Origin of the sequence: Rothia sp. HMSC071C12, assembly GCF_001813895.1 — a bacterium.
Lineage (GTDB): Bacteria > Actinomycetota > Actinomycetes > Actinomycetales > Micrococcaceae > Rothia > Rothia mucilaginosa.
This window is the reverse complement of sequence record NZ_KV814369.1, coordinates 103,348-161,018: the sequence shown is the minus strand read 5'-3', so window position 1 is coordinate 161,018 and position 57,671 is coordinate 103,348. Positions and strand designations below refer to the sequence as shown.

The following is a 57,671-nucleotide window of genomic DNA, read 5'->3' as shown; positions in this document are numbered from 1 at the left end:
GTGACCGTGATTGTCATCTGGGTTATCGCAGTGGTCCTGTACGGCCTGGCCCTGCGCTTCAACGGCCAGATCGTCGTCTAGCCTGAGCCTCTCATCAGAGCCCACGCCCACCCCATCGAGGGTGAGCCAAATAGAGCTTCTCCCCGGCACTTCTCAACCGAGAATGTCGGGGATTTTTTATGCACCAAACGGCAATGACGAAAGCGGTAGCGGGACGCGAATCTTTACGGCATGATAGGACGTATACACCACATACGAAAGGCAAAGAAGCCATGAGCGCCTACACCCTCGACTACACGTACACCGCCCCGTCAGCCCTCATCGACGGCGCCGACTCCCGCGCGCTCAGCCTCGCTACCAGCGGCGGCAGCACCCCCGAAGGCGCCGCATCCCACCCGTACTTCTTCTCCGGGTTCCTCGAACGAGCAGACGTCTACGCCACCGCACTACTGGTCGTCGCCAGGGTCGCCCGCACCCGCTTCTACGTGCCGCCCAGCTCCCTCGCCGGAGCCCTACGCGCCGCAGACCCAGTCGTCACCAGCACCGCCGAAGGCCTACGCTTCGAATCCTTCAGCGCCTGCTGCGGAGTGTACGCGCGCCTCGACGTTGACTCCAGCGCACTCGACGCCAGCCACAGCGCCGTAGGCGTCACCAACGTAGACGTCAACCCGCCCCTGCGTGCCGCGCTCGCCTCCCTCAGGGCAGGGGAGCCCATCCACCTGAACGTCGGCGACGACGGGCTGCTCACCACCACCCTTGACGGCTCCGTCATGGAAGAAAAAGTGCCGCTGCCCATCCGCTGGCTCAAAGGCTTTGCAGAAACGCAGATGCTCTCATCCCGCATGAGCCCCGTGCACAGCCTGGACGCTGCCGCCGCCCGAACCTTCATCCACTCCCTGCCGCGTAACTCCAGCACCAAGGCGGTACTGTGGGCAACCCGTGCCGTGCGTTCCCTGCGGCTTGCCACCCGCGCCACCGCTGGATCCGTATGCGTGGCGGGCCCCGAGCGTCTGCGCGTGCTTGAGCCGCTCATCCGCCACATTCAGCGCCTGGACGCGTACAGTGAGCCCGTGAGCGCCGGTAACGCGCCCGTTCCCAGCGTGTGGGTGGCGCATCTGCCCGGCGCACGCCTGAGCATTGGTTTGAGCCCTGAAAAGTCACGCGGGTTCTCCGGTGAGGGATCCGTGCTGCAGGCGCTGTCTAACCCGAACACCGCCCAGAACGCTGACATGCTCAGCGTGCTGCTTTCCTTCGAGCCGCGCATTGACGTGCCCGTCATGTCTGCCCGCGCAGGCCTGGACGAGGCGGCAACCCGCGACGCCCTCGCCCTGCTGGCTTCCTCCGGCCAGGTTGGTTTTGACGCGCACGCTGGCGAGTATTTCCACCGCCCGCTACCCGTGCATCCCGAGGCGCTGACCGCCATGCACCCGCGCCTGGTCGGCGCGAAAAAGCTTGCCGATTCCGGCGCTATTGAGCGGGTCGGTGAGGGGGAGCACGGCACCGGTGAGTACAGTGTGCGCAGCGGTGAGAACACGTACACCGTGGTGCTACCCGCCGACCCGTACGCCGTGGAGGGGTACCTCTGCTCCTGCCCCTGGTGGTTGAAGTACCGCGGTACGCGCGGCCCCTGCAAGCACGCCCTGGCGGTCAGCATTCTTTACCGCGAACACGCCGCCGGCTAGACACACCACGCACCGCACTAAAAGACGACGCCCCAAAAGCTCGCTTCAGCTTCCTTCCGAAAGACCACCATGAGCAAACGCCCCGAAACGCATACCTTCCCCGAAGGTGTTATCACCGAGCCGCTCCCCGGCGAAGTTATTTACCCGCTCCTCAGGCAGCAGAAAACCTGGAGCGACATCATGCACTTCAACCGCAATCTCGCCAATATCCTGGCGGTCGGCGGTACCTTCGAACAGATTTACCGCCGCTGGCAGTACTTCGACATTGTCACCACCCCATACGGCTCCCAGCTCGGTAAAAACACGCCCGGAACCGTCACCCAGGACCGCGTTAAAGCCTACGCAGAGTTCGGCTGGTTCACCGGAGGTGTTGCCATGCGCCTAGCTGAGCTCTACGGCGGGGCGCGCCTCGAACACAACGAGGAATACTACACCGCCCTCATCAACTGCGACCGCGAGCTGATTCTCCCGCTGCTGCGCGAGGACGAACAGCTCCGCGAAGAACTCATCTGGGGCATGCTCGCCGTCGAAGGTAACCGGGACGTATCCCTCACCCAGCGCGACTCCTACAAGCCCGGGCAGAAGGTCAACAACCCCGGCTGGTCCTGCGCCCTCATCGAAGCCACCGAAACCGGGCTGATTAGCCGTGACCGCCTGATTGATGCGCTCCTGAGCTCCCTCATGAGTGACTTCCCGGCGTACCGGGTCGGCTGGTTCTCACGCCTGGTCACCGGTCTCAAACTCACCGCCGAAGAAATTGCGGCACGTCAGAGCGAATTTCTGACGCTTTTCTCCTCACCCATCGGCCCGAGCGTAACCCTCGGTGTGCAGCATATTCACCGCCTCTGGAGCAAAAACCCGCAGGCGCTGGATGCTACCGCCTTCGCCTACGCGGCACCCGCCGTATGCGCCGGAACCAAAGCAAACGCACTCAAAATCCTGACCATGCTCCAAGCGCTGTACCGGGCGGGCACCCTCGATGCTGCCGTTTGCGAAGACGCTGTAGTCATGGCGCTCAGCCACACCCACGCGCAGGTTCAAGCCGCCGCCCTCAAACACCTCGAAGAATGGGTGCAGGCGGGCGCTGCAGACAACGCGAGCGCCGAGACTATCGTGTTCGCCGAGCGTGCCCGCGAACTCTACCGCGACTACCGTTCCCAGCTCGATCCGCTGGTTGTGGCGCAGATTCAGGGTTCGCCGCTCCTCGAAGATGGGTACAGCCCGGAGAATAGCCGGGGGAGCGGCACGGAAGACGCAGCCCTCACTGAAGCTGCTGACCTTGAGGCCGCCGCCGCGGAGGCGCTCGCCGCCTCCCGCGCCGTAATCCACCGGTACTGGGACACCCCCGTGCGCCCCGTTACCGAATCCGACGTGCAAGAACGCGCCCGTGCACTCCTGCACCATCAGATTGCACCCTGTGCAACCCCCGATACGCTCAACGAAACGGAACTTCCCGAAACGCACGCCGGATGCGAGCTGGAACTGGAACTGCTCACCGCCTACCTGCTCAGCGCCGACGGCGTCGCGCAGAGCCCCAAACTGCTCGAACAGCTGGTTCCTATCTGCCTGAAAAAGCTGAACCACTGGGGTTTGACATGGTTCGACATGCGCGCGCACTTGACGGTTCTTGCCGCCGCCGGGAAGCTGCGTGAGCGCCCGAAGGCGTCGGAAATGACCCCGAGGGAAGACCCCGGTACGGTGCCAAACCTGCACTACATGTACTCCCGCCACGCCGCGTTCTTCAGCACCGGATTCAAGGATGCCCTCGGCGTGCTGCAGAGCAGGCAGAGCTACACCCCGCTCGCCACCCCTGAGCTGTTTGGCGGGTGGGTGCATCCGGATACCCTGGTGCGCCGGTACACCAAGAACCTGGCTGATGGAGCCCCCATCCTGCGCCAGGATTTCACTGCGGCGCTACTGCGTGTGCGCGTGCCGGAGGTGCTGCCTCCGTACGCTACCGACGAGCAGCGACAGAACGCCCAGAGCCGCCGTGCTGAGGCGCTGACCCTGCTTGAAAGCCTCGAAGAGCAATACGTGAAGAACGCTCAGGAGGAGGCTCCGCGCTCTGCCCCTACCCAGATTCGCGTGCTCCGCTCCGCCCTCGACGGCACCCTCGCCACCGGGCGCGTCAACCCCTACCTGGAATCCATCACGGTATCCCAGAGGGAGAAAAGCTGGGGCCTTCAGCTGAACGGGGTGGCGCACGGTGCTTCCACCCCCGAGCTGAACGCTTTCCGCGGCCTCGCCACCGCCCACCACGACGAAGAAGGACAGTACGCCCTGCTCTATCCCTCACGGGCAGAACCGCTGGCTTTCTACTGCGCTAGTAGCAACTGGTACAGCTTGGATCACAGCGCCTTTGACCGGAGCCTGTATTTGGCGTTGGCGGCGCACCCCGGCGCGTGGGGTCCCGCCTGCGCGTTCGTGTTTGCCGCGGGCTTCTCGGAGCAACGCGTTGAGATTCGTTCCCTCGCCGTGGAAATCATGCACCGCGTGCTGGACGACCAGCTCAGCCTTGAGGACACCACGGCAGGCTTCGTGAACTTTGCGCCGCTGGCGATGCTGAACCGTTGGGCGCTCGCCCTCACCGACTTCGCCCAGCTGGATGCGCGGGCGGCAGTGCGCTTCTTCGCGCGCCTCATACCGCACCTGGATACCGGTGCGAACTCACTCGGTAAGCTGCTGGGCGCTTTCAGCCAGGCGTTGGCGACCCTCGACCCTGCCACCCGTGTGGAGCTCGTGGATGAGCCGCTGCGTGCCTGGTTGGGTACGCTGACCGGTTCTTCGCAGAAGGCGCGGTACGCCCGGAATATCCTCAACCAGGTGCAGAGCTAACCGCCCCGCCCGCACCCGTTCAAACCCTCCATTCAACTCTTCACAACCATTCACCATCAACTCCGAAAGCAGGTACCAATGACTGATACCGCCCAGCCGCGCAACCCTAACGAGCGCAGCGCCAGCGAGCATAACGCAGGGGAGCGCACCCTCGAAGAGCGCCGTGCCGCCCTCAAAGCCCTTATGGCGGCAGAATCAACTGACGTGCAGGAATACCATGCCGTCATCACCGGCGCCACCGAGGAGGAACGCGCCTCCCTCGCCCGAACCTTCACCCCCAAGAGCGTGATCGGTAGCGACCACATTAACCGCACCCCGCTCGCCGCCTACGTTGCCGGGGCGCTCGTGCGCACCCCCGACGGCGACCCTTGGGAATACCACCGTTCCGCCGGTCGCGCCATGCGCACCCTGCTCTGGGAGGGGCGCCCGGATCAGCAGCTGATTGACGCGTTCCTGCTCGGCGCCACCGAACGCCCCGACGAGTGGATTCTGCGTTTCATTGAGGGCCTGTCGAACTCTTGGGCGCGCTCGAAGAAAATTTGGGAAACCTGCTACATGCTGCTTCGTGCCCGTAACCTGAGCTGCGATGCCCCCGAATACCTGGTCCTTTTCTTCCACGAGGCCCTGCCCTGCGTGAAGAAGGACAGCGCGAGCAACCACGCCCAGCTCAAAACCTTCTTCACCCGTGACATGACCCTGCTCGACCAGGAATTTTGGGCGGTCTTCCGCACCGAAGGGGTGCTCTTCAAGGGCTACGGCAACTACATGGGCGAAAGCGCGGAACTGTGCCGCCTCATGGGCGAATACTTCGACATTCGCGACGAGATTCTGGACGCCCTGCTACGCGGCCTGACCAGCGATTTCAGCGCATTCAACTCGGCTGCGTTCCACTCCGTCTACACCGACCTGCAGCCCACCGACGCAGAAAACCGTGCACGCCTCGGGCAGCTCATGGCTGTCCTCACCGCGGAACCCAGCGCCTCCGTCGGATTCGCCCAGACCATGCTGCAGAACGTGCTCAAAGCCTGCGCACCCGCCGCCCTGCAGAAGACCCCCGACCTGCAGCCCCTCGAACAGCTTGACCTGGAACAGCTCATCGACGCACTCGGCGCGAACCTCTACCGCACCGAAAAGAAGATTCAGCGCGGCGCCCTGCGCCTGCTCAAGCTCATCGCCACCCAGTACGCCGGCGTGAGCAAAGCCAAGCGCAAGAAGGCGCAAACCGCCGAGCAGGTGGCGCTCGCCAACTACGTTGCCGACCGCGTCCTCGAAGCCTACGAGGTGCTACCCCTGGAGTTGCGCGGCGCCGCGGAAGCCTGCCTGCCCGAAGACCGTCTGCCCATGGCGGAAGAGGCGGAGGCGGCGGGCGCCTCCGTAGAGGTGCCGCCGGTGCTGTTGCCCGGCACCCCGCGCCATGAGCCGTTCACCCCCATTACGGATTTGAACGAGTTCTGCACTCTGCTGACTGAGGAGTCGAACACCACCTCCGGCCGAATTATCGGTGACGAATCTCCCAGCACTAGGGGAGAGAACCTAGCACGTCTGTACCACTTTGCCGCAACCGGGCAGCTGGCACCGGCAGATCAGCAGCAGCTTCGTACCCTGCGCAAGATTGCCAGCGAATATTACTACAACAATGTCGCGTACATGCCTGTGCTGTGCATCGTGCTGAAAGCTAACGCCGAGGCCGCAGGATACGAGTCATGGGAGCTACCCGAGCTCACGCCGCTCCTGCAGTATTCCGACCGTAGTGAGATGGTTGCACGAGCTCACCCGAGTAACGCGCTCCTGAGCAAGGAAGAGATGATACGTCTGACTATTCAGAATAAACACCATCTCTGGAATGCTGACTACAAGCCGTTGAAGGGTTACCGTGACCTCTATGAGATCTTCCGCGAGCAGATGCGTGCCGTTGCTGCCGGGGGAGAGTACCACACGGAAGGACGCACGGCGCGTCTGCTGATCGCACCACTACCCGCCCGTCAGCTTACCTACAGTGACTGGACGTACCGCATGGTCTCCAGCCTGGACATCCCTTGGAGCGGCTACAACCGCGGTCTCGATTTTGATCGAATTGAGGAATACCGGCAAGCCAGCCAGGAAGGTCGTCTTCGCGAGGCAGGTTTCGAAAACTTTAACGTTGAGGAATTTGTGGAGTACCAGCCCATGTGGCAGGTCAAGGGCGACATCGTGGATACCGCGGATGAGGCACGCGAGGCGCTGATCCACGCAACCGCTGGCATGAGCCCCGAGGAAGCCATCGCCTACGAGGTGTTGAACACCGCGTTCATTCCCTTCGTGTACCTACTGAATCTCGATAGCGTCGATGGGTGGCGGGGCGACTATATTATCGTGCTCACCGAGTGGTCCTCCTGGTTGCTTCAGAACAACCCGGACCTGCTCTCGGCATACTTCATGTTCGCTGGGAGGGCTGTACTCGACTATAAAAATGCGACTCCTGTATTGCCGCTTCTGCATGCGCTGAGGGAGTCCACCGTGCAGGTGGGTGCCCCGACCTGCACCCTGCTCGGCTATGTGGCGAGCGCGAAGAATTCTGAGTACCGTCTGGCGGCGGCAGAGGCCATTGCGGCACTCTTTGAGGCGGGCCTGCTGGATACAGGAACCTTCGCAGAGACCCTAAAGTGGGCGTTGGAGGACGGGATGGTCCTTCCGAACCGCCTGGTGGCGACCCTGCGTGAGGTGTCGGCTATTAGTCCGCTGGCGGGTTGGCGTGTGCTGCAGGTTCTGCGTCTGCTGCTGCCGATGGTTGGTGGGCTGACGAAGGGCGGCGACTATGTGCGCCTGGCGGTGGAGCTTGCCAAATTGTACGGCACGCCGGTTGAGATCCCCGCCGAGCTGGAGCCGAAGATGAAGGGCTCCACGGTGCTGGCGAAGAGCCTGCGTGCCCTGGCTGCCGTGACCCCGCGCGTGACGGAGGAGGCGCTTGCCGCCCGCGAGGCAGCGCTCGCGCTACTGGGTGAGAGCGGTGCCTAATACTGTGCCTGAAAGCGTGCATCCTGCGGCGCCTGCGTGGAGCGCCGAATACCTGCAGGAGTTCCTGTGGCGTATTGTGCCGGGTCGTTCCATGCGCTCTATGGATGATGAGGCGATTGCCGAGTTTTTCAGGGAGCATCCGGAACACTGGGAAAAAATCTGGGCGCTGTTTACCGTGGAGGGCGCCATGCCCTCGAATGGTCTAGCACTCTGGTTTATTTATGATGCGCAGCTGACTATTTGCGGTCATGATTTGCTGGTGTATTTGGCGGAGCGTTTTCCGCAGTATCGAGCCCGGATTGAGCAGGAGTGCGTTCAGGCGTTGCTACGTGATTATGCGCCGCAGAACGCCCGCGTTTTCTCGCGTGCCTTTGAGGCTCTGACGGCGGTTCCGAAGGGGCTGCGCGGTGCTGAACGTAAGCAGGCTTTGGTGGGTCAGGCGCAATCCTATGCTCGGCACGGTGCGCTGATTCCGGCGTTGTTGGCTTCGCCGGTGGCGACCACGGCTGCTGTGGGTGCGCAGATGCTGCAGAGTGTTCTGCAAGTCTGCGCGCCGTCTGGCGGTTCTGCCCCTGCCGGTCTGCTGCCGCTGACTGCTGGTGAGCTTCAAACCCTGGTGGCGGAGGCGCTACCTGCCGTCGCGCAGCTGCTGTTCCGGCGTGAGAAGAAGCTGATGACTGCCGGTTTGAAGGTGCTTGAGTTGAGTGTTCGGGCGGTGCCGGAATGTGCCGGGGAGGTGTCTGTTTACGCGCAGGATGCTGTGGAGGTTCTTCCTCTGGAGCTGCGCGATCGCGCCCAGAAGCTGTGCCCTGACACCGTGCCTGCACAGCCTAGTTCGATTCAGCCTGGCTCGGCTCAGCTCGCCTCCACCCAGTCTGCCTCAGATCAGCTGCCCCGTAGTGTGCAGATTCCGGATGTCCCTGCCCTTGGGCTCTCAGCCTCGGAGGTGAACGCCGCCCTCAACGCGGCGCCCCAGGCTGGGCGCGCCTCCGAAGCTACCCGGGATGCTATTCGTAACGACCGGGACTGCGAAGAGCTGCTGTTCGCCCTCTACCACCTCAACGAGAGGGAGCAGTCTGTCCGCCGCATCCCGGCGCTGCTGAACTACCTGCATCGGGCGCATCAGGAGGGGCGAGTTATTGAGTTCAGTCCCGCTTTTCAGAAGCATCTGCGCCGCTACCTGAGCCGTGCCTGGCATGACGGTCGCGACCAATTGCGGTATCTGGCGTACCGTCTGCTGGTTCAGCATGTGCACGCCGCAGACCCTGACCCGCAGGCAGCACTCACCGAGCACACGGGTCGTTTTCAGGGTGCTGATTTTCACTTCAAGGGGTACCCGCGCAAGGGTAGCGAATATTGGGCGTACCGGTCGCCCACGGCGCTGTTCCACGAGCAGCTTCGCGTAGCGTTCGGGGATCAGCCCTATAGTAGCGAGGGCGCGGCTGGGCAGGGCTTTGCGCCTCTGCTGGCTGAGCCGTTACCTGCGGTGGAGCGTTCTTTTGAGCGTACGGTGATTCGTTTCAAGTCATACCGTGAGGCGTTTCCGAAGGTTCTGCACGGCGAGTATGAGGTGAATGATTCCACCTATGAGCTGTGGCAGGTGCCGGGGGAGGAGCTTGCCACGGAGCGGAGTACGTTCACGGCGGCGGCATACACGGTGGCTGGTGCCTGTGTGGAGTATCCGGGGCGTTCTCTGGAACATGCCGAGGTGCCGTCTGTTGCCCTAGTATGCGGCTGGTACGCCTGGGCGATGCGCCACAACCCGGACCTTCTGGCGGCGCAGTATAAGCCGCTGCTGAGCGTGTATCAGTTCTCTCGTCTTCACGGTTTTGAGGAGATTATGCAGACGCTCGGTGCGGCGGAGCGTGCTCTGGGTGTGCCGTCGTATAACTTCCTGGCGTGGGCTTCTGTAGTGTACGCCCCGGAGCGTCGTGCGTTGACGGCGGAGACGATTGCCTCCCTCATTGACCGCGGCAACTGGGATGCGCACCTTTTCGCCAGTGAGCTCGGGTACCTTCTGGAGCACGGCTGGTTCGGGGCGAATCGTCTGGTGCAGACGTTGAACGATGCCGCTTCGTTGAGTCCCTTGGCGGGGTGGTCTGTCTTCCAGACGGTGCGCCGGATCCTTCCGTTGGCTCCGCAGGTGGGTCAGGGTGCGTCCCTTGTGAAGCTGGCGGTTGAGCTTGCCGAACTGTACGGTACGCCGGTTGAGATTCCCGCCGAGCTGGAGCCGAAGATGAAGGGCTCTACCGTGCTGGCGAAAGCACTGCGCGCCCTGGCCGCGGTGACCCCGCGCGTGACGGAGGAGGCGCTTGCCGCCCGCGAAGCCGCGCTCGCCCTGCTCGGGGAGTCCTAGCCCGAAAAATCTACCTGCCGGTGAGGCTACTTGCCCCTTAGCTAGAGCCTCACCGGCGGGTAGAAACCCCCTAGTAGAAACCCCTAGTATGCTTCGGTGACGAAACGGCTTGACCACCGTCGCGGGGCGGGAGTACTCTATAGGTAATGGCGGATCATGAAGAGTCCTACTTTCTGAAATATCTTTCCTATATTTATCGGATTCTTCGCTTCCCGCCATTTTTTCTTTTAACCCAGTTCCCACGCGGCTGACAGATAAGCGGCCAACAGATCAGCAAGCGACCGATCAACAAGCAACGGATAAGTGCCGCCCAGGCTCCGCGATACGTAACCGCCTGTTACCCCGCGAATATGTACCCCCGCAGGTCACCGATGACCAAACCCCGCGACAACCCGCACCCACGCCGCTACGATAAGAACATAGACACACCACCGACGGTGACAGCCGGGTGAGACCAACGGAAAGGACGACCCGTGACCACTCCCTACGACGCATCCCCCTACCTGCAGGAATCACCCTACTTCAACGAATCCGCCTACCTTCACGGCGAAGCGCCCGAGGGCCTCAGCCCCCTCGTGCGCCTCATCCTGATGCGCCGCTACGGCGTGTACGTCTTCACCGACCTGGACGGCCCCTACTACCGCTCGAACTACTCGAGCATTAACGACCTGCACCACTCCGGCGCATTCGACACCGACCTGGGGCGAGTATCCGTCCTGAGCAATTGCGGTCTGACCCTCAGCCCTGAGTCCCTCGCCCAGGCGCTGAACGCCAGCGCCAACGAATTTGCCCTGTTCGCAACCATCTGGTCCTACGAATACGGCTACCGTCCCGGCCGCGTGTTCCGCCGCGACTTTGATCTGCGCGCCCTGACGCTCACCGACGAGCAGCGCTACACCGAGCAGATCATGCACTACCTCTCCAACCCGTACTACAACCCGGACGGCACCGAGCGAATCCTTGGCGGCCTGCCCGAGAACTACGTGCCCTACGAGTGGCAGCAGCCGATGAGCCGCTCCAACTTCACCAGTATGGAACGCAACCGCCGACCCCTGCAGATGGTCAGCGGCGTGCAGAACGCCCTGATCATGGCGGGTGCCCTCTACCAGCAGCTGCTCGGTCAGCAGCAGGCGTACAACCAGACCGACCAGCGCGACCTGGTGGCGTTGCGCCGTTTCCTCGCCCAGCATGACGCGCTGCCGGCTGCCCGACCGGAGAACACCAGCCGCGAAAACCGCGTGTTCATCGCCGCCTGCCTGCACCCCGAAGACGCTGAGCACTTGTACACCATGAAGGAGGCGCTCGCCCTCGCCGCCGCCTACTCGCGCCTGCGGTTCAACGGCACGGTGGGCGACCTGAGCCTGAGCCGCGCCCCGCGCCTGAAGTTACGCCGTAGCGAACGCACCCGCATCGCACACCTGCTCAACCGCATCATTGAAGCTGACCCGGTCGGTGCCCGCTACGACAGCGCGCCCGCAGCTGAAATGTACAAGCGCCTCGTCAAGGCGATTCACCCCGGAGACTACCCCTCGCTGACCGCGCTGAGCCGCTGGGCTGACGACCTGTACCGCGGTGAGGTGTACAGCTTCGAGTCGCTGGTGGACCGCGCCTACGCAACCCGGGATGCGCAGAACGTGGCTCGCCTGCTCTCCACCCGCCCGGGCGTTTTTGCGCGCCAGCTGGTGCGCGCCCTGACCGCTTTCGAGGCGCCGCGCTACGGCATTGACACCGCCCCGAGCCCCGGCCAGCAGGTCATCTTTGACGCGTTTGCCGCCGTGGCGCCGCGCGTTTCCGCGCCCATCCTGGTTCAGATTCGTAACCTGGTGACCCTGCAGCGTAACGCGCTCGCGAACCCGCCGAAGGAACGCCCCGCCAACCCGGTGGCGGTGCAGGAGGACCGGGAGCTCGCTGACAACGCGCGCCGCAACCCGGAGGGCGTCGCGAGGGTTCAGAACATCATGCAGAACGCGGGCATCCCGAACCCGCTGGGTTCGTTCTTTGGGGATAATTCCGGTCCGGAGAACCCGCTACCGTCCATTCCGGTCGGTTCCGAGAGCCCCGCGAGCCAGCGCGAGGAGCGCCGCAAGGCATCAGCTCAGAAGGATCAGCCTGCCGCCCCGCAGCGCATGAACCTGTCCAAGACCGGCATCGCCACCATGATTCCGGCGCGCGAGTACAGCCCGGCGGTGCTGGACCTGCTGGAACGCCTGGTTGAGATTGGTCTGTCCGGCCGCCTTGCCGAGACCAGCATCTACCTGCCCGAGCAGGTGGGGGACATGGTCATGCCGCTGAACACCCGCAGCGCCCGCCCCTCCCTGGACGGTATGGGCCGCTACAACACCTCCACGGTGCACCTGCCGCCCACTGGCGTGATTCGCCTCTTCTGCTTCTGGGATGAGGGCGTGGACATTGACCTGTCGCTGATGATGTTCGACGCCGAAGGCAACTACATGGACAAGATCAGCTACTGGTCGCAGACCGCGAAGAACAGCCAGGGTGCCATTTACGCGCACCACTCCGGTGACATTACGGACGGTACCGGCGGCGCCTGGGAGTACATCGACATTGAGGCGCGCAAGGCGCTCAAGGCGGAGGTGTGCTACCTCGTGCCGGTGGTGCAGCTGTACTCAGGTTTCGGGCAGACAAGTACCCTGGACGCGGTGAACGACCTGCAGGCGGGCTTCATGGTGGTGCCCGCCGTGGGCGTGGGTGAGGTGCACGAGGTGAGCCAGGTGCACACCAAGTTCGCTCTGCGCGCTGAGAGCCGCGGCGTGTTGCCGTTCATTGTGGACCTGCAGAACCGCGACCCGTACGAGATTCCCGATGAGACTGACGCCATCGTGAAGGTGACGGATATTGGTCTTGCCCGCGGCATTAACGTGTTGCAGTCCGGCGCGAATATCACCGCCGTGCGTGAGCACTTCGACTGGGCGCAGCCGATGACGGTGCGCGAGTACCTGCAACTGACCGGCGCGAAGCTCGCCCCGACCGCCGAGGAGGCACAGGAGGTGCTGGAGGCGACGGTTCCGTCGCTGGCGGCACTGTACGTGGGCTTTGAGGCGGATGAATCTTCGGAGGAGCAAGAGCCGCAGAATCCTGCCGCTGCTGAACAGTAGGTGGGCGTAGCAAAAGAGTGGAGCCCCGGATAGTCGAAACTATCCGGGGCTCCACTCTTTTGTCATGTCATAACATTTTGGAATCTTCGTTGGATGATGAAGATGTACTGGCTTACTTAGGCGACTGCTTCGAGCTGTTGGCTCACGTACTGGTTCAGGCTCTGGTGAGAAAGCGCTGCCTGCTGAACCAGACGACGATGCAATTGCGGTGAAACACGCAAGTTGAATCGTCCTGAGAAGGAACGCAGAGAGAACGGTTCGGGTGCCTCGCGGCCGTCTTCTTCAAGAATTTCGAGGGTGTCGGCGACGACTTCTCGAATACCTGCGAATGCCTCGGTAGAGGTTGGGGCCAGGTATGAGAGGCTGGGAAATTCTGCGACGGTTCCGACAAATTCCTGGTCGTCTTCAGACCACTCGACGCGGTAGGTGTAGAGCTCCTGGCGGGGGAGAGTACTAGTCATCGTTATTCTCCAGTTTTCGAATGGCAGTTAGAACCTGCTTGACTTGGTATTTCTTTGCTTTACCGGAGTTTCCCTGTTGAATGTTGACAATAGGGTCACCATGCCAGGGGGTGCTGTAGTAGTGGTGAGATCCGCGGATACGCGGCGCTCCAAAGAAATGGGTGCATACCTTTTGAAGTTGAGTGAAAGTAACGTTTTGAGGGCTGGAGGCCATCTTCGCGACTAAATCTTCAATACTCGGCATACTTCATAGTACCACTTCTAGTACCATTCGGGGTGGTGTAAAACCATAGAGAAAAGCCCCGGGTAGTCGAAACTATCCGGGGCTCCACTCTTTTGTTGATGCAGTTCAGAACCGAACCTTACGGGCGGTTCTCAGGAGCCAGCGACTCCTCGGTTGCAAAAATCAGGGTCTGCTTCTTACCGCGTGCACCCACCGCCGGGGTTTCCAGCAGCAGCTCCGCGTTCAGGTCCTCAGCGTCCAGCTTCGCGCCAGCTAGCAGGCGGCTGGTCGCATCCTGCTTATCCTCACCGGTGATGAGGAAGAACACGTGACGCGAATTATTGATAATCGGCAGGGTCACCGACACGCGCTCAGCCGGCGGCTTCGGCGAATCAGAAACCATCACGGTCACAGCCTTACCGCCCTCAACTGGATCCTCCGGCAGACCGGTACCCAGCAGAACCTGCTTACGGCCCGGGAACAGGGAAGCAATATGACCGTCCGGGCCCATGCCCAGCAGGGTGATGTCAAAGACCGGTGCGGGCCACTGGCCGCCACCGCCACCACCGCAGCCTCCGCCGCCGCATCCGCAACCACCTGCGGGCTCAGCAGCCTCAGCGTCAAAGTCTTCGAGAGTGGTCTCTTCGATGGACTGCTCGGGTGCGGAAGAGCCGCAACCGCCGCCACCACAACCACAGCCGCCGGAGCCGCCGTGCTCGTGACCTGCGCCGCCACCGTGACCGCCAGCCAGCGGCAGTTCGGTTGCGCCCTCGGGCATCTGCACGCTCACAGCCGGTGCAGAACCGGCGTAGTCGCGCATCTCAAAGGCGTAGTGCTCAGCCGCAGCCTCAAGACCGGTGAAAATATCGGACGGACCCATGCGGTGCACATTGCCCACGACCAGGCCGTGCGACAGCAGGGGAGCGAGCAGCACCTCAATAGCCTGACCGTCATTACGTTCGGGGCTACGCTCGGGTACGAAACGCTCATCGGAGAACCAGAAGTGCACGCGGGACCAGTCGATATCCTTCACGCGCTCGTTCTCAGCCCACGCCTTCAAAGTGGCGATACCCATCGTGCCGCCGGTCAGCGAAATGTGGGCGATCGTGCGCTCAGAGAGCACGTGCTCAATGATGTCGAGGATGCGGGTCACCGCGTCCGCTGCGAGAGCGTCGCGGGTCGGGTGCGCCACCAGGGTGGGGGTGGATGCGCCCATGTTCTGAATCTTAGGCATCGAAAACCTCCGGGTATTCTTCGAGATCCAGCATGTCTTCAGGCTGGCAGGTATCGTCCACGAGGGTTACGGTGCACAGCGCCTGCTTCAGCACGTCACCGTAGGTGTCGTCCGGGTCGAGGCGGCGCAGCTCCTCAGAGATACACTCGGCGAGGGTACGCACCGGCAGCGCAATCTGCTGATCGGGCGCGTACGGGGTGGAGATGGTCGCCACGGAAATGCCGGGGCGGAACATCGTCACGGAACCGTCTTCACGCTCAATGCTGACGCGGTACAGGCCACGGTTTGCCGCGCCGATGGTGGCGAGGTGTACGGGCGCTTCAAGCTTCCAGCCGAGCCACGTACCGAGTAGCACCACGGACGGGGACTTGCTCGAACCCCACACAACCACGCGGCGTACGGGGGAGGAAGGCATCTGCTCCATGAGCGCCGCCAGCTGGGTGCGCCACAGGGTGAGGCGGGTCCATGCCAGGTCGGTGTCGCCTGCACGGAATACGTCGGTGAGCTTGCGCAGCGCTTCCTTCGGGTCGTCGGCGCGTGCAGAGTCGGTAATGCGACGCTGCGCGATACGACCGATGGAGTGCTGTGCCGGGTTCTCGGGCACCGAGTGCGGCCACCAGACCACAATCGGGGAGTCCGGCAGCAACAGACCGGAGATCAGTGCTTCGGTCGGGCGGGATGCGCTACCCCAGCCGCGCAGAACAATCATCTCGGATGCGCCGGTGTCGCCGCCGAGGTGGATTTCTGCATCCAGCTGGTCCGGGTCGAGCGGGTCGTGAGAGATGTGCACAATAATGCGGCTCGGGTGTTCGTGGGAGGCACGAATTGCGGCGCGCATTGCTTCGCGGGAGTGGCCCTTTTCCGCGAGAACAACGAGGGTGAGTACTCGTCCGCTGCTGAGGCTACCGTTGGCGGCAGTCAGGTGGCTCAGTTCCTTGTTGATGGCGGAAACGGTGGTGTTATGCAGGTGCGAGATCACGGGCGCCTCCAAGCGCGGTTGTCACGCTCAAGCATCTCGTGTGCTGAACGCGGACCCCACGAACCGGACTCGTAGGGTTCAGGCTTAATGCGGTTTTCTTCCCAGTACTCTTCGAAGGGGTCGAGGATCTTCCAGGAGAGCTCAACTTCTTCGTGGCGGGGGAACAGCGGCGGCTCGCCGAGCAGAACGTCCAGGATGAGGCGTTCGTAGGCTTCGGGGGACTCTTCGGTGAAGGAGTGGCCGTAGCCGAAGTCCATGTTGACGTCGCGGATTTCCATCTGTGTGCCGGGCACCTTCGCGGAGAATCGGATGGTCATGCCTTCGTCGGGCTGCACGCGGATGACGATGGCGTTCTGGCCGACCTGCGGGTTTTCACGTTCGCCGAAGAGACGGTCGGAGGACTTCTTGAAGACCACGGCGATTTCGGTGACTCGGCGGCCCAGGCGCTTGCCGGCGCGCAGGTAGAAGGGGGTGCCTTCCCAGCGGCGGTTTGCGATGGACACCTTCAGCGCTGCGAAGGTTTCGGTGCGGGAGTCTGCGGGGATGTCGTTTTCGTCGAAGAAGCCGTTGACGTGCTCGCCGCCCTGGTAGCCTGCGGCGTACTGGCCGAGCGCGAAGGAGTTCGGCAGGTCGTCGATGCGGACTGCTTCGAGGACCTTCGCTTTCTCGGCGCGCAGGTGCTTTGCGTCGAGGCTGAGGGGCTCTTCCATGGCGGTGAGGGCGAGCAGCTGCAGCAGGTGGTTCTGGATGACGTCGCGGGCCGCACCCACGCCGTCGTAGTAGCCTGCGCGGGAGCCGATGCCGATGTCTTCAGCCATGGTGATCTGGACGTGGTCAACGTAGTTGGAGTTCCAGAGCGGTTCGAACATCTGGTTGGAGAAACGCATCGCCAGGATGTTCTGAACGGTTTCCTTGCCCAGGTAGTGGTCGATGCGGAACACGGCGTCGGGCGGGAAGACTGCCTCCACGATGGAGTTCAGCTCGCGTGCGCTCTCAAGGTTGTGGCCGAAGGGCTTCTCAATGACCACGCGGCGCCAACCGTCGACGGGGTTGATGGTGTCGTTATCGCGGGATGCGAGGTCGTGTTCGGCGAGCTTGGTGAGGACCTGCTCGAATGCCTTCGGGGGGATGGAGAGGTAGAAGGCGTGGTTGCCGTGAGCGCCACGCTCGTCGAGTTCGGCAAGGGTGCTCTTGAGTTGTTCATAGGCTGCGTCGTCGTTGAAGGCACCTTCAACGAATCGCATGCCCTGCTGGAACTGGTTCCATACGTCCTCGCGGAAGGGGGTGCGGGCGTTTGCCTCAACAGATTCACGCACATAGGCGCGGAAGTCGTCATCGCTCCAGGGGCGGCGGCCGAAGCCGACGAGGCCGAAGCTCGGCGGGAGCAAACCGCGGTTCATGAGGTCATACACTGCCGGAAGCAGCTTCTTGCGGGCCAGGTCACCGGTTACGCCAAAGAAGACGAGCGCGGACGGCCCCGCAATGCGGGTAATGCGGCGGTCGCGAGTGTCCCTGAGGGGGTTCGCTTCATGACCGATAGTCACAATATATTCCTTTGATTGCCTTGGTTGGTTCGTGCGGCGCGCGGTTCGTACCTTGTCGCGCGGAGGCGATGCCGCATTCTGGAAGGTGTGTACCCTGTATTGTACCGGTTTTTGACGGGACGATATGAGGGGCACCTAACCCGCCGAGATTCCCTGGGGCGCCTCGGGCAGTGAAGCCCTGGCGGGAACCCTGGCGAAAATCCCGGTCAGAATCTCTACGAGAATCCCGGCGGATTGGTGCTGTGCCCACAATATGGTGGGCGTGCATATCGGGTGGTGTGCGTCGGGTGGTGCACACCGGGAACGCATTGGTCATGCGCTATATTTCAGTGGCTGCTGAACTTCAGTGGCTTCCGAATTTCAGCAGCTGTAGATTCGGCTGTGTCGCCTGGTTTTACTTAGCCTGCTCGAGTGCCTCGCGGACGGTCTGCAGCAGCTCTTCCCAGGAGACGTCGAACTTGGACAGGCCCTCAACCTCGAGCTTCTCCACGACCTCCGGGTAGGAGACGTAAGCGGAGATAGCGTCCAGAACGTTGTTGGACTCGGAGTAGTTCGGCACGATGGTGTTGCCGGTAACCTCGCCGTGATCGGCAACAGCGTTCAGGGTTGCCTCGGGCATGGTGTTCACGGTGTTGGGTGCGACCAGGCCGGTGACGTACAGGGTGTCCGGCAGCGAGGGGTCCTTCACACCGGTGGATGCCCACAGCGGGCGCTGTACGTTTGCGCCGTGTGCCTGCAGGCGTGCCCAACGCTCGGAGGAGAACATTTCCTCGAACACCTCGTAGGCGAGGCGTGCGTTTGCCAGGCCTGCCTTGCCCTTGAGCTGCACAGCGTCGCCGCCGGCAGCTTCGAGGCGTGCATCGATTTCGGTGTCTACGCGGGAGACGAAGAAGGATGCGACCGAGTGGATGGTGGACAGGTCCTTACCGTTCTCCAGCGCCTGCTCCAGGCCGAGCATGTAGGCGTTGATGACCTCGCGGTAGCGGGTCAGGGAGAAGATCAGAGTCACGTTCACGCTGATGCCAGCAGCCAGGGTTTCCGCGATGGGGCGCAGGCCTTCCTGGGTTGCGGGGATCTTAATCATGACGTTTTCGCGGCCCACGCGCTCGTAGAGTTCACGTGCCATCTTGGCGGTGCCTTCGGCGTCGCGTGCCAGGCGGGGGTCAACCTCGATGGAGACGCGGCCGTCAAAACCGTTGGATGCCTTGTAAACGGGTGCAAACACGTCGCAGGCTGCGCGCACGTCGTCGCAGGTTGCGGCGAAGACTGCCTCTTCAACGCTTGCGCCGGCGGCGGCAAGTTCACGCATCTGCTCGGCGTATGCGGCGCCCTTGGAGAGCGCGCCAGCGAAGATGGTGGGGTTGGTGGTCACACCGACGACGTTGTGGGTCTTGATGAGTTCGGCGAGGTTGCCGCTGGTCAGACGCTCACGGGAGAGGTCGTCAAGCCAGATGGAGACGCCGGCGTCGGAAAGCTTCTGAGTGGACTCAGACATGTGAAAACCTTCGATTCTTTGTCGAAATTGAAATTTGAGATATCAGTGAAATCTTCTGGGCGGCGGGAGGCTCCGGCTGAGCGGTCAGCCGGAGCCTACCCGTTGCGTCCGCACCCCACCCGTACAGGGGGAGCGCAGTGTGCGCGGCAGTTACCGCGGCGTTGTTACTGCCTACTTAGCGGCGTCGATGGAATCCTTAGCGGCGGCCACGACAGCCTCCGCAGTGATACCGAATTCGCGGTACAGGGTCTTCGCATCGGCGGATGCACCGAAGTGCTCGATGGACACGGCGCGGCCGGCGGTGCCGAGCAGGTCGTACCAGCTCATTGCCAGGCCAGCCTCGACGGAGACGCGTGCTGCAACCGAGGAGGGCAGAACCGACTCGCGGTACTCCTCGCTCTGCTCAGCGAACCACTCACGCGAAGGCATGGAGACCACGCGAGCCGCGATGCCCTGCTCGGCGAGGGTTGCGCGAGCCTGAACGGCCAGCTCAACCTCGGAACCGGTAGCGATCAGGATGACGTCCGGGGTGCCCTCGGTGTCAGCCATGATGTAGCCGCCGCGTGCGGTGCCCTCAGCGGAAGCGAACTTCTCACCCTCAGCGTCCGCGTGCACGTCTTCACGAGCCCAGACGGGCAGGTTCTGACGGGAGAGCACGATACCTGCGGGGCGGTCGGACTTCTCCAGGATGGTGCGCCATGCGACGGCGGTTTCGTTAGCGTCCGCGGGGCGAACTACGTCGAAGCCGGGGATAGCGCGCAGGGAGGAGAGGTGCTCAATCGGCTGGTGGGTGGGGCCGTCCTCGCCCACACCGATGGAGTCGTGGGTCCACACGTACAGTGCGGGAACGCCCATCAGCGCGGAGAGGCGAACAGCCGGGCGCTGGTAGTCGGAGAACACGAAGAAGGTGCCCGAGAACGCGCGGGTGGGGGAGGAGAGCACGATGCCGTTGACGATTGCTGCGGCAGCCTGCTCACGAATACCGAAGTGCAGCACGCGGCCGTAGGGGTTGCCGGTCCAGTCTTCGGTGCTGCGCGATGCCGGGTTGAAGGACTCTGCACCCTTGATGGTGGTCAGGTTCGAGCCGGCGAGGTCAGCGGAGCCGCCCCACAGTTCGGGGAAGGTGTCAGCGATAGCGTTGATGACGGTGCCGGATGCCGCGCGGGTTGCCACGGAGGTGCCAGCCTCGAACACGGGGAAGGCAGCCTTGTAGTCTGCGGGCAGTTCGCCTGCGACGAGGCGCTTGTACAGTTCGGCGCGCTCGGGGTTAGCCTTGGCCCACGCCTCGAACTTCTCGTCCCATGCCTTGTGCGCAGCGGCGCCGCGCTCGACAAGCTGGCGGGTGTGTGCCAGGACGTTCTCCTCGATGAAGAAGCTCTTGGCGGGGTCGAAGCCGAGCAGTTCCTTGGTTGCGGCGACCTCTTCAGCACCGAGCTTGGAGCCGTGCACTGCGCCGGTGTTCTGCTTGGTGGGCGCAGGGTAGCCGATGATGGTGCGCAGCTCAATGAAGGAGGGCTTGTCGGTGACAGCCTTCGCACGCTCAATAGCGGCGTACAGTTCTGCGACGTCCTCAACGTAGTCGCCGGTGCGGGTCCAGTCCACGCGCTGAACATCCCAGCCGTAGGACTCGTAGCGCTTTGCTACGTCCTCGGTGAAGGCAACGTCGGTGTCTTCCTCAATGGAGATGTGGTTGCGGTCCCAGACGACGATCAGATTGCCGAGCTCCTGGTGACCTGCGAGCGCGCACGCCTCGGCGGTGACGCCTTCCTGCACGTCACCTTCGGAGGCGATGACGTAGACGTGGTGGTCGAAGGGGGAGGTGCCCGGTGCTGCTTCAGGGTCGAACATGCCGCGCATACGGCGCTGTGCGTAGGCGAAACCAACGGCGGATGCCAGGCCCTGGCCGAGCGGGCCGGTGGTGATTTCTACACCCTTGGTGTGCTTGTATTCGGGATGGCCGGGGGTGAGGGCACCCCAGGTGCGCAGGGCTTCCAGGTCCTTCATTTCCAGGCCGTAGCCGCCGAGGAACAGCTGAGTGTACAGGGTGAGGGAGGTGTGGCCGGGGGAGAGGATGAAGCGGTCACGGCCTTCCCAGCGGTCGTCGGAGGGATCCTGGTTCATGACCTTCTGGAAGAGCAGGTAGGCGACCGGCGCCAGGCTCATTGCGGTGCCGGGGTGGCCGGATCCAACCTTTTCTACGGCGTCTGCGGCGAGGATACGTGCGGTATCTACGGCGCGCTGGTCGGTTTCTGTCCACTGGAAGTTCTCTGCCACGTGGGTGTCCTTTCACAACGTGAGTGGATGCGCCAGCAGGCTTGTGCTAGCGCGCTGTCCGTCGGGTGTAACGTGCCTTCCGGGGTGCTTATTCCCGCGCCGGTAGGTGCCTGGTTAGGTACCAGGGTAGGTGCGGGGCGTCCGGAGAGTTGTTTCGACCCTTTCGTTTTAACAGGATAGTTCACTGGGCGGAAGTATCCGGTGTGTGAATGCAGACATTCACAGGGTGATACGGGGCTGAGATGGAGAAAAAGCTACGCTACAACGCGGGCGCTGTGGATTTCACGGTGCATGTTTGAGCTGTGTTTCTGAGCTATGCGCTGAATATTGTTCAGTAACGTAACAATTTTTGTGTAAGTGGTGAAGCTCATGTTAAGGTTGAGCAGGAAGGTTGCAGACCGAAACAGTGGTTGGGTCGGTCTGCATCTCGGTGATTGAAGCCCCTCCTCCGCGTAAGAACCGTTGATTATCTTACTGTGGTGGTGAGATAAAAGGTTCTGGAGGAGGGTGCTTTCTTTTAGTCTCTGACCGTACACTTTGTGCAAGGTTGAGGCTAAAGGTTTGTGTTATATGAATGGGCGCCGGATATGGTCGGAAACATATCCGGCGCCCGCCTTTTTAACCTGCAGTTGCTTTAGCTGTATGCGCGAAAAGCGCTGCCTGCCAGGTTGCTACTAGTCAGACCACTTGAGCTAGTCAGACCACTTGAACTTGCGCGAGGCAATAAACCCAATGACCACGGTCCACACGATGAGTACCCAGTGCGGGTCGGCAAGCCACTGATGCTGAATGAAGTTGCCGCGCAACGCATCGCCCAGAGCCGCCGAGGGCGACCACGCCACGATTCCGGCGTACCAGTCGGGGAAGGACTTGAGCGGGAACACCACGCCGCCAGCACCGGCAAGAATGACCCAGGCAATATTCACGATGGCGAGGGTCGCCTCCGCGCGCACCGTGCCGGCAATGAGCAGACCCAGCGCCGTAAACGCGCCGGCACCCATGAGCATCGTGATGATGGAGCGCGAGACAGCGATAGCGTCCGGGCGCCAGCCCAGACCGTACCCGAGCGCCGCCACCAGCGTGAACTGAATCGCCACGACCACCAGCACCGCAATGCACTTGCCCATGATTAGGCCGTTACGGCCCAGGGGAGTGGTCGCAAGGAACCGCAGCACACCGTAGCGGCGATCAAAACCGGTCGCAATGCCCTGGCCTGACAGCGCCGTAGAAATCACGCAGAGCGCCAGAACGCCGGGGACCGCCGCATCCATGCGGGATACACCGACTGAGTTTGCGTACTCATCAATCAGACCGGTGAACCGCAGGGCGATAAGCGCCATGACGGGAAAAATAATGTTGAGCATCAGCTGCTCGCCGTTGCGGAGCATCGCCATGGTCTCGTAGCGGCCCTGCTCGATCACGCGCACGAGCGGGTAGTTCGCGCGCGGGGGAATATATTCTTCGTCTTCGTCAATGGAGGAGACTCTGGGGCGGGTGTCTACGGGGTGGGTGTTCGTGGCGCGTTCTTCCATTCGGTTCCCTTCCGCTCGGCTCTCTTCTGCAGGCTTTTCTTTTACTTGGTTTTCTGCCGCCCGGTTGTTGGCCGCCCGGTTGTTGTTAGTGCGTGCGGTGTTACTCATCGGATATCACGTCCTGAAATGTCGAGGAAGACATCCTCAAGAGTCTTCGGTTCCATGGTGAGAGAAATCGGCATGAGGTAACGTTCGGCGAGCGCCGAGGTGAACGCCGCCAGGTGCTCGGGACGCAGTGCGCCGACCAGCTCATACTCGCCGGGTACGGAGGGCGCACCGTCACGAGCCGGGGTGTAGGGCACCTTCTCGATGAGCTCCACACCGGCACGCAGATGCGCGGGCAGCAGCTGCTCACGGGTGGGGGTGGGTGCATCCAGTGTGTACTGCATGCGGTTTGTGCTGTCGCTGGCGATAAGCTCGGAGACGGTGCCTTCCTGAACCGTGGTGCCGTTTTCAATGATGTAGACGTAATCGGCGAGCTTCTGCGCGTCGTCAATCAGGTGCGTGGTGAGCACAATCGCGGTGCCGAGTTCACGCTGTTCACGAATGATGTCGAAGACGACGTTGCGGGATTGCGGATCCAGGCCCGCGGAAGGCTCGTCGAGGAAGAGCACGTCCGGGCGGCCGATGAGGGCGGCAGCGAGGGAGACACGCTGCTTCTGACCACCCGAGAGACGGCGAATCGTGGTGCCGTTGAAAGCATCAATGCCCAGGCGTTCTGCAAGCTCTTCGACCGGGTACGGGTCGGTGTACATGGTCGAGATGTGCTCGAGTAGCGGAATGGGGTGCATGGCGTTGGGCAGGCCGCCGTCCTGGAGCATAATGCCGACCTTGGCGCGCAGCTCCGGGTCCGCCTGCAGCGGGTTTTCTCCGAGCAGGCGCACGGTACCGCGGGTGGGTTTGAGTAGGCCCTGGGCGCAGGCGAGGGTCGTGGTTTTACCGGCACCATTGGCTCCGAGGAGGACGACCACTTCACCGGGGAAGACGCGCAGGTTGACCTTGTTGACGGCGCGGTAGAGCCCGCTGGCGGTGAGCCGTTCGGGGTATTTGGTGCGGAAGGCGCGTGAGGGTTTGAACTCTTTGATGAGGTCTTTAATGCTGAGCGCCGGTTCTTCGGCGACGATGCGTCGTCGTGCGGTGGGGGAGGCGCTGGGCTCCGTGTGGTGCTCAGCGTGTGCCGTTGGCGCGGCGGATGCACGCCCAGGGTGGTCCTGCTGGCCCGCGGTGGTGGTCTCCATAGACAGTCACTTTCGATTTTTTCGATGAAGGAGCGTGTGTGCCCCCTTCATCTTATGCCCTAACTCACGTTTAAAGCACACCCGTAACGACTCAAAAGTTCACCTTAAGGTAGAAAAGTTAGCAAGTAGGAGTACCTAACTAGCCAAAGGAAAACTAATTAGGACATACTTTATTTGTGTATTCCGTGAATAAGACCCCTCAGCGCGCCTCAACGAACGAGGCGCAGACCCGAAACGGCACCCGAACCGCCGCCTCGGGCTCTACTGGTGCTTCCAGTACAAAGTCCTCCGCGGCACGCACATCCAAGCGCAAAGCCGAGGCAGAAGAACGCACCAGGGACCGCGTCCTGCGTGAAGTCCTCAATAACGGCCCCGTATCCGCAGCAACCCTCGGTGAGCTCCTCAGCCTCACCCCCGCAGCGGTACGCCGCCACCTCGACGCCCTCGAATCCAACAACATGATCGAGGTCGCGCCCATCAAAAAGCACGGCGCCGGAGCTGGACGACCCGCCCGCCGCTACGTGATCGCCCCCCAGGGCCACGAACGCCTCGGCAACGACTACCTCATCATCGCCCGCGACGCCCTGCAAATGCTCCGCGACACGGTTGGGCAGGAAGCCCTCGAAGCTTTCGCCTCCGCCCGCGCCGCAGAAATGGAAGCCCGCTACCGACCCGTCGTAGAAGCCGCCGGTGATGACGTGGCAGCCAGAGCGCAGGCGCTCGCAGAGGCAATGAGCAAGGACGGTTTCGTGGCGACCGCTCAGGTCACCGCGCCTCCTGCAGGGCGAACCGTTCCCGAGCATTTTCTGGCAAGTATTCAGCTCTGTCAGGGTCACTGCCCGGTACGCGACCTCGCTGGAGACTTCCAAGTGTTCTGCGAGCAGGAAACCGGGATTATTTCTGACCTGCTCGGCGTTGATGTCCGTAGGCTTTCAACCATGGCTTCGGGTGCTCACGTGTGTACCACGCACGTGCCCCTGAACCGTGTCACCGCCGAGGGTGAGAAGAACGCAGAAGAATCCTAGAGAAACTTATTCCTAGAGAAACCTTCCGCGTAACGCTTACCGCAGTACCCCGCGGCGCACCCCGATGAACCCCTCAAGGGGCGCGACTCGCACGCTGAAACCCGCCCGTCCCACGCTGCGTTAAACGCCGTGGTCGAGAGCGGCATCAGCCCCTAAAACTACCGCGCCTGCAACCGGCAGGTGGCGGAGAGAAATGTAATAACCATCGAAGAAAGGCCGTAATGACTGAGAAAGTTGGGCAGAACGCCAACGACACCGTCATTTCAGAGATCCTGGAGATGAACCCCGAACTCGAGGGCATTGGCAACTACGAGTACGGTTGGGCAGACTCCGACGAAGCAGGCCAGGTAGCAAAGCGCGGCCTGGACGAGAACGTCGTGCGCGACATCTCTGCGAAGAAGAACGAACCCCAGTGGATGCTGGATATGCGTCTGAAGGCGCTGAAGTTCTTTGAGCGTAAGCCCATGCCCACCTGGGGTGCGGATCTTTCCGAAATCGACTTCGACAACATCAAGTACTTCGTGCGCTCGACCGAGGGTCAGGCGGCTTCTTGGGAGGAACTGCCCGAGGATATCCGCACCACCTACGAGCGTCTGGGTATTCCCGAGGCGGAGCGTAACTCCCTCGTCGCGGGTGTGGCTGCACAGTACGAGTCTGAGGTCGTGTACCACCAGATCCGTGAGGACCTGGAGAAGCAGGGCGTGATTTTCGTCGATACCGATACCGGTCTGCGCGAATACCCCGAACTGTTCAAGGAATACTTCGGCTCCATCATCCCGATTGGTGACAACAAGTTCTCCGCACTGAACACCGCCGTATGGTCCGGTGGCTCCTTCGTGTACGTTCCCCCGGGAGTTCACGTGGAGATCCCGCTGCAGGCGTACTTCCGCATTAACACCGAGAACATGGGCCAGTTCGAACGCACCCTGATCATCGCTGACGAGGGCTCCTACGTTCACTACATTGAGGGCTGCACCGCCCCCATCTACAAGTCCGACTCCCTGCACTCCGCAGTGGTTGAGATTGTGCTGAAGAAGAACGCACGCGTTCGCTACACCACCATCCAGAACTGGTCGAACAACGTCTACAACCTGGTGACCAAGCGTGCGGTTGCGCACGAGGGCGCCACCATGGAATGGGTGGACGGCAACATCGGTTCAAAGGTCACCCAGAAGTACCCGGCTGTTTACATGGTCGGCGAGCACGCTAAGGGTGAGACCCTGTCCATCGCATTCGCGGGTGAGGGTCAGCACCAGGACACCGGTTCGAAGATGGTTCACATTGCACCGAACACCTCCTCGACCATTGTGTCCAAGTCCGTGGCACGTAACGGCGGCCGCAGCGCATACCGTGGCCTGGTTCAGGTTCGTGAGGGCGCTAAGCACTCCAAGTCCTCCGTGGTCTGTGACGCACTGCTGGTGGACACCATCTCCCGCTCCGACACCTACCCCTACGTGGATGTCCGCGAGGACGATGTAACCATGGGTCACGAGGCGACCGTTTCCCGCGTCTCCGAGGACCAGCTGTTCTACCTGATGCAGCGCGGCCTGAGCGAAGAAGAAGCAATGGCGATGATCGTCCGCGGCTTCGTTGAGCCTATCGCCCGCGAGCTGCCGATGGAGTACGCACTCGAACTGAACCGCCTGATCGAACTTCAGATGGAAGGATCTGTGGGCTAATGCCGACCAACGAAGAAACCCTGGGTTACCACTCCCCGATCATCCCCGGCATGGACCAGGAGGGCGAGAAGCTCGCCACCGAGTTCGCCCACGATGACACCCTGATGCGCGCCACCGAGGCACACCACCAGGGCTCCAACCCGAACAACGTCCAGAAGGTACTCGAAGCATCCCGTGCAGAGCGTAAGACCTCCTACAACGTGGAAGACTTCGCACCCCTGACCGGTCGTGAAGAGGACTGGCGCTTCACCCCGCTGAAGCGTCTGGGTGGCCTGCACCTGGAGAAGCTGACCGGCACCGCACCGGCACCGAAGATCACTGCACCCGAGCAGGTTCAGGTTGAGACCGTCTCCCGCGAGGACGCACGCATCGGCTCCGCGGGTATCCCCGAGGACCGTGTGGCAGCGAACGCGTGGTCCAACTTCACCGAAGCAACCGTGGTGACCATCCCCGCCGAAGCTGAACTGGCTGAGCACGTGGAAATCGACATCACCGGCACCGGCAACGAGGCTGCCGCGCAGCACATCGTGATTGAGGCTAAGCCCTTCTCGAAGGCTGTCGTGGTTCTGCGCCACACCGGCTCCACCGTCCTGGCACAGAACGTTGAGTTCGTGGTGAACGACGAGGCTGAGCTAAACGTTGTTTCCGTGCAGCAGTGGGCTGACGACGCGATCCACACCTCCGCACACTACGCTAAGCTGGGCCGCAACGCACGCTTCAAGCACGTTGTGGTGTCCCTCGGCGGCGACCTGGTGCGCGTGACCCCCTCCACCAAGTTCACCGCTCCCGGCGCTGAGACTGAAATGTACGGCCTGTACTTCGTAGACGCAGGCCAGCACATTGAGTCCCGCCTGTTCGTGGACCACTCCGTACCCAACTGCAAGTCCCGCGTGACCTACAAGGGCGCGCTGCAGGGTAAGGGTGCGCACTCCGTATGGGTTGGTGACGTTCTGATTGGTAAGGATGCAGAAGGCACCGACACCTACGAGCTGAACCGTAACCTGCTGCTGGAAGTTGGCCCCCGCGCCGACTCCGTGCCGAACCTGGAGATTGAGACCGGCCTGATTGAGGGCGCCGGCCACGCATCCACCACCGGCCAGCTCGATGAGCAGCACCTGTGGTACCTGCAGGCTCGCGGTATTCCGGAGGCTGAGGCACGCCGTCTGGTCGTGCGCGGCTTCCTGAACGAGATTATTCAGCAGATCCGTGTTCCCGAACTTGAAGAGCAGCTCACCGAGGCCCTTGAGGCAGAGCTCGCCCTCAGCAACAACTAAGCTTTACCAGGAGAAATCAATGTCTACTCTTGAAATCAAGGACCTTCACGTCTCGGTTATCCTCGACGACGAAACCACCAAGCCCATCCTGAAGGGCGTTAACCTGACCATCAACTCGGGCGAGATTCACGCCATCATGGGCCCGAACGGTTCCGGTAAGTCCACTCTGGCTTCCACCATTGCTGGCCACCCCAAGTACCAGGTTGACTCCGGTCAGATCCTGCTCGATGGTGAGGACATCACCGAGATGAGCGTGGACGAGCGTGCACGCGCAGGCCTGTTCCTGGCTATGCAGTACCCGGTTGAGATCCCCGGCGTGACCATGTCTAACTTCCTGCGTTCCGCTAAGACCGCTGTGGACGGCAAGGCTCCCTCCCTGCGTACCTGGACTAAGGACGTTAAGGAAGCCATGAAGAACCTGGAGATTGACCCCGCGTTCATCGCACGTAACGTGAACGAGGGCTTCTCTGGTGGTGAGAAGAAGCGCCACGAGATCCTTCAGCTGGAGCTGCTCAAGCCCAAGTTCGGCATCCTGGACGAGACCGACTCCGGTCTGGACGTTGACGCACTGAAGATCGTGTCTGAGGGCGTTAACCGTGCGCACGAGGCTAACGACATGGGCGTCATGCTGATTACCCACTACACCCGCATCCTGCGCTACATCAAGCCGCAGTTCGTGCACGTGTTCGTGGACGGCAAGATGGTTGACCAGGGCGGCCCCGAGCTGGCTGACCGCCTGGAAGAAGAGGGCTACGTAGCTTACGTAGGTAAGAAGTAAGCTTCTTCCCTGACCGGATTCTGACAGAAAGATAGAACTATGACTGAGACTGTGCAGGGTCGTGTTCCTCAGGAAGAGATTGAGGAAGCCCTCAAGGAGGTCATTGACCCGGAGCTCGGCGTCAATATTGTTGACCTCGGTCTGCTCTACGGTCTGCGCTGGGATGAGGATGGAACCCTCATTCTGGACCTGACTCTGACCACTGCGGCGTGCCCGCTGCAGGAGGTTATTGAGGAGCAGGTTCAGAGCAACCTGGATAACCTGGTTGATTCTTGGCGTGTGAACTGGGTTTGGATGCCGCCGTGGGGTCCGGAGCGTATTACTGAGGACGGCCGCGATATGATGCGCGCGCTGGGCTTCAACATCTAAGCTCCTGACTCGTAGATAAGGTACCCGCCCGGTGCCGAAGGTGTATGCCTTCGGCACCGGGCGGGTATTTTTGTGTCTTCTGGGTTTTGCGCCTACCTAGTCGTTCAGGTGCAGCAGCTTCAGCGAGTGCTCATACTTGATCATGAGGCAGGTACGAGTCGGTTCCTCCAGAAGTGCCAAACGCTGCGGGTCAGTATTATCCGCAATATCGGCAAGCTTCACCAGACGAGCCAAATCATTCACACGCACCCGGCTCAGATACGACTCACGCGACTCACCCGGGCGGCGGGTCAAGGCCTCAATCGCATCCACAATACGCGCCGAGAAGTGACGAGCCAGATATGCGAGGGAAACGCCGGTATCCTCCACCGTGTCATGCAGCAGCGCCACGATCTGCGCTTCAGCCTTCAGCTCCTCCAAAGAAATATCAGGGTGAGTCGCGGCAGCCAACTCACACGCAAGCTTACGTACCCCAAGAGCCACACGGCGAGGGTGGGAGATGTAGGGCCAGCCGTTACGGTCAGTCTGCCCCTCATGCGCCTTATCAGCGATGCTGTCTGCCAGGCGAACCATCTCTTTGTAGTAGTTATTCGACATGAGAACCTCCGTTGGTTTGAACTCCTGCGAGTTGATGGTCTCAGCGACGTTTTCCGCACCAACGCGGCACGGGTGGTAGCTGGTACCAACACTCTACGCCAGCTGTGGGGCTGCGGTGGCGGAACTCGCCCGAAACACCCTTAATACGTCAAATATGACGCGCCGAAGAAGAAAATAGGGTGCTTTATGTCTGCAAATCATAAACTTGGTGCCTGTTCTACCAGAGTTCTGCAGCGGATACCGACCCGCAGGAGGCGCCCCGCACCACCGCGAAAGTGTCTGCCGCACCCTTTGGCGCCGCCCGGTGTAACTCGCCCAAAATCTCATATGGTGGCAAAAAAATTTCTAACTTTTTCTGGCGAAAACAGGTGCTCAAACCGCCCAACACAAAGGCAGTTTAAGCGTGTTTAGCACACACCGATACACACTCATCAAACGAAAAAATTACACGCCCTCCGTGCCCTGCTAAAACATCCAAAAACCCGGATTTTTGTGCGAAAATACGCGATAAACTGGGGGCAACCAAACATCGGAGAACACCATGGCAGAGCTCTACGAGCGCTTCGTCGCTTTGTATCCCTACCCACACGAGCGAATCCGCCACGGCGCCCCACGAGCCGAACTTAACCGGCGATACCTCGAACACCTCTACGAGGGCAAGAACCGGGGAACAACCCCCATCGTGGTTGCCCTCGACCCGACCCTGCTCGGAACCATTGAGAATAACGTCTCCCTACGTACCTCAACCCCAGTACAGGACATCACCGCCGACACCGTCAAGCGGTACGCACACGAGCTCATCACCGACCAGCATCGTTACCTGGATCAAGTCGGTGTAGAAGTCGCCGCGCACGAGGCGTTCCGGCACCTGAACGAGAGCACCTACCTGCAGACCTACCGCCGCCTCATGGAGAACGGCGAACTCGGCGAAGACGATATTGGCACGCCCCTGAAAGCGGAGTACCCCTTCGAACTGACCGCCGGCATCATCAATGAGAAGGTTAAGGCCACCGACATTGACAGCGCCGCGGAACTGCTCATCATGGACCTGCCGCTGCGGGACGCATCCGGGGTGTTCGCCTACCTGCCCTTTGGCGGGTGGGATTCCAGTCCCAGCCCCGAGGCGATGCTGTCCATTGCCCGCTACTGGTTTGAACGCGACGACGCCTACCCGGCTGTTATCGCCTCAGACTTTATCGAGTTCTACACGCCGGTGCCGGTCACAACCCGCCGCGACGCCGAAATCCTGGCGGTCGAGCACACGATGGTTTCCTCGGCGATGCCGGTGCGTGTCTACCGCGGCTTCGACAAGCTCGTGGAGGCGCTCTACGGTCAGCACGACTGGTACCTGTGGTGGGAGCAGCTCCCGGCGGTGCTCCTCATTGAAACGCCCTAAACCAGCCTAGCTAGGCGAGTTAAAGCGAAGGGGCGGGATGAACCTACACGGTTCACCCCGCCCCTCTCGCGTATCTGCGCTAGTTCAGCTCGTCCACGTGCCGCGCCCGCAAAGCACGAGCGGTCGCCGTCGCGTAATCAACCGCCTGCACCACCCACGGAATCAGCAGCCGCCAATACATGCGCTTGGGCAGGTTACGCGCCACCGCCGCCCTGCGCAACGCACCCCAACGGTCCATGAGCGCCGGAATTGACCGGATCATCAACGCAATCAGCAGACCCAGACGCTCTGGGGAAAGACCAACGAAACGTAGCGGCGAACACAGCCTCACAAAGCCGTCAATCAGAACCGGCAGGGGAGTGCTCACCAGCAGAGCGCGGGACGCATAAAAAGCCGTCAGCATAGTCGCGATAGCATCCGCGCCGGAGGCGTACTGACCCGTAAACACGTAATAGCCGACCATAATCAGTAGCAGCAGAGACAGCGTGCGAACCACCAGCCACAGCTGGGAGGCAGGCACACCAGCCCATAGAGCGCACAGCGTGGAGGCAACCAAAGCCACCAGCGCCACCTGCCAGCTGGTCACCGCCAACAGCAGAAACAACCCAAAGAAGAGCGTGCCCTTGAACCACAGCGGCGCCCGATGCACCGGCGTGTTCAACGGCTGGTAGAAACCCACCAGCAGAGTACCGGGGATGAAATCCGAGCCCTGGCCGGCGGGGCGAGGATTCACGCGCGGCGTGTTAGCGCCCATGCGCGCCTCCTGCAGTGTCCGTGCTGTCGCCTGCATCTTCGATATCGGCGCCTTCATTCGGGAACCCCTCGGCACACCACGTGCGGTACTGCTGAACCAGCTGCGCCGCATCCCCCTGGGCGAGCAAACGACCGTCATGAATAATCACGGCTTCATCGCAGGACGCCGCCAAATCCAGGTCGTGCGTGCTGAGCACCAGCATCTGATCCAGCGACTCCAAATGCTTGAGTAGCCGCGCGCGATTACGCAAATCCAGCAGGGTGGTCGGCTCATCGAGCAGAAGAATCTGCGGGCGCGCCGCCAGCACGCTGGTGAGAGCGACCAGCTGCTTTTCGCCTCCTGAGAGGGTGAAAACGCTCTGGTTCTCCAGGTGCTCGAGGCCGCGTTCGCGGAGCAGTTCACGAATCCGTTCGCGGCGCTGCTCACCGCTGAGGGTGCTACCTTCAACGGCTGCGGCACGGCGCAGGCTCAGGTCAATATCTTCGGCAACGGTGGGCATAATCAGCTGCGCCTCCGGCTGGGCGAAGAGCATGCCCACGCCCTCAAAAGCACCCGGGGAATTACCGCGAGCACCCGTCGAGCCGCGGCTCGGTGTCTCCAGAGTGTCGACACCGTTCACTCGCACAATACCTTCATCCGGGTGGGTGAGCCCGTTAAAAAGCCCTAGCAGGGTCGACTTGCCGCTACCGTTCAGGCCCAGCACCGCGGTGCGCTTCGCCGTGAACCGCAGGCTTACATCCTTGAGGATACGGCGATGCCCGCCTTCGGGCAGCTCGGTGAAAACACTCACCGATTCAAGCTCAAGGGCGGGCATGCTGGTAGAGGCGCTCACCGCCTGCTCGCCTTGCACCTGCTGCGGTGCAGGCTGGCGCGTGGAGCGGCGAAAAAACATAGCTATCCTCTCGTGTGGCACATTGTGTGCTTTTAACGCTGGGCAGAAGCCAGGGACGGGAAGGCGCGGCGTACCGACAAACCAACCAGAACCGCGATCGTGGACTTCACCAGATCCCAGGGAACGAATACCATTGCCGCGCTGAACGCGGCGTCAAAAGTCATGTGGGCGTTCACCATCATACCGGCGATACCGCAGGCGGTCAGAACCACAAAACCGCAGAAGTTCGCGACCAGAGCCATAAGGAAGGTCGCGCCAACCGAACGGGTGTTGCGGGTGAGCAGGTATGCGAGGGTACCGGCAATAGCGGCGAAGGGCAGGAAGCCGAGCAGATAACCGGCACTCGGGGAGGCGAGCGTACCCAAACCGGCGCCGCCCTTAGCGAAGATGGGCAGGCCAGCGAAACCAACCAGCAGGTACAGCGCCACGGAGGCGGTGGCACGCTTGCCGCCGAGCACCTGTGCGGTGATGTAAATGCCGAGGGTCTGGAAGGTGAAGGGAACCGCAACGCCGCCCAAGCTGACGGCGGGCATGATGGCGAGCGCGGCGATGAAGCCCGCGAACACTGCGATGAGGGAGAGGTCGGTGGCGAGGGAGGTCTTTGCCGCTACGTTACGGCGCGGTGCCTGGGGTGCCTGGGGTTCCTGGGCTGATTCGCGCACGGAATCGGTCATTGGGGTGGTACTCCTTTGATGCGTATTGCTCTGCAGATTTTTCTACAGAGTTGAGGGTGGCGGTGGTTGACTGTTTGTCACAACCCAGTTTTGAACAATGTTCTATGAATGGTGTTCGGTATGTATAGTACACCGCATACCACAAAAACAAAAGGTGCCCCACATGCGCACTCGGCACACCTGCACTAAAATTGATGAGGTGCTCTGCGCGCTCGCCGCCTCTAACCCGGCAAATCCCGCCTACCGAGCACTATCAACCCACACACCAGACCGCCATCCGGAAAGGCACCCATGATTGCTGTACAGAACCTCGAATTGCGTGCAGGCGCGCGCCTGCTCATGGAAGAGGTCACCTTCCGCATCGATAAGGGCGACAAGATTGGTCTGGTGGGCCGCAACGGTGCTGGTAAGACCACTATGACTAAGGTGCTTGCCGGTCTGACCCTGCCCGCTGACGGTACGGTCACCCGCAGCGGCACTATCGGCTACCTTCCGCAGGACCCGAAGGTGGATGACATGAGCCAGCTGGCGCGTGACCGCATCCTTTCGGCGCGTGGCCTGGATGGTGTGGCGCGCAAGATGCGTCAGGCGCAGGACGATATGGCGAGTGAGGACCCGGCGGTGCGCGCTAAGGGTATGCGCCGCTACGACCGTCTTGAGGCTGAGTTCATTGCCGGCGGCGGCTACGCGGCTGAGTCGGAGGCGGCGGTCATCACCTCCAACCTGGACCTGCCGGAGCGTGTGCTCGCCCAGCCGCTGTCTACTCTGTCGGGTGGTCAGCGTCGCCGCGTGGAGCTGGCGCGTATTCTCTTCTCCAATGCGGACACCATGCTGCTGGATGAGCCGACCAACCACCTGGACGCCGATTCGATTCTGTGGCTGCGCGACTTCTTGAAGAACTTCTCAGGTGGCCTGATGGTCATTAGCCACGATGTTGAGCTGATGGAGCTGGTCGTCAACCGCGTCTTCTACCTGGACGCGAACCGCTGCGTGATTGACCAGTACAACATGGGTTGGAAGAACTACCTGACTCAGCGTGAGCAGGATGAGCACCGCCGCAAGCGTGAGCGTGCGAATGCGCAGAAGAAGGCGAATGCTCTGATGGAGCAGGCGAATAAGATGCGCGCGAAGGCGACGAAGGCTGTTGCCGCTCAGCAGATGATTAAGCGTGCTGAGAAGCTTCTGCGCGGCCTGGAGGAGGAGCGTCAGAGCGATAAGGTTGCGGCGATTCGCTTCCCGGATCCGGCGCCGTGCGGTAAGACTCCGCTCTCTGCGCAGGGCCTGTCGAAGTCCTATGGCTCTCTGGAGATTTTCACGGACGTTGATTTGGCGATTGACCGCGGTTCGCGAGTGGTGGTGCTGGGCCTGAACGGTGCCGGTAAGACCACTCTGCTGCGCATGCTGGCTGGTTCCACCGAGCCTGATACGGGTGAGGTTGTGTACGGTCACGGCGCGAAGCTGGGCTATTTTGCGCAGGAACACGAAATTCTTGATGGCGACCGCACTGTCTTTGAGAACATGAAGTCTGCCGCGCCGGATCTGGATGACACCCGCGTGCGCACGATTCTGGGTTCGTTCCTGTTCTCCGGTGATGACGTGGATAAGCCTGCCGGTGTGCTTTCCGGCGGTGAGAAGACCCGTCTGTCCCTGGCGACCCTGGTGGCGTCGAGTGCGAATGTGCTACTGCTCGATGAGCCGACCAACAACCTGGACCCCGCCTCGCGTGAGGAGATTCTGAACGCGTTGAAGGCGTACCAGGGCGCTATCGTGATGGTTTCTCACGATGAGGGTGCCGTGGAGGCGCTGGATCCTGAGCGTGTGCTGCTTCTACCGGATGCGGTGGAGGACCTATGGTCGAAGGATTACCAGGATCTGATTTCGCTGGCTTAAAGCAATATCCGCTGACATCAAAGCATGGAGGAGGCTCCGGTACCGTGTGGTGCCGGGGCCTCTTTGCGTGTATTGCGCGTTGTTTTATTGTCTGGTGGGTATTGTTTGTGGCGTATTGTCTGGGGTGTATTGTCCAGGGCGTATTTTTGTGTTCTGAAAATGTGTTGCGGAGATATTGCCGGTATTTTTCTCGTGAATAGTGCGGAAAAATGTGACCTGAGCCGTGGGGTTGTATTGTTTTCTGAGCGTGTGTGCTGTTATTGCGTTCCTGTGCATGGGAACTGTGGGTTCTGACACACGAAACTTGCGGCGTATTTGACGGGAAATAATGTTGTCTTGTGGGTTTTTCTGAGGTAAAGAAAAGCTCTCAGGCGATATTTCAGGGGGTCTGTGTGGGATTTTCGAATTTTTCATGTGTCTCTACATACATTGTGGGAAAAATGGTAGAAACACAACATGCGTGGGGCGTAGACTTATAACTGTTCCCGCCATTGCGAGGACGCAAATGCGAAACATTAGGGCTCACTACCGATGGTGAGCTAACGCGGGGGAGAAGAGATTCCCGCCCGCTCACGAAGGAGAACTGCCAATGCACAACACTGAGTTCGAGAAGTACCCCACCTCCGGTGAAGAGAACGTTGAGGTTGACGTCTTCTGGCCCATCCAGGACGCTTAATCTCTCACCCCGATAGGTCGGGATAAGGATTAGAAAAGCGCCCCGTCGCTTCCGTAGGGAAGTGACGGGGCGCTTTGCTGTCCTCAGTGAGAATTTAGTTATGCGGCACGTTATGCGGCATGAATACCCAGTCCGAACATTTGCAGAGGGTATTCGGTAAAGCCCATCATGGCTGCCGCGTACCAGGCGACGTACCCGGTCAGTGCTAGAACGAGTGCCTTCTCACGTACGCTGCCAGCATCACCCAGAATCGGCAGTGCCATGTAGCCGCTCTTTTTCCATAGGGGGGACGCCACCAGGGGCTTGATGACGATGGGGTAGAGGGGCAGCAGTCCGCGGGTTGTCAGCAGGTCGCCAATCAGGTGAATGGTCGCGCCGACCGAAATAGCCCAGGGGAGCAGTGCCAGCGAATCAGTCGTGTAGGCGGCGTACCCGAGGGCGACGGCACCGATCCATCCACCCGGTGCGCCGAGCACGCGCAATGCCAGACCGCCCGAGAATGCGGCAAGAAGAAGTGAAGCCCAGGGGATTCCGTTGTAGCTCAGGTTGGCACTGAAATAGGCGATTGCCCAGAAAGCTACCAGACCCAAAATGGAGTGCGTTCCCTTGCGGTGCCCGCCGCTGACTGCCCCGACAATGCGTGCTACCCAGCGTGAAATGGGCGGAATGGAGTTGGCGATACTGCCGTTGTGGTGGTCAATATCCGGTAGCATGCCCGCACCGGCGCACGCCAGGGTGGTCACGATGATGGTGGGGGTATCGGGAACCTGCACCACTCCCGTCTCGACGAGCACTAGCCAGCCAGCTGCGGCGCTGACGGTGTGCGAATAGCCCATCATGGGGAGGTGCCTCCTTGAATGCGATTGCTCAGCGAGTGTGATTGCCCTGCGAGTGTGGTTGCCTGGGTGCCGGGATGTTCACTCGAACTAATTAGAACAAATATAGCATATATCGAAATTACTTTCGATAGGCTGGGTTATTACTCAAGCGGAGCCACCTCAAGCGGCATCACCTCTCAAGTGGCACTACCCCTTAAAGGGCAGAGTCTGCTTCCAGAACTCACGCTCGCGCAGGTAATTCTCCAGCCAGCCCACGTGCTCGGAGCACGCCAACCAGATCTTGCGGCGCTCGGGGGCGTGCACCTTCGGGTTGTTCCAGAGCAACTGAAATTCTGCCGCCTGCTGGCAGCCCTTGCGGGAGCACTTGGCGTACTCGGGCTGTGCATCCTGAGAAAGTGAACCGAGCAGATCCATGTCTTCTTATCCTTACTATTGCGCCTCGACGTGCGGTGTTATTCCGTGCCCGCGCGACCGGGCAGAAAAGGGGTGCGGGCTGTTCCGCTTCAGCTAGTGTACGCGCCCGATGAGGCATGTAAAAGAAGGGGAGCAGGTGTTCAGTGTTCAAGAGTGGAGTGTAGCCTGCGGCACCTTTGCGCTAAAACGCGGTAAAATAGGGTTTGTCTGTCCATCCGTCCACACCCCAACCGCGTAGCCGCTGCATCGGCTCTGATCGTGAGGGGTCGACTCATCAAGGAAGCTCATGAGCGAGAACACTCCCAAGACCGTGCTGGTCACCGGCGGCAACCGAGGCATCGGCTACGAAATTGCCAAGGAATTCCAGGCAGCAGGACACAATGTCTGCATCACCTACCGCAGCGGTGAAGCCCCCGAAGAATTTTTCGCCGTCAAGGCAGATGTACGCGATGCCGACAGCATTAACGAAGCATTCAAGGCAATTGAAGCAGAGTTCGGCCCCGTGGAGGTGCTGGTCGCCAATGCAGGTATCACCCGCGACATGCTGCTGATGCGCATGAAGGAATCCGACTTCACCGACGTGGTCGACACCAACCTCACCGGTTCTTTCCGTGTGGTTCAGCGCGCCATCAAGGGCATGCTGAAGCTCAAGCGCGGCCGCATCATCCTGGTTTCCTCCGTGGTGGGTCTGTACGGTTCCCCCGGCCAGGTCAACTACTCCGCATCTAAGGCTGCACTGGTCGGTATGGCACGCTCCATCACCCGTGAGCTGGGCGGCCGTAACATCACCGCTAACGTGGTGGCACCGGGCTTCATTAACACCGCAATGACCGAGGTTCTGCCCGAGGAAACCAAGAAGAACTACCTGGCGTCCATCCCCGCTGGTCGTTTCGCGGAGGCGGAAGAGGTCGCTCGCGTGATTCGCTGGCTCGCATCCGATGAGGCTAGCTACATTTCTGGCGCTGTCATCCCCGTTGATGGCGGCCTGGGCATGGGTCACTAACCCCACCCCCGTACGGACTGCACGAAGCGCTCGAACGTGGGCGCACCCTTTCTAGACTTTAAGGACAAAAAACTATGGCACAGCTGACCGGCAAGACCATTATCATTACCGGCTCCTCCCGCGGCGTTGGCGCAGACACCGCACAGATTCTCGCCGCTGAGGGCGCGAACATTGTGGTGAACTACCGCTCCAAGGCACCGCGCGCGAACAAGATTGTCAAGGCTATTGAAGAGGCTGGCGGCAAGGCAATCGCAGTGCAGGCTGACGTGACCAACAATGAGGACCTGCAGAACCTCGTCAACACCGCCGTGGAGACCTTCGGCTCCCTGGACTACCTGATCCTGAACGCTTCGGGCGGCATGGAAACCGGCATGGGCGAAGACTACGCAATGCGCCTGAACCGTGACGCACAGCTGAACCTGGCACGCCTGGCTGCAGAGAAGATGCCCGAAGGCGCACGCATCGTGTTCGTGACCAGCCACCAGGCGCACTTCATCCGCGAGGTTGAGACCATGGACGAGTACAAGCCCGTCGCAGAGTCCAAGCGCGCAGGCGAAGACGCACTGATCGCCGAGATCCCCGCACTTTCCGAGAAGGGTATCTCCCTGGTCGTCGTGTCCGCTGACATGATTGAAGGCACCGTCACCGCAACCCTGCTGAACCGCCTGCACCCCGGCGCTATTGAGCAGCGCCGCGAGACCGCCGGCAAGCTCTACACCGTCAACGAGTTCGCGCAGGAAATCGCGAAGATGGTCACCGCAGACGTTGAGACCGGCCACGTTGAGCTGGTCGGCGGCGCACGCGGCTTCATCGACTAATAACTTCAGCCGCTATAGGTGTCGTCGCGGATGCGCCCGCCCCTCTGACAAGATGCATCTGACAAGGTACATTTGATGAGGCGCGCCGCCCCTGACGCGGCGGCACCTATAGCCCCTAAGGCTCCTATAGCTTCTAAGATTTTGCGCGAGGAACCCAATGTGGGGTGCCCGCGCACTATGCGCCAACCGCTCCGATAACCCGGCACGGGTTGCGGGGTGGGGCGCATCCCATCCATCTAACTCACTGGAAGAAGAACCATGAGCACCGTACTCAACCTTCAGAATGTCTCCGTGATTCGCGGCGGCCGCCCCATCCTTAACAACGTTTCGTGGACTGTGAACGAAGGTGAACGCTGGGTTGTTCTGGGCCCCAACGGCGCCGGTAAGTCCACTCTGCTTTCGATTGCGGCAGCCCGCCTGCACCCGACCAGCGGCGAGGTTGAAATCCTTGACGAGACCCTCGGCGCTGTTGACGTATTCGACCTGCGCCCGCGCATTGGTCTGTCCTCCGGTGCTTCGGCTACCCAGATTCCCGCCAACGAGAAGGTTTCCGACGTTGTCGTGACCGCAGCGTACGCTGTGTCCGGCCGCTGGAAGGAAGAATACGACGTCATGGACGACGAGCGTGCAACCGAGCTGCTGGCTGAGTGGGGTGTCGACACCCTCGCTGACCGCACCTTCGGCTCCCTCTCCGACGGCGAACGCAAGCGTGCGCTGATTGCCCGTGCCCTCATGACCGACCCGGAAATGCTGCTGCTGGACGAGCCCGGCGCAGGTATGGACATCTCCGGCCGTGAGGACCTGGTCGAGCGTCTGACCGCACTTGCCGCTGACCCCTACGCACCGGCTACCGTGCTCATCACCCACCACCTTGAGGAAATCCCGGCGGGCTTCACCCACGCCCTGCTGATCCGTGACGGCGGCGTGGTTGCTGCCGGCCCGATCCTGTCCACCATTACCGAGGCGAACCTCGCAGCAACCTACGACATGGACCTAGCTCTGACCGTCACCTCTGCGGGTCGTTACTCCGCGTTCAAGCGCGCATGAGCCGTGCCCCGAAGCAGCTGAGCGCCGAACAGATCGCTGAGCGTGCCGAGCGTGTCTACGCCATCGAGTCGGTCACGGCTCTGGCGCAGGCACCCGAGCAGGCTTTGCGCTACTACACGCAGCTGACCGATGTGAAGCTCCGTAGCGCCATGGAGCCGCAGTGGGGTATTTACATTGCGGAGTCCTCGAAGGTGATTCGTCGTGCGCTCGCTGCCGGTCATCAGCCCGTTTCTTTCCTGATGAGTGAGAAGTGGGCTGATGATTTGGTGGATGTTCTGCGCGCCCATCCTGACACTCCCGCGTATGTGGGCAGTGAGGAGCAGCTGGAGCAGGTGACTGGTTTTCATCTGCATCGTGGCGCGTTGGCGGCGATGGCTCGTCCGGAGCCGCAGCCTCTGGAGCAGCTGTTGCAGGATGCCTCTCGCGTGGCGATTTTGGAAGATATTGTGGACCACACGAATGTGGGAGCTATTTTCCGTTCGGCTGCCGCGCTGAACGTGGATGCTGTGCTGGTGACTCCGCGGTGCGCTGATCCGCTGTACCGCCGCTCGATTCGAGTGTCGATGGGTACTGTTTTTCAGGTGCCGTGGGCTCGCCTGGAGTCGTGGCCTGCTGACCTGCAGACCCTGCACGAGCTGGGCTTTAAGAGCGCGGCGTTGGCTTTGGAGGAGGACTCGCTGACCTTGGAGGAGCTGTCTGCTCGCCGGGATGAGAAGCTTGCGCTGATTCTGGGCACGGAGGGGCACGGCCTGTCGCCCCGCACCTTGGCGGCGTGTGACGATACGGTGATGATTCCGATGTCGCACGGCGTGGATTCTTTGAATGTTGCGGCGGCGAGTGCCGTGGCGTTCTGGGAGACCCGCCCGCGTTCATAACCTGAGTTCTCACCTGATTCTTAACCCGCGTGAGTGCCTTCTTCGGGTGCCCTTACGGTGTGTAGGTTGGTACCTGTGAGGGAACGTACTGGGATTTAATCCGTGAAGGTGGTACCCTTAATGGGTTGTGCACGCCCTATGCGGGCACAATGGTGATGCGCTCTGAGATTTTCTCGATAGCTGCACATCGAAAAACCTACTCCATCTATATAAGGGCTACTGGCAAAATCCAGTAGCAGAAGAAGGTAATCAATGAAGGCAGAAATCCACCCGGACTACAACCTGGTTCTGTTCCGCGACCTCGCATCCGGCAAGGTCTTCCTGACCCGTTCCACCATGACCTCGGACAAGACCGAGAAGTGGGAAGACGGCAACGAGTACCCGATCGTCGAGGTTGAAATCTCGTCCGAGTCGCACCCGTTCTACACCGGTAAGCAGCGCATCATGGACTCCGCAGGTCGCGTCGAGCGCTTCAACGCACGCTTCGGCAACTTCGGCAAGAAGTAAATCTTCTTTCCCACTTTTGCTTTTTAGCGAAATCAATGCCCCGTTCTCCTTGGTTTTCAGGGAGGCGGGGCATTGCGCGTTCTATGCGGGTACCAGAATGGTTCGCCCAAACGTGAGGAAAGTTGTAATGTAAAACCTTTCGTTCACCGGTGCGTAGACCCGCTGACGGCGTTACAATGGGAAAGTATTTTGCGAGCTGTGCATTTTCTGTGCCCTCCAGCACCGCCCCATATCGGCGGGTATTCTCCGGCTCTCTGTATTCTAGAGACTTCGCTGGATGCGCTGTGCGTCTCGCGTATCACCACCTCAAACAAAGGACAACTTAATGAGCGACGCTCACTCTGAACCGTCGCAGAAGAAGAAATGGGTCAAGCGTATTCTGCTGATCCTGCTGATTCTTCTGCTGGTTATTACCCTCGGTATTGGTTTCTTTATTTGGCGTGCTGGCCACACCTGGGATAGCAAGACCGAGAAGTTCGATTCCATCACTAAGGTGGACGAAGACCTCAGCAAAATTAAGGAGCAGCTTGGCGAGGCTAAGAAGCTCAACGTGACGGAGCTGAAGGCTCCGACCGTCACCAACTCGGATACCGGCAAGAACGGTACCAACGCTAACGGCGCTAACGGCTCCGCAGAGGGCGGCTCCGATGCTGCTGCGGCTCTTGCAGCGAACGCGAGCGAGCACGATAAGGACGGCGACGGCATCCTGGATGACGGTTACAGCTACAACACTGTCAAGGGTCCCGGTAAGAACATCCTGCTGCTCGGTAGCGATACCCGTTCCGGTTCTGAAGCAGCTCAGGTGAGCGGCTCCCGTGCAGATAGCATCATGCTTGCTCACATCCCTGCCGATGGTAAGGGCGTCTACCTGGTCTCGATTATGCGTGATACCTGGGTGAACATCCCCGGCTACGGTGCGGCAAAGATTAATGCGGCACTGAACTACGGCGGTATTTCTCTGCAGGTGGCAACCGTCGAGAACCTGCTGGGTATCAAGATCGATCACGTGGCTGAGATTGAGTTTGAGGGCTTCAAGGCTCTGGTGAACTCGGTCGGTGGTGTGGATGTTCAGGTCCCCTTCAACTTCGACATCAACATTTGGTCCTTCAAGCAGGGTATGCAGCATATGGACGGCGGTGCGGCACTTGCCTTCGTGCGTGCGCGTTACCAGTTTGCTGATGGTGACTACCAGCGTGTTCGTAACCAGCGTGCATTCCTGCGCGGCCTATACAACACGATGAAGGCTAAGGGCGCGCTGAGCAATGTTGCTTCTTTCCAGTCTTCTATCGAGTCCATCGCTGGTTACATGCGTGTGGACTCCGGCCTGAACGCTGCGCAGATTGCTCAGATTGCGGCTCCGGTGCTGACCAGCGGTGACACCACGATGCGCATGACCACCCTGCCGAACGCAGGCCCCGGCTGGTCCTACGACGGTCAGTCGATTGTTATCGTGAACCAGGCTGCGAACGCTAACCTGTCCTATGCTTTGCAGCATGACAGCATGGATCAGTTCATGGCTACTTACGGCCAGGATTAAAATCTGACTCCTCGCGGGGGTGAAAGCTTGTATGAGCTTTCACCCCCGCAGCGTTTAACCGTTTCTGGTTAACTGTTCCAGGTTAATCCGTTTCTGGAGAAACCGGGTACGTGAAAGGGCGGCTACCTCACCGTAATGGTGGGTAGCCGCCCTTTGTGCGTATGTTCTGAGGGGAGAGGCTTATGCCTTCGATTCAGGCTTTTCCTCTTCTTCGGTAGTCTCTTCGTCCTCGTACTCGTCGTCGTAGGCTTCGTAGTCATCGTAGTAGGGCTGACGGCCGAAGTAGAATGCCACAGCCGCAACAGCGCCACCCAGGATAGCGATGAGGATGCCGAGCATCGGGGTCCACAGCATCGAGATCAGACCGGCGACCAGAACGGCGAGGCCTGCACCCTTGACCAGGTTCAGCAGGCGTTCACGCTCGTTCGGCTCGTAGTATTCCTCTTCTTCCAGGCTGTACTCGATGATCGACTTCTCGGTGGCGGGCTCATGATGGGTTGGCTCAGAGGCAACGGAACCGCCGGTCAGGGAGCTAATGAAACCGCGGCGCCTCTTCGGCGCCTGCTGTGCGGAGGATTCCAGGTAGTGGCGTTCGCCTTCGGTGGGTACGAACGCGGCGGGCACATCGTACTCTTCACCAACGGGCAGCAGAGCCGGAACGTTATTGGGTAGAGTCTCGTACCATTCCTGCGGAATATCGGCGGGGCGCGCAGCCTGAACGGTCAGGGACAGCTCGAGGGTGTTACCGCGAATAGTGCCCCACGCGCTGGTGAGGCGGTCGTTCTCAAAAGCGTAACGGATGACAGGTGTCAGCTGCTCAGACATCTGGGTGCTCAGGCGGCCCACAAGCTTGCGGTCGTGGCGCACCTCAACACTGTCAACGAAACGGCCGTCGGAGGTCTTGAGCTGGTTCGCTTCCAGGGTCAGGATCACGCGGCCTTCACCGCTGGGCGGCAGGATGCTGTGCAGGTATTCGGAGTGTTCCTTCTCGTCGAGCACCTTCATCGACGGGCCCTGGGGCAGCAGGGTCGCGCGGGTCGGTGCGTCGTTGAGGGGGAAGAGAGAGCCGGGTGCGGACAGGGAGAGCACACCGGTGCTCTTCACGTGCATACCGCCGCCTTCAGCACGCACGGCAACGGCGGAAAGCTGCAGGTGCGCGATGGGCTCGTAGCCGGAGGCGACCACGCGGGTAATGGAATCCCAGTACGCGGCGGAGTCTGCCGCGCTCATGCGGCCTACCTTGAATTCGTCAATGTAGACGGCAATGCTATTGGGCTCGTAGGGGTTATCCGGTTCGGGAACGAGGCGCGCTTCACCGTACCAGATACGTTCACGGTCGATGTGCAGTTCCTCAAAGATTTGGAGGGTTTCTGCTTCGTAGTAATCATCGGTGACGATGTTAACGCTACCGCGGTCACCGAGTGCGTAATCGACCACTGAAAACTCCTTCTGATATGTCTAAGCGAGCGGATACCTAGTCTATTCTCTCATGCTTTCAGGGTGGACAGCTCACAAAAACGGGTGACATTTATCTGTCTTTTAGCACCGGGTGCATATAGTTTTGTGCCCTGGTGAAACTGCCCCGGTAATAAGTGCCCTTGTCAGTATGTGAACCACTGTATGAGGGAAATATTTGGACGGCATACCGCCGCTATGAATTCTATAGATGAGCCAGAAAAAGACCACCGCCCGGCACGTCCTGGTACGTTACCGGGAGCGTGCCGAACGGCAGTCTCTCAAAGAGGCTAGAGAACCTAGCGGGGGAGAGCGGAACCTAGCCTAGATACCGGCTCACACCCCGCCACAAGCCCTCAAACCATGCAACTTAGTCCTGCAGGGAGGCGTTGAACTTCTGAGCCACAATCGAACGGTGGCCGTGATCCTGAGCCTCCAGAACCAGACGACGCAGAGCCGAAGGAGCCTCGGGGTTCGCCTCCAGCCAACGCTGAGCCAACGCAACGGAGGGGTTACCCTCAACACCCAGACCCTCAGTGGAGCCGGTGTTGTACGGAGCCTTCGGGTACAGGCCACGCACAATGCGGGTCGCCATACCAATCGAACGGGACGCCCAAATGGGCAGCAGAGCCTCAAAGTAGGAGTCGTAGTAGGACTCACGCAGCTCAACCGGACCGCGAGCAAAACCGTTAATGGTCGAAGCCAGAGCGTCGTTCGATAGCGACTCGTCTTCCATGATGGTCTTGTACGCAGCAGCCTTACGCTCAGCAGAGGGCAGGGCAGCAATCGCGTACGCGTAACCATTCGAAGAAATCGAGGAGGGGCTGTACTTCGCCGCACGGTCCAGATCCTCAACGGTCACCAGGTCGCGGCTTGCGAGCGCACCCAGTGCACTCCAACCCAGGTTCTGGTCGTAAGGAATGCCGGTTGCGTCAGCAATATCGCCGGTGGTGTCTTCGAAAGCACCGCGGGCAATATCGCGGCAGAGCTCTTCACCCTTGGTCGCGTTGGTGGAGACCGAAATCAAGGCGCGCAGCAGAATCAGCTGCTCGTCGGAGCCGGGCTTAGCCTGCGCCAGTGCGGCTGCGAATGCGTCGTAGAGAGCGTCGTAGAGGCGCTCGCGGCCGGTGGGTGCGGAGAAGGTTGCGATAGCGACCTGTGCGTTGTTGACCATGGTGCCCAGCAGGGATGCGCTCGGTTCCTTGGAGACGTTGCGTACGACTGCGTCGACGTAGGTGGTGACAGGCAGGCGTGCATCGCGCACGTTCTCCCAGAGGGAGCCCCAGATGAGGCCGCGGGAGAGCGCGGATTCGAGGGTGGAGACACCTTCGATAGCTGCCTGCAGGCCGTCTTCGTCGGTCAGGGCAACCTTGGCGTAGGTGTGGTCTTCTGCGTTGAGCATGAGCAGGTCAGCTTCGCCAACAAGCTTCTTCTGCTCGTCGGTGAGCTCTACGCGGTGCTCGGAGACGGGCTCTGCCGGGTACTCGAGGGAGAGCAGACCGGTGGAGACGAGCTTGCCGTCGGTCAGCGCGAAGGTTTCCAGCTTTGCCACGTGGGGGCGGCCCAGACCTGCGGGCTGCTGTGCGGGCAGTTCCTGAGTGAGAATCAGGTCGGTGAGCTGGCCGTCTTCGCCGTAGACACGCTTGGTGCCCAGTGCGGACACGCCGGAGGTCTGCAGCCATGCGTTAGCCCATGCCTGCATGTCACGGCCGGACACCTCGTTGAGTACCTGCAGGAAGTCGTTCAGGGAGGTGTTGCCCCACTCGAAGCGCTTGAAGTACACGCGTGCTGCCTCGATGAAGGTGTCGAAGCCGACGTAGGCGACCAGCTGCTTGAGCACGGATGCGCCCTTTGCGTAGGTGATGCCGTCGAAGTTCTGCGATGCTGCTTCCAGGTGGGGGATGTCAGCGACGATGGGGTGGGTGGTGGGCAGCTGGTCCTGCATGTATGCCCATGCCTTGCGGTTGTTCGCGAAGGTGACCCATGCGTCGTTGAAGTTGTTGGCTTCCTTAGCGCCGAGGGTGCCCATGAAGTCTGCGAAGGATTCCTTGAGCCACAGGTCGTCCCACCACTTCATAGTGACGAGGTCGCCGAACCACATGTGTGCCATTTCGTGGCAGATGGTGTTGGTACGGCCTTCGAGGTCGTCCTCGGTTGCGCCGGAGACGAAGATGTAGTCTTCGGTGAAGGTGACCAGGCCGGGGTTCTCCATTGCGCCGATGTTGTATTCGGGCACGAATGCCTGCTCGTACTTGGGGTACGGGTAGGGGTAGTCGAAGAGGTCCTGGAAGAAGTCCAGGCCGTTTTCGGTGACCTTGAAGATGTGGTCGTAGTCGAAGTGCGGCTTGAGGGACTGGCGGCAGTATACGACCAGGGGAATGTCACCGCTGTTGACCTTGCTCTTGGGCTTGTAGGTGGTGGTTGCAGTGAAGTATTCGCCGGCAACGATTGCGGTGATGTAGGTGGAGATCTTTGCGGTGGGGGAGAAGACTCGCTTGGTGATGGAGTCGTCGGTGGGGTCTACGACCTGGCTTTCGAGTACGCCGTTGGAGCTGACGACCCAGTCCTTGGGTGCGGTGATGCGGAAGTTGAAGACTGCCTTCAGGTCGGGCTGCTCGAAGTTCGGGAAGACTCGGCGGCAGTCGGAGGGTTCGTACTGGGTGTACAGGTAGACGCGACCGTCGGAGGGGTCGAAGTAGCGGTGCATACCTTCGCCGGAGCGGGAGTAGTAGGAGCGACCGTGGATGGTGAGCACGTTTTCTGCCTGCAGGTTGGGCAGGGTGATGCGTGCGCCGTTGACGACATCAGCCAAGGTCAGTTCGGTGCCGTTGAGCTTAACGGAGTCGACGCTGTGGTGGATGTAGTCGATGAAGGTTTCTGCACCGGGGGTGTTGCAGGAGAATCGGACGGTGGTGACGGTGGGGTAGGACTCGAATTCGGGGTCCTTGGCGTTAGTCAGGTCGACATGCACGTCGTAGGTGTCGACACTGATGAGAGCCGAACGTTCTGCGGCTTCTTCGCGGGAGAGGTTCTCATTATTCATGCTCTTTATTCTAGTCGTTATGACCGAAAATATGGCAGTTGAGTGGGCGTGCCGGTCATATTACTCAAGGTGCGAGAAGATCGCCGGGGGTGTTGGGAACCAACCAACCTCTAATATGTGATGCAGAACATACTCTTTCGATTTGCGGAGTGCCCAGAAAGCCCGTATAGTATTACGTGTTGCTTCGAACGGCACCGAAAGGAAAACGTTCGAAAGTCACCTGCGCGGGTGGCGGAATAGGCAGACGCGCTAGCTTGAGGTGCTAGTCCTCGTATTAGAGGGTGGGGGTTCAAGTCCCCCCTCGCGCACAGATAATCCCCGGTTCTTTGGAACCGGGGATTTTTGTATGCCCGGTTGTATGTCCGGTAAAAAGCACGCAAAAAACAGTGGGGTGAGGCTCCTTGAAGGAACCTCACCCCACACTAGCTACGCTAAGGAAGCTAGAAGAACAGCTGCATCAGCTGAAACTGAACGAATCAGTATCGTTCGAAGAGATTACTCAGCCAGACGCTCCGGGTCGGTGGTGACCAGAATCTTCACAGCGGTCTCGTTGTGGTGGATCAGGGTGTCGAAGCCCTTGTCAATCAGGTCTTCCACAGCGATCTTGCCGGTGATGAAGGGCTTGAGGTCAATCTTGCCGGACTCAACCAGCTTGATGGTCTCGGGGTGGGAGTTCACGTATGCGATGGTGCCGCGGATATCGAGCTCCTTGAGCACAACCTTCTGAACATCCAGAGAAGCGGGCTTACCCCAAATGGAGACGATAACGAGCTTGCCGGTGGGCTTGAGAGCATCCAGAATCAGGTCCAGTGCGGGCTGAACGGAGGTGCACTCGAACGCGATGTCAGCGCCACGGCCGTCGGTCAGCTTGTGAATCTCAGCCAGAACGTCAACCTCAGCGGGGGAGAAAGCGTAGTCAGCAACACCGGAGTCCAGAGCCTTCTGGCGACGCAGCGGGGACAGCTCGGAGATAATAACCTTAGCGCCCTTAGCCTTCAGAACTGCGGAGGTCAGCAGACCGATGGGGCCAGCACCGGTAACCAGTGCGAATGCGCCCTCTTCGAACTCGCCTGCACGCTCAACAGCGTGGTAGCCAACGCTCAGGGGCTCAATCAGTGCAGCCTCGTCCAGGGGAATGGTGTTGGGGATCTTGTGAACCCAGCGGCGCTTGACAGCAACCTTCTCGGACAGACCGCCACCGCGACCTGCCAGACCGATGAAGTTCATGTCCTTGGACAGGTGGTAGTCCTTGGAGTCGGGGCCGGTGTAGACGTCATCACGAATGATGTAGGGCTCGACAACAACGTGGTCGCCAACCTCAAGGTCGTCTACGCCTTCGCCCAGTGCCTCAACAACACCGGAGAATTCGTGACCGAGGGTAACGGGGGAGTCCTCACCAGAAATGGGGTGGGGATGACCGTGCTGGGGGCAGAAGATGGGGCCGTCAAGGTATTCGTGCAGGTCGGTACCGCAAATACCGCACCATGCGACCTTGACCAGAACCTCGCCCGCAGCGGCTTCGGGTGCGGGGATGTCTTCAATGCGGATGTCGTTACGGTCGTAGAAGCGTGCTGCCTTCATGGGATGGAGCTCCTTAGCGTGGTTGTGGCGCTCGCAGCGGTGTGTGCTTGCCGGTACGGTTCGCATCCATGGGTCTGTCACAGTGTTGACAGAGGCCCAAACGACATGGTTTGGACCGGTTGTGAACTGTCCTGCCGGCATTCGCATCGCTAGCGCCGGATGGTGATGGGTGCGGCTGGATTGTCGCTCCCATGTGCTTAACGCTACTCCACTGAATCAAAGATTCCTAGGATATATACAAATTTTCTTTTATGTGACACAAATTTCTTTTTGGACGTTTTCGACTCCATCACGCCCGAGCATCTAGCGCCCGGCGAGCGCAGACGGTAGCGTAGAAGCATGACTGACGCGAACGCACAGGGCACCGCCGCCCACACCCAGCCCACTTCTGACAGCTCCGGTCGAACGGCACCGAACCGACCCGCCGCAATAACCCGCCACTATGACGCGCCCGACGCTGATTGCGTGCGCGGTAGCGAGTACTCCGAAATCCTCGCCCTCGAAACCGAGCAGCGTAAGCGTGCCGCTGAGCACCGCCGCAAGCACGGGCACGCGCATCCGGAGCAGAAACATGGCCACGGCGAACGTCCCGGTCATGGAAAGGGTCACGGAAAGCACCACGGTCACGGAATGGGTTACGGCCACCACCTCGACGAAGACAGCGGACTGGCGCATATTCGCCGCGACCTCGCCGAATCCGTCGCCACTCGTGCGGACTCTTTGACCGCAATTCTCAAGGCGATTCACGCGCATCCTGAGACTGCCTACGAGGAGTATTTCGCCTCCCGCACGCTCGTTGATGCGGTCCGCGAAGCCTGCCCGAACCTCAGTAACCCGAACCTCAGTATCGAGTACCCCGCCTTCGGTCTGGATACCGCGTTCAAGGTGGAGCTCACCAGCGCCGACTACGACCCCGCCACACACCGCACCATTGCGATTCTTTCCGAATACGACGCGCTGCCGGGCATCGGTCACGGCTGCGGCCACAACGTCATCGCAGTATCCGGGCTGGGCGCTTTCCTTGCCCTGGCAGATGCGCTCGCTACCGGCCCCGAGGCGTTCAGCGGCAGGGTCCTTTATTACGGCACGCCCGCCGAAGAGTCCGATGCCGGTAAGGAGCTGATGGCGCGCGCCGGCGCGTTCGAGCAGGTGGACGCCGCCATTATGGTGCACCCCTACTTTATCGATGTGGCTGATCAGGCGTGGTTGGGTCGCCGTGAATGTCGCGTGACCTACACGGGCGTGAGTGCGCACGCTTCCTCGCACCCGTTTATGGGTCGTAACGCCCTGGATGCGGCGAACCTGGCGTATCAGGGGTTGGGTTTGTTGCGTCAGCAGATTCCCGGTTCTGACCGTATCCACGCGATTATTGACCATGGCGGGGACGCCCCGAATCTGATTCCTGCCTCCGCGAGCCTGCATATTAATATCCGTTCTAAGTACGCGCCGACTTTGCGTGCGCTGTCGCGACGGGTTGAGGAGGTGCTGCGCGGTGCGGCGCTCATGGCTGGCGTGAGTGCGGAGGTGACGTGGGATTCTTCGCCGATGACCATGCCGGTGCGTACGAACCGTCCGCTGTTGAAGCGTTGGGTTTCGGCTCAGCGTTCGGTGGGTCGCCACCCGTACCCGCCCGGAACGGTCAGTGACACCCTGGCGGCTTCTACTGATTTCGGTAATGTGAGCCTGCGCGTGCCCGGTATTCACCCGCTGATTCAGATTGCGCCCGAGGGTACCGGTATGCACACGGTGGAGTTCGCGCACTGTGCTGACACTCCGGCGGCGGTGGATGCTGCCCTGGATGCGGCGTTCGGTCTGGCGTCTGTGGCTTTGGACTTCCTGGTCGACGACGAGCTGGCGGATGCGGTTCGTGCTGATTTTGAGGCTTCCGGCGGCGCCGTGGATGTGGAGGGCTACTTTAGCGGCATGTGAGCTTGCTCAAAAGGTCAGAACGTCATTATTTGGTTTTGTGAGTGAAAAACACCCCTCATAGCCCATAAAGTCACCAGCACCCATCGAAAAAAGCAAAATAACCCAACACAAAACGCAAAATCTGCGGCATAATAGAACATAACGAAGCAAGCTCACCGGGGAAGGACGCCCGCCCAAGGAAATTCAACCCCGAGGCACACACCCGCTTCCTTATAGACCACGCGAGAATCCTCTCGCACCACACGGATAACTCTCACGAAAAGAGGGCATACAGCAATGAACGGTGTCAACAACCCCACCAAGCTCGGCGTCATCGGTGCAGGCGGCGTCGGTAGCGCAACCGCATACGCAGCTATGGTCCGCGGCTCCGCAGACGAAATCGTCCTGTACGACATCGACGGCAAGCGCGCACACGCTGAAGCACTGGACATCGCACACGGTGCAATGTTCGCACACGAAGCAACCGTAACCGGTGGCGACGACATCGAGCTGTTGCGCGACTGCGACATGGTCATCATCACCGCTGGTGCTCGCCAGAAGCCGGGTCAGCCCCGCCTCGAACTGGCAGGCGCAAACGTCGCAATCCTCGAGAAGCTGCTGCCGAACATTCTGTCCGTAGCACCCAACGCGATTATCATGCTCGTCACCAACCCCTGTGACGTTCTCACCGTTGTGGCCCAGAAGATTACCGGCCTGCCCGCAAACCGCGTGCTGTCCTCCGGTACCGTTCTGGACTCCTCCCGCCTGCGTTGGCTGATTGCTAACAAGGCTGGCGTCTCCATCAAGAGCGTTCACGCAAACGTTGTTGGCGAGCACGGCGACTCCGAGTTCCCCGTCTGGTCCGCAGCAAACATCGGTATGGTTCCCCTGACCGAGTGGGAGCAGGACGGCAAGCCCGTCTTCACCGAAGAGGTCCGTGCAGAACTGGCAACCGAAGCTATGCGCGCAGCATACAAGGTTATCGAGGGCAAGGGCTCCACCAACTACGCCATCGGTATCTCCGGTGCACGTATCGCCGAGGCATTCCTCGGCGGCCAGAACGCAGTGCTGCCCGTCTCCACCACCATTGCAGGCGAGCTGTACGGCTTCAAGGACGTTGCACTGTCCCTGCCCACCATCGTCAACCGTGAGGGCATCCAGCGCGTGCTCGAGGTTCCCATGAACGAGGCTGAGCTGGCACAGCTGAAGGCATCCGCTGAGGCAATCCGCGCATCCGCAGCTTCCCTGGGCTTCTAAAAACCCGGCTTCTAATTCTCTCGGGCTCATAACCCGCAAGAAGCAAACATTCAGTAGGCGTAGCGTCAAGCTGAGCTAACCGACAGAAGAACCCGCCGCACCCGGCACCCGCTCCCTTGAGGAGTGGGGAAGCTGGGGACGGCGGGTTCGCTGTGTCTGTGAGGTTTTTATGCGGGGCTTGATGTGCCGCGTGCATGCTTCGCTTGCCCAATCTGGCTTTATCGACCTGGCTTGCCGAGCCTGGCTTGACTAACCGGGCTTACCGCTCTGGCTTTGGTGTTCTCTTCACGGCACCGAATTTACCTGCCGATTCACCTGTCGCGCCCGTTCATAGTTTCGCGTTTAAACCGCCGTATGACCGCCCGGCGCACACCATCGGCCTGTAGGTAGTAGAATAAATGGCATGAGCATTGATCCTCGCACCGAACTCACCCGCCTCCTTGACGCGCTGGAGGCGCACCTGACCGCCGTCGTAAACCGAACCGGCGAGCACGACCCCGCCGTCGATGAGGCGTACGTAGAAATCGCCAACGCCTTCGAAGCCTACGAAGATGCCCTCTTCGAGGCTCACAACGAGGTCACCCCCCTGAGCGTCTACGGTGATGAAGACGAGGACGACCTCGATGAACTGGTCGACGACGAAGAAGATGACGACGACGATATCGAGTACGAGGACTAAATAGCGCCTCGCCCATACGTTACGAACCGACCCCTGACCGGTACCCCCTATGCGGGGTAATACGGCAGGGGTCGAACCGTACCCGCAACACCCGTGCAGCCCCTGCACTCAGCGCTTACTGCCTTCAGCGCCCGCCTGATACCCACCGAGCATGTACCGAGAACGGAGACACCCGTGAGCGAACCCCGCACCTGGCGCGATGCCGCCCTCATCCTCCGTACCCAAAAACTCGGCGAAACCGACCGCATCATCATCATGCTCACCCGCGACGGCGGCATCACCCACGCCGTCGCCAAAGCCGTACGCAAACCCACCTCCAAATTCGGTGGACGACTCGAACCGTTCATGCACACCGACCTGTCCTTCAGCCGCGGCAGAACCAACCTGCACACCATCACCCAGGCGGCAACCCTGCACGCCTACACCGCACCCATCATGGCTAACTACGATGCGTACACGTGCGCCTCCACCATCGCTGAACTTGCAGAAGCACTCACCAAAGACACTGACAGCACCGCCGATATTTACACTCTCACCCATGGGGCGCTTGCCGCGCTCGCGCACGGGCAACACGTGCCGCAGAGGATTCTGACCCGCTACCTGGCGCGTAGCATGAACGCCGCCGGCTGGCCGCTCATCGGTGAGAACTGCACCCGATGCGGAAACCCGCTCGTGAACGCCGATAGCCGGGGCGATAACGGGGCAGGCAGTAATGCCCCCGTCGCCACAGGCGGAAGCGGCAGGTACATTGCCTTCCACACCGCCCACACCTACGGGCACCACACGGTCCTCTGCCCCCAATGCGCACCCGCCACCGACACACCCCTAACCGGCCTGCGTGCCGAAGAGCTCGGCTATGCGCTCGCTACCGCATCGGCGGATCCGCGCGCCTGGGCGACTATTGACGCAGCACCGGTGCCGGTCGCCTCCAAAATTCTGGGTCTCTACCTGAAAACCACCCAGAACCTGCTCGAACACCCTCTGAAAACGGCGAGCGCCCTCGAAGCAGAAATTCCTGCATCGTAAAAGATGCACGCCGATGCGTCAAACATGGGCCAACCAGGACGCAAAATAACCCCCGAAGCACCCGCCCATGCGCGCTGTGTCACGGTAAAATAGCTAACAGCACGCCAGGTTTATATCTGGCGCATATTTAGGCAAACGACCCCGGGGGAGAACCCGCCAGGGAAGAAAGGCACACATGGCACGCACCCAGCCCGTACCCCCGCCCGCACACCCCACCGGGGCAACCCCGCCGCCGATTCCGAAGAAGTTCATTCCACAGCACGTCGCCGTCGTCATGGACGGTAACGGACGCTGGGCAAACGAACGCGGCCTGCCCCGCACCGAGGGCCACCGCGCCGGCGAGGCGGCACTGCTGGACGTTGTCGCGGGCGCTATCGAAATGGGCATCCCGTACGTGACCGCCTATGCGTTCTCCACCGAAAACTGGAAGCGCTCACCCAGCGAAGTCGCGTTCATCATGCGTTTCTCCACCGAGGTGCTGCAGCGTCAGCTGGCAACCCTCAAGACCTGGGGTGTGCGCATCCGCTGGGCTGGCCGCCGACCCAAGCTGTGGAAGAACGTCATCGAAGAGCTCGAACACTGCGAGCGCGAAACCATCGACAACACCGTCTGCACCCTCACCATGTGCGTGAACTACGGCGGCCGCGCAGAAATTGCTGACGCGGCGGCAGCTATCGCAGCGGACGCTGTGGCGGGCAAGATTAAGCCCGGCAACATTACCGAAAAGACCATCCAGAAGTACCTGGACGAACCCGACCTACCCGACGTTGACCTGTTCCTGCGTTCCTCCGGTGAACAGCGCATCTCGAACTTCCTGCTCTGGCAGAGCGCCTACGCCGAGATGATTTTCATGAACGTGCTCTGGCCCGACGTTGACCGCCGCACCCTCTGGGAAGCTGTCGAAGAGTATGCGCGCCGCGACCGCCGCTACGGTGGCGCTGTCGACGCCGTCGCCAACGACAAGTAACGGCCCGGCATACAGTCCCGGCTCATAGCCCCATAAACCACCCACACCCTCCAACACTAGGGAGAACAAATGCGCATCTACCCGACCTTCTTCAACATCTTCTTCAAGGGCATGGACCCCGAGAAGGCACACCACGTCGGCTTCTGGGGCGTTCAGACCCTGCGCAACGTCGGCATCACCCGCGCGCTGCGCAAGTACTTCCAGCCCGCCCCCGAACTGGCAACCACCGTCATGGGCATTACTTTCCCCTCGCCGTTCGGCCTGGCTGCAGGCTTCGACAAGGGCGGTAAGGGCATTGCCGCGCTGGCCGGTATCGGCTTCGGCCACGTCGAGATCGGTACTATTACCGGTCAGGCGCAGCCCGGCAACCCGCAGCCGCGCCTCTTCCGCCTCGTGGAAGATAAGGCGGTCATCAACCGCATGGGCTTCAACAATGACGGTGCCGCAGCGGCAGGCCCGCGCGTTGCCGCCGCCCGCGCAGATCTCGAAACCGAATACCGCGGCGCTGTACGCCCGGTTATCGGCGTGAACATCGGCAAGACCAAGGTCGTTGAGCTTGAGAACGCTATCGAGGACTACCTGATCTCTACCCGCACCCTGGCACCGCAGGCAGACTACCTGGTCGTCAACGTTTCTTCCCCGAACACTCCGGGTCTGCGCACTCTGCAGGCTATCGAGTCGCTGCGCCCGCTGCTTGCCGCCGTGCGTGAAGAGGCAGACCGCGTATGCCCCAACCGCCACGTACCGCTGACCGTGAAGATTGCACCGGACCTGGTCGATGAGGATGTAATCGAGGTGGCAGCCCTGGCTAAGGAGCTGAAGCTGGACGGCATCATCGCCACCAACACCACCATCGCCCGCGACGGCCTGGGCCTGACCAGCGACATGACCAAGGTCAAGGAAATCGGTGCCGGCGGCCTCTCCGGCGCGCCGCTGAAGCCCCGCTCCCTGGAGGTGCTGCGCCTGCTCAAGCGCGAAATTGGTGACGACCTTGCCATCATCTCCGTTGGCGGCGTGACCACCGCTGAGGATGTGCAGGAGCGCCTGGACGCTGGCGCTGACCTGGTGCAGGGCTACACCGCGTTCCTGTATGAGGGTCCGCTCTGGGCGGCACACATTAACCGTGGCCTGGTGAAGCTGCGCCGCGCTCGCCGCTAAAGGCGTACAGGCGGGAGCTTTATGCTTCCCGGCGTGCTGACTTGGCGTGTTGACTCTGCGTGCTGAAAGGGGGCACCGTTCTCTACCCGTTGGGGTGGAGGCGGTGCCCCTTTTGCGTGCCCTCTATTCCGCCTCTCTATTCCGCCGAAAAGCCACATGTGTTTCGAAAAGCCACTAAAGAAGTAGCTTTTCGAAACACATGTGGCTTCTGGACATGCATAGTTATTTGATGTATAAAGCATTGATTTGTTCGAATGGTGGCGATTTGTTGCTATTACACTCATTGCAAAGCAAACGGCTGTAAATATGCGGTAGTGTTTTATATGTAGCGTCTCGTGGTGCATTGTTGCGTCTGCTGGGTACGCTGCGCGGCTGGGTTCTTCCGGAGGTCAAGTAACGACCATTTTTTACCAGCCTGACAAGTGCATACACACCATCACCGACGATAGGAGCGCACCGTCATGGAGCCTCGTACCTTCCTTTACCGTACCCAAATTCATCGCCGTACCCTCTTGGGTAGCGGTGCGCTTGTGGGTCTGGGTGCCCTGCTTGCGGCGTATGGCCAGCAGGCAAATAACGAGGCGGCATCATCGACCGCGGCGCCGAGTGAGTCGGCTTCGGCTTCCGCAGCGGCATCGGAGTCGCCTTCGGCGAGTGCCACTCCGTCTACTGTCCGAGGATACTCTGGACAATCCAAAGCCCCCGACGGAGAGTACCGTAAAGCCGACGGCTATGGGCCGGCCCAGAACGTCCCTAAACCTAATGCCCCTGAAGAGGGCTACCGCGAGAAGTCTATTGAAGGTATCCGTAAGACGATGGACGCTTGGGTTAAATGGACTAATTATGGAATTCAGGTAGGCGATTTTACGGAATCCCGAAAGTATATTTCCAATGATTTTACGGAGGAATTGGAAGGGTATAAGAGTTTTGAAGATTTGTATAAGCGCGGTGGATGGATTATTGATGGCATTGACAACTATGTTGCTGATGGAAATCCGTGGTCTGAAGATGGGGAAAACTATTTCTGGAAGGCGTATCGCGAGTGGAATTATATAACTCTTGTGGAGCCTACTGGCGAGTGGCACAGAGACGTCAATATCCAGAAGGATAACGATACGTGGAAGTTTGAGTTTAAGTACTCCGATTCTTCCTGGAAGATTGTTGGCTGCGAACAGGTAGATGGCTAATGTGCTGAGAATTAGCGCATTTCAAAATTCTAGAGTTTTGTATTTCTGAGGATAGGAATTTCTGTGTCTTCTTTTGTTATTAACCGCCGTGCATTGTTCGCTGGCGCCGTGTCCCTTGGTGCGTCAGCTTTGCTCGCAGCGTGTGGTCAGCAGGCAAATAACGAGGCGGCAGCTACCGCATCCGCTGCGCCGAGCGAGTCGGCTTCGGCATCTGCGGTAGCTACCGATTCTCCCTCTGCGAGTGCTACCCCGTCTACTGTCCGTGGCTATTCGGGCGGGTCGAAGGCTCCGGATGGGGAGTACCGCCCTGCTGACAAGCACGGTAACGCTCAGAATGTGCCCAAGCCTAACGCTCCTGAAGAGGGCTATCGCGAGAAGTCTATTGAAGGTATCCGTAAGACGA

44 protein-coding genes and 1 tRNA gene (1 of these 45 running past the window's edge) are annotated in these 57,671 nt (G+C 60.7%); 28 read left to right on the top strand and 17 right to left on the bottom strand.

The window, feature by feature from the left end; all coding sequences use genetic code 11:
• From secG to HMPREF2942_RS02595, 6 genes are all read left to right on the top strand, one after another.
• Window positions 1–81, top strand: the 3' end of a protein-coding gene (gene secG / locus HMPREF2942_RS02620; RefSeq protein ID WP_012903590.1) for a preprotein translocase subunit SecG. Its footprint begins 177 nt before the window's first position; 81 of the gene's 258 nt are visible here — the last part of the coding sequence; the start codon falls outside the window, past its left edge; it ends in the stop codon at window positions 79–81.
• Window positions 82–272: 191 nt separating this feature from the next.
• On the top strand, window positions 273–1,682 hold the full coding sequence (locus HMPREF2942_RS02615) for an SWIM zinc finger family protein (protein WP_070688279.1): 1,410 nt from the start codon (window positions 273–275) through the stop codon (window positions 1,680–1,682).
• A 69-nt stretch (window positions 1,683–1,751) separates the two neighbouring features.
• Window positions 1,752–4,517: a DUF6493 family protein gene (locus tag HMPREF2942_RS02610; RefSeq protein ID WP_070688277.1), complete on the top strand. Its 2,766-nt coding sequence runs from the start codon at window positions 1,752–1,754 to the stop codon at window positions 4,515–4,517.
• A 78-nt stretch (window positions 4,518–4,595) separates the two neighbouring features.
• Window positions 4,596–7,511, top strand: a complete 2,916-nt coding sequence (locus HMPREF2942_RS02605) for an endonuclease (RefSeq protein WP_070688275.1) — start codon at window positions 4,596–4,598, stop codon at window positions 7,509–7,511.
• Complete coding sequence (locus HMPREF2942_RS02600; RefSeq protein WP_070688273.1) at window positions 7,504–9,867, top strand: DUF6493 family protein; 2,364 nt, start codon at window positions 7,504–7,506, stop codon at window positions 9,865–9,867. Before HMPREF2942_RS02605 ends, HMPREF2942_RS02600 begins: the two co-directional genes overlap by 8 nt.
• A 473-nt stretch (window positions 9,868–10,340) precedes the next feature.
• Window positions 10,341–12,983, top strand: a complete 2,643-nt coding sequence (locus HMPREF2942_RS02595; protein WP_070688271.1) for a TerD family protein — start codon at window positions 10,341–10,343, stop codon at window positions 12,981–12,983.
• Window positions 12,984–13,099: 116 nt separating this feature from the next.
• Here the strand turns inward: HMPREF2942_RS02595 and HMPREF2942_RS02590 are convergent, their stop codons facing one another.
• From HMPREF2942_RS02590 to HMPREF2942_RS02550, 8 genes are all read right to left on the bottom strand, one after another.
• Window positions 13,100–13,444 carry a type II toxin-antitoxin system HicB family antitoxin gene (locus HMPREF2942_RS02590; RefSeq protein WP_070604265.1) on the bottom strand — a complete coding sequence of 115 codons (345 nt, stop codon included), beginning with the start codon at window positions 13,442–13,444 and terminating at the stop codon, window positions 13,100–13,102.
• A 362-nt stretch (window positions 13,445–13,806) separates the two neighbouring features.
• Window positions 13,807–14,901: a 6-phosphogluconolactonase gene (locus HMPREF2942_RS02580; RefSeq protein ID WP_070688269.1), complete on the bottom strand. Its 1,095-nt coding sequence runs from the start codon at window positions 14,899–14,901 to the stop codon at window positions 13,807–13,809.
• Window positions 14,894–15,880, bottom strand: coding sequence for a glucose-6-phosphate dehydrogenase assembly protein OpcA (locus tag HMPREF2942_RS02575; RefSeq protein WP_005506118.1), 987 nt, complete (start codon window positions 15,878–15,880; stop codon window positions 14,894–14,896). The genes HMPREF2942_RS02580 and HMPREF2942_RS02575 overlap by 8 nt, the downstream gene beginning before the upstream one ends.
• Complete coding sequence (gene zwf / locus HMPREF2942_RS02570; protein WP_049349675.1) at window positions 15,877–17,424, bottom strand: glucose-6-phosphate dehydrogenase; 1,548 nt, start codon at window positions 17,422–17,424, stop codon at window positions 15,877–15,879. The genes HMPREF2942_RS02575 and zwf overlap by 4 nt, the downstream gene beginning before the upstream one ends.
• Before the next feature lie 394 nt (window positions 17,425–17,818).
• On the bottom strand, window positions 17,819–18,919 hold the full coding sequence (tal, locus tag HMPREF2942_RS02565) for a transaldolase (RefSeq protein ID WP_070604268.1): 1,101 nt from the start codon (window positions 18,917–18,919) through the stop codon (window positions 17,819–17,821).
• A 171-nt stretch (window positions 18,920–19,090) separates the two neighbouring features.
• Window positions 19,091–21,193, bottom strand: a complete 2,103-nt coding sequence (tkt, locus tag HMPREF2942_RS02560; RefSeq protein ID WP_070688266.1) for a transketolase — start codon at window positions 21,191–21,193, stop codon at window positions 19,091–19,093.
• A 692-nt stretch (window positions 21,194–21,885) separates the two neighbouring features.
• Window positions 21,886–22,833, bottom strand: coding sequence for an ABC transporter permease (locus tag HMPREF2942_RS02555; RefSeq protein ID WP_070688264.1), 948 nt, complete (start codon window positions 22,831–22,833; stop codon window positions 21,886–21,888).
• The gene (locus HMPREF2942_RS02550; RefSeq protein ID WP_070688262.1) at window positions 22,830–23,963 is read right to left on the bottom strand and encodes an ABC transporter ATP-binding protein; all 1,134 of its coding nucleotides are present in this window, start codon (window positions 23,961–23,963) and stop codon (window positions 22,830–22,832) included. The genes HMPREF2942_RS02555 and HMPREF2942_RS02550 overlap by 4 nt, the downstream gene beginning before the upstream one ends.
• A 176-nt stretch (window positions 23,964–24,139) precedes the next feature.
• Between HMPREF2942_RS02550 and HMPREF2942_RS02545 the strand changes: the two genes are divergently transcribed.
• From HMPREF2942_RS02545 to HMPREF2942_RS02525, 5 genes are all read left to right on the top strand, one after another.
• Window positions 24,140–24,988: a helix-turn-helix transcriptional regulator gene (locus tag HMPREF2942_RS02545; protein ID WP_049327159.1), complete on the top strand. Its 849-nt coding sequence runs from the start codon at window positions 24,140–24,142 to the stop codon at window positions 24,986–24,988.
• Between the two features lie 221 nt (window positions 24,989–25,209).
• Window positions 25,210–26,667, top strand: a complete 1,458-nt coding sequence (gene sufB, locus HMPREF2942_RS02540) for a Fe-S cluster assembly protein SufB (protein ID WP_005506110.1) — start codon at window positions 25,210–25,212, stop codon at window positions 26,665–26,667.
• On the top strand, window positions 26,667–27,941 hold the full coding sequence (sufD, locus tag HMPREF2942_RS02535; protein ID WP_070688259.1) for a Fe-S cluster assembly protein SufD: 1,275 nt from the start codon (window positions 26,667–26,669) through the stop codon (window positions 27,939–27,941). The genes sufB and sufD overlap by 1 nt, the downstream gene beginning before the upstream one ends.
• Before the next feature lie 19 nt (window positions 27,942–27,960).
• Window positions 27,961–28,719: a Fe-S cluster assembly ATPase SufC gene (sufC, locus tag HMPREF2942_RS02530; protein ID WP_070688257.1), complete on the top strand. Its 759-nt coding sequence runs from the start codon at window positions 27,961–27,963 to the stop codon at window positions 28,717–28,719.
• A gap of 39 nt (window positions 28,720–28,758) precedes the next feature.
• Window positions 28,759–29,088 (top strand): metal-sulfur cluster assembly factor, encoded by a 330-nt coding sequence (locus HMPREF2942_RS02525; protein WP_005506103.1) that lies wholly within the window; start codon window positions 28,759–28,761, stop codon window positions 29,086–29,088.
• A gap of 96 nt (window positions 29,089–29,184) precedes the next feature.
• Here HMPREF2942_RS02525 and HMPREF2942_RS02520 read toward each other — a convergent pair whose 3' ends face one another.
• Complete coding sequence (locus tag HMPREF2942_RS02520; RefSeq protein ID WP_049356986.1) at window positions 29,185–29,685, bottom strand: HD domain-containing protein; 501 nt, start codon at window positions 29,683–29,685, stop codon at window positions 29,185–29,187.
• Window positions 29,686–30,226: 541 nt separating this feature from the next.
• Between HMPREF2942_RS02520 and HMPREF2942_RS02515 the strand changes: the two genes are divergently transcribed.
• On the top strand, window positions 30,227–31,081 hold the full coding sequence (locus HMPREF2942_RS02515; RefSeq protein WP_049341268.1) for a DUF4253 domain-containing protein: 855 nt from the start codon (window positions 30,227–30,229) through the stop codon (window positions 31,079–31,081).
• Window positions 31,082–31,160: 79 nt separating this feature from the next.
• On the opposite strand, the gene HMPREF2942_RS02510 is transcribed toward HMPREF2942_RS02515, so the two are convergent.
• From HMPREF2942_RS02510 to HMPREF2942_RS02500, 3 genes are read right to left on the bottom strand one after another with little or no spacing between them, the layout of a single operon-like run.
• Window positions 31,161–31,835, bottom strand: coding sequence for an energy-coupling factor transporter transmembrane component T family protein (locus HMPREF2942_RS02510; protein WP_049356983.1), 675 nt, complete (start codon window positions 31,833–31,835; stop codon window positions 31,161–31,163).
• Window positions 31,825–32,727, bottom strand: coding sequence for an energy-coupling factor ABC transporter ATP-binding protein (locus HMPREF2942_RS02505; protein WP_049353103.1), 903 nt, complete (start codon window positions 32,725–32,727; stop codon window positions 31,825–31,827). Before HMPREF2942_RS02505 ends, HMPREF2942_RS02510 begins: the two co-directional genes overlap by 11 nt.
• Window positions 32,728–32,759: 32 nt before the next feature.
• Window positions 32,760–33,401, bottom strand: a complete 642-nt coding sequence (locus HMPREF2942_RS02500; protein WP_049356981.1) for a biotin transporter BioY — start codon at window positions 33,399–33,401, stop codon at window positions 32,760–32,762.
• Window positions 33,402–33,692: 291 nt separating this feature from the next.
• Between HMPREF2942_RS02500 and abc-f the strand changes: the two genes are divergently transcribed.
• A complete protein-coding gene (abc-f, locus tag HMPREF2942_RS02495) occupies window positions 33,693–35,291 on the top strand; it encodes a ribosomal protection-like ABC-F family protein (RefSeq protein ID WP_070688256.1) in 1,599 nt (532 codons plus the stop codon).
• A 786-nt stretch (window positions 35,292–36,077) separates the two neighbouring features.
• On the opposite strand, the gene HMPREF2942_RS02490 is transcribed toward abc-f, so the two are convergent.
• Window positions 36,078–36,806, bottom strand: coding sequence for a metal-dependent hydrolase (locus tag HMPREF2942_RS02490; protein ID WP_049341259.1), 729 nt, complete (start codon window positions 36,804–36,806; stop codon window positions 36,078–36,080).
• A 186-nt stretch (window positions 36,807–36,992) separates the two neighbouring features.
• Entirely contained in the window at window positions 36,993–37,220 is a 228-nt protein-coding gene (locus HMPREF2942_RS02485; RefSeq protein WP_049341258.1) for a hypothetical protein, read from the bottom strand.
• A 286-nt stretch (window positions 37,221–37,506) separates the two neighbouring features.
• On the opposite strand from HMPREF2942_RS02485, the gene HMPREF2942_RS02480 reads away from it, so the two are divergent.
• The 6 genes from HMPREF2942_RS02480 to HMPREF2942_RS02455 all read left to right on the top strand — a co-directional run bounded on the left by HMPREF2942_RS02480 (window position 37,507) and on the right by HMPREF2942_RS02455 (window position 43,007).
• A complete protein-coding gene (locus HMPREF2942_RS02480) occupies window positions 37,507–38,223 on the top strand; it encodes a beta-ketoacyl-ACP reductase (protein ID WP_049341256.1) in 717 nt (238 codons plus the stop codon).
• A gap of 74 nt (window positions 38,224–38,297) precedes the next feature.
• Complete coding sequence (locus HMPREF2942_RS02475) at window positions 38,298–39,041, top strand: SDR family oxidoreductase (protein ID WP_005506073.1); 744 nt, start codon at window positions 38,298–38,300, stop codon at window positions 39,039–39,041.
• 258 nt (window positions 39,042–39,299) lie between these two features.
• A complete protein-coding gene (locus tag HMPREF2942_RS02470) occupies window positions 39,300–40,088 on the top strand; it encodes an ABC transporter ATP-binding protein (RefSeq protein ID WP_049341254.1) in 789 nt (262 codons plus the stop codon).
• Complete coding sequence (locus HMPREF2942_RS02465; RefSeq protein WP_070634074.1) at window positions 40,085–40,963, top strand: TrmH family RNA methyltransferase; 879 nt, start codon at window positions 40,085–40,087, stop codon at window positions 40,961–40,963. The genes HMPREF2942_RS02470 and HMPREF2942_RS02465 overlap by 4 nt, the downstream gene beginning before the upstream one ends.
• A gap of 252 nt (window positions 40,964–41,215) precedes the next feature.
• Window positions 41,216–41,470: a type B 50S ribosomal protein L31 gene (locus tag HMPREF2942_RS02460; protein WP_005506069.1), complete on the top strand. Its 255-nt coding sequence runs from the start codon at window positions 41,216–41,218 to the stop codon at window positions 41,468–41,470.
• Window positions 41,471–41,795: 325 nt separating this feature from the next.
• Entirely contained in the window at window positions 41,796–43,007 is a 1,212-nt protein-coding gene (locus HMPREF2942_RS02455) for an LCP family protein (protein WP_070688254.1), read from the top strand.
• 180 nt (window positions 43,008–43,187) lie between these two features.
• Here the strand turns inward: HMPREF2942_RS02455 and HMPREF2942_RS02450 are convergent, their stop codons facing one another.
• Window positions 43,188–44,444, bottom strand: a complete 1,257-nt coding sequence (locus HMPREF2942_RS02450) for an HIRAN domain-containing protein (protein WP_049341251.1) — start codon at window positions 44,442–44,444, stop codon at window positions 43,188–43,190.
• 388 nt (window positions 44,445–44,832) lie between these two features.
• The gene (gene pepN, locus HMPREF2942_RS02445) at window positions 44,833–47,505 is read right to left on the bottom strand and encodes an aminopeptidase N (protein ID WP_070688251.1); all 2,673 of its coding nucleotides are present in this window, start codon (window positions 47,503–47,505) and stop codon (window positions 44,833–44,835) included.
• Window positions 47,506–47,727: 222 nt separating this feature from the next.
• Here pepN and HMPREF2942_RS02440 point away from each other — a divergent pair.
• Window positions 47,728–47,813, top strand: a tRNA-Leu gene (locus tag HMPREF2942_RS02440).
• 187 nt (window positions 47,814–48,000) lie between these two features.
• Here the strand turns inward: HMPREF2942_RS02440 and HMPREF2942_RS02435 are convergent.
• Complete coding sequence (locus HMPREF2942_RS02435) at window positions 48,001–49,086, bottom strand: 2,3-butanediol dehydrogenase (RefSeq protein WP_070688249.1); 1,086 nt, start codon at window positions 49,084–49,086, stop codon at window positions 48,001–48,003.
• 339 nt (window positions 49,087–49,425) lie between these two features.
• Between HMPREF2942_RS02435 and HMPREF2942_RS02430 the strand changes: the two genes are divergently transcribed.
• The 8 genes from HMPREF2942_RS02430 to HMPREF2942_RS02395 all read left to right on the top strand — a co-directional run.
• A complete protein-coding gene (locus tag HMPREF2942_RS02430; protein ID WP_070688248.1) occupies window positions 49,426–51,015 on the top strand; it encodes an amidohydrolase in 1,590 nt (529 codons plus the stop codon).
• Window positions 51,016–51,291: 276 nt separating this feature from the next.
• Window positions 51,292–52,251: an L-lactate dehydrogenase gene (locus HMPREF2942_RS02425; protein WP_012903553.1), complete on the top strand. Its 960-nt coding sequence runs from the start codon at window positions 51,292–51,294 to the stop codon at window positions 52,249–52,251.
• A gap of 403 nt (window positions 52,252–52,654) precedes the next feature.
• Window positions 52,655–52,930, top strand: a complete 276-nt coding sequence (locus HMPREF2942_RS02420) for a hypothetical protein (protein ID WP_049341244.1) — start codon at window positions 52,655–52,657, stop codon at window positions 52,928–52,930.
• 174 nt (window positions 52,931–53,104) lie between these two features.
• Window positions 53,105–53,956: a DNA repair protein RecO gene (gene recO, locus HMPREF2942_RS02415; protein ID WP_070604282.1), complete on the top strand. Its 852-nt coding sequence runs from the start codon at window positions 53,105–53,107 to the stop codon at window positions 53,954–53,956.
• Between the two features lie 175 nt (window positions 53,957–54,131).
• Window positions 54,132–54,923, top strand: a complete 792-nt coding sequence (locus HMPREF2942_RS02410) for an isoprenyl transferase (RefSeq protein ID WP_049341241.1) — start codon at window positions 54,132–54,134, stop codon at window positions 54,921–54,923.
• Between the two features lie 69 nt (window positions 54,924–54,992).
• A complete protein-coding gene (locus HMPREF2942_RS02405; protein WP_049341239.1) occupies window positions 54,993–56,081 on the top strand; it encodes a quinone-dependent dihydroorotate dehydrogenase in 1,089 nt (362 codons plus the stop codon).
• Between the two features lie 461 nt (window positions 56,082–56,542).
• Entirely contained in the window at window positions 56,543–57,268 is a 726-nt protein-coding gene (locus HMPREF2942_RS02400) for a DUF6318 family protein (protein ID WP_070688246.1), read from the top strand.
• Window positions 57,269–57,331: 63 nt separating this feature from the next.
• Window positions 57,332–57,671 (top strand): DUF6318 family protein (locus HMPREF2942_RS02395; RefSeq protein WP_371440619.1); only part of this gene is annotated, 340 nt, incomplete at its 3' end.

Excerpts from the sequence above, each read along its gene's own strand:
- HMPREF2942_RS02615 (WP_070688279.1), top strand. The coding sequence starts at position 273 with ATGAGCGCCTACACCCTCGACTACACGTACACCGCCCCGTCAGCCCTC.
- HMPREF2942_RS02610 (WP_070688277.1), top strand. The coding sequence starts at position 1,752 with ATGAGCAAACGCCCCGAAACGCATACCTTCCCCGAAGGTGTTATCACC.
- HMPREF2942_RS02605 (WP_070688275.1), top strand. The coding sequence starts at position 4,596 with ATGACTGATACCGCCCAGCCGCGCAACCCTAACGAGCGCAGCGCCAGC.
- HMPREF2942_RS02590 (WP_070604265.1), bottom strand. The coding sequence starts at position 13,444 with ATGACTAGTACTCTCCCCCGCCAGGAGCTCTACACCTACCGCGTCGAG.
- HMPREF2942_RS02580 (WP_070688269.1), bottom strand. The coding sequence starts at position 14,901 with ATGCCTAAGATTCAGAACATGGGCGCATCCACCCCCACCCTGGTGGCG.
- tal (WP_070604268.1), bottom strand. The coding sequence starts at position 18,919 with ATGTCTGAGTCCACTCAGAAGCTTTCCGACGCCGGCGTCTCCATCTGG.
- HMPREF2942_RS02555 (WP_070688264.1), bottom strand. The coding sequence starts at position 22,833 with ATGAGTAACACCGCACGCACTAACAACAACCGGGCGGCCAACAACCGG.
- HMPREF2942_RS02550 (WP_070688262.1), bottom strand. The coding sequence starts at position 23,963 with ATGGAGACCACCACCGCGGGCCAGCAGGACCACCCTGGGCGTGCATCC.
- sufB (WP_005506110.1), top strand. The coding sequence starts at position 25,210 with ATGACTGAGAAAGTTGGGCAGAACGCCAACGACACCGTCATTTCAGAG.
- sufD (WP_070688259.1), top strand. The coding sequence starts at position 26,667 with ATGCCGACCAACGAAGAAACCCTGGGTTACCACTCCCCGATCATCCCC.
- sufC (WP_070688257.1), top strand. The coding sequence starts at position 27,961 with ATGTCTACTCTTGAAATCAAGGACCTTCACGTCTCGGTTATCCTCGAC.
- HMPREF2942_RS02525 (WP_005506103.1), top strand. The coding sequence starts at position 28,759 with ATGACTGAGACTGTGCAGGGTCGTGTTCCTCAGGAAGAGATTGAGGAA.
- HMPREF2942_RS02520 (WP_049356986.1), bottom strand. The coding sequence starts at position 29,685 with ATGTCGAATAACTACTACAAAGAGATGGTTCGCCTGGCAGACAGCATC.
- HMPREF2942_RS02515 (WP_049341268.1), top strand. The coding sequence starts at position 30,227 with ATGGCAGAGCTCTACGAGCGCTTCGTCGCTTTGTATCCCTACCCACAC.
- HMPREF2942_RS02510 (WP_049356983.1), bottom strand. The coding sequence starts at position 31,835 with ATGGGCGCTAACACGCCGCGCGTGAATCCTCGCCCCGCCGGCCAGGGC.
- HMPREF2942_RS02505 (WP_049353103.1), bottom strand. The coding sequence starts at position 32,727 with ATGTTTTTTCGCCGCTCCACGCGCCAGCCTGCACCGCAGCAGGTGCAA.
- HMPREF2942_RS02500 (WP_049356981.1), bottom strand. The coding sequence starts at position 33,401 with ATGACCGATTCCGTGCGCGAATCAGCCCAGGAACCCCAGGCACCCCAG.
- abc-f (WP_070688256.1), top strand. The coding sequence starts at position 33,693 with ATGATTGCTGTACAGAACCTCGAATTGCGTGCAGGCGCGCGCCTGCTC.
- HMPREF2942_RS02490 (WP_049341259.1), bottom strand. The coding sequence starts at position 36,806 with ATGATGGGCTATTCGCACACCGTCAGCGCCGCAGCTGGCTGGCTAGTG.
- HMPREF2942_RS02485 (WP_049341258.1), bottom strand. The coding sequence starts at position 37,220 with ATGGATCTGCTCGGTTCACTTTCTCAGGATGCACAGCCCGAGTACGCC.
- HMPREF2942_RS02480 (WP_049341256.1), top strand. The coding sequence starts at position 37,507 with ATGAGCGAGAACACTCCCAAGACCGTGCTGGTCACCGGCGGCAACCGA.
- HMPREF2942_RS02475 (WP_005506073.1), top strand. The coding sequence starts at position 38,298 with ATGGCACAGCTGACCGGCAAGACCATTATCATTACCGGCTCCTCCCGC.
- HMPREF2942_RS02470 (WP_049341254.1), top strand. The coding sequence starts at position 39,300 with ATGAGCACCGTACTCAACCTTCAGAATGTCTCCGTGATTCGCGGCGGC.
- HMPREF2942_RS02465 (WP_070634074.1), top strand. The coding sequence starts at position 40,085 with ATGAGCCGTGCCCCGAAGCAGCTGAGCGCCGAACAGATCGCTGAGCGT.
- HMPREF2942_RS02460 (WP_005506069.1), top strand. The coding sequence starts at position 41,216 with ATGAAGGCAGAAATCCACCCGGACTACAACCTGGTTCTGTTCCGCGAC.
- HMPREF2942_RS02455 (WP_070688254.1), top strand. The coding sequence starts at position 41,796 with ATGAGCGACGCTCACTCTGAACCGTCGCAGAAGAAGAAATGGGTCAAG.
- pepN (WP_070688251.1), bottom strand. The coding sequence starts at position 47,505 with ATGAATAATGAGAACCTCTCCCGCGAAGAAGCCGCAGAACGTTCGGCT.
- HMPREF2942_RS02435 (WP_070688249.1), bottom strand. The coding sequence starts at position 49,086 with ATGAAGGCAGCACGCTTCTACGACCGTAACGACATCCGCATTGAAGAC.
- HMPREF2942_RS02430 (WP_070688248.1), top strand. The coding sequence starts at position 49,426 with ATGACTGACGCGAACGCACAGGGCACCGCCGCCCACACCCAGCCCACT.
- HMPREF2942_RS02425 (WP_012903553.1), top strand. The coding sequence starts at position 51,292 with ATGAACGGTGTCAACAACCCCACCAAGCTCGGCGTCATCGGTGCAGGC.
- HMPREF2942_RS02420 (WP_049341244.1), top strand. The coding sequence starts at position 52,655 with ATGAGCATTGATCCTCGCACCGAACTCACCCGCCTCCTTGACGCGCTG.
- HMPREF2942_RS02410 (WP_049341241.1), top strand. The coding sequence starts at position 54,132 with ATGGCACGCACCCAGCCCGTACCCCCGCCCGCACACCCCACCGGGGCA.
- HMPREF2942_RS02405 (WP_049341239.1), top strand. The coding sequence starts at position 54,993 with ATGCGCATCTACCCGACCTTCTTCAACATCTTCTTCAAGGGCATGGAC.
- HMPREF2942_RS02400 (WP_070688246.1), top strand. The coding sequence starts at position 56,543 with ATGGAGCCTCGTACCTTCCTTTACCGTACCCAAATTCATCGCCGTACC.